This is a genomic window from Actinophytocola sp. (assembly GCF_009379765.1).
In the GTDB taxonomy this organism is placed as follows: domain Bacteria; phylum Actinomycetota; class Actinomycetes; order Mycobacteriales; family Pseudonocardiaceae; genus Actinophytocola.
In genome coordinates this window covers 1-52,903 of record NZ_WHTD01000041.1, presented here as the reverse complement: position 1 = coordinate 52,903, position 52,903 = coordinate 1, and the positions used below count along the sequence as shown (strand labels likewise).

The window sequence follows — 52,903 nt, the reverse complement described above, 5'->3', positions numbered from 1 at the left end:
GCGCTGGACCAACGACTACATCAACCTCGCCAACCTCCGCGCCGCGCTGCACCCCGACCTCGACCGCGCCACCGTCGACGCCGCGCTCCAACGGCTCAACCACGTCCCGAACATCATCATCGCCCCGGACGACGACCAAGAGCGGATGACCCCCGAGGAACGCACCGCGGCGCTGCGCATCGGCGGGCAGGCCAACCACCTCATCACCTTCTTCCACCCCAACCCGTAAACCTGCCCGCATCCCTGCGCCGGCCACTGTGGAGGACCACGCCATGACCCACCCACACACTGACCCACCCGACGCTGACCCACCCGACGCTGACCCGCCGGGCGTCACCCCAACCCCGACCGCACCCGCCGTCGCGGCCGGCGGGCACGACGCGTCGCGTGTCGACGCCACGATCGGCACACGACACCTCACCCCCACCGGCCTTCCGTCGCGTTCCGCCGCGGCGGAGCACGACGCGTCGTGCTCGGATCCGGCGCTGCAGGCGCGACGGGTCGACACCGGGGGCGTCGCCCGTGACGGGGACATGTCGTGTGCCGCCGGCGACACCCGACGCGTCGGTCCTGGCCAGCCGCGACGGGTGTGTGCGTGGTGTGAGGGGCCGATCCCGGCCGGTGCGCGTCGGGACGCGGTGTGCTGCTCGGTGCGCTGCCGCCAAGCCCGACACCGGTTCGGCCGCACCGTGGGCCGCCCGCCGCTGCGGGGCGTAGCCGTCGAGCCCGGCCGGCCGCTACGCCTCGCCTACGCCGACCCGCCGTATCCGGGCAAGGCGCACCTGTACCGCGGGCACCCCGACTACGCCGGGGAGGTCGACCACACCGAGTTGATCCGTCGCCTGTCGACCTACGACGGATGGGCGCTGTCCACCTCCGCCGCCGCGCTGCCGGCCGTACTCGCGCTCTGCCCGCCCGGGATCCGGGTCGCTGCCTGGCACCGCGGGGAACGACCGAACACCAGCCGGTGGCCGCTCAACGCCTGGGAACCGGTGATCTACCACCGCGGCCGACCCGCCGACCCCGCCGCGCGCACCACGCGGCGCACCGATTCCCTCGTGCACGGCGTGTCCCCGATGACCACCCTCCCCGGCCGGGTCATCGGCGCGAAACCCGCCGCGTTCTGCCGCTGGCTGTTCGACCTGCTCGGCGCCGCGCCCGGCGACACCCTGGACGACCTGTTCCCGGGCTCCGGTGCCGTCACCCGCGCCTGGCACACCTTCACCCAACCCCACCCCAACCCGCCCAACCGGGCCGCCCCGCCGGACCCGGCACACCAGGACCGGGCCGACGCGTCGCGCCAGGTCCTGCACGACGCGTCGCGTCACCCTCGAGCCGAGCACGACACGTCGCGCCCGCCGGCGGGCGCGACGCTGTTCAGTGAGGAGGTCCCCGCGTGAGCACGCAGTGAGCCGACCTTGCTCGGTCCGTGCCGCGCCACGCACCACCGCCCGACCGCACAGGCATACCGTCCGAAGGGGGACACGTCGATGCCACACCAGCCGTTGCCTCACCAGCCGTTGCCTGACCCCGCCGATCCTGTGGCCGTCCGCGCCTGGTTGGACGACCACGCCCCGCACATCGCCGCGGTGCGCGCGTGGTCGGTCCGGCTACTCGCGCCGCTCGAGTCGGCCGGTGCGGTGCCCGAGCTCGGCACACCCGCGTGGGTCACGCTCGCCGACACCGACCCGCGCAAGCTCGCCGCCGCGCTGCGCCCGGCACTGGCCTACCTGCTGGACGGGACACCCGCCGCGGTCACCGACCGGCTGCGGACGGAGCTGGACGCGTTCGCGACCGCGTGGCGCCGAGCGCACAAGGAGGCTTCCGCCGAGCTGTCCCGCTACGTGGCCGACCGCGGCTACAGCGTCGGGCCCAGCCACGCCGAGCTGGACCGGCGCCGTCAGCTCACCAGCACCGCCCCGTGCGGCGTGTGCGGCGCGGCGGTCACCCTGCGCCACCCGCTGCCCGACTCGCACGCCGCCCGGCTGCCCGACCTGAGCTGGGTCCGCTGCACCAGCTGCGCACCCGCGGCACAACCGGGCCAGGCCGCACCGCCGGCGCAGCCGGTCGGCCGCAGGAGCGCGGCGTGAGCACTCCCGCGCGCCCGTTGCGGGTCGTGCCCAACCTGGACCCCGCCGCGGTGGACGCCGCGGAGGCCGAAGCACGCACCCAGGTCGCCCGCGCCCGCGCCGAACTGCCCACGCTGGACCCGGTGGTGTTCGACTGCTTCCTCGGACGCCTGGTCCGCAAGGTTGAGGACACCAGCGAGGCCGACCCGGTCGCGGTCCTGGCGTCGCTGATCTGCGCCGCCGGCGTGCACATGGGGCAGGGCCCGCACGTGCGGGCCGGCGACGACCCGCACCCACTGCTGGTGTGGCCGCTGATCGTCGGCCGCACCAGCAGTGGGCGCAAAGGCACCAGCTGGTCCACCGCCCGCCGGCTCATCGACGCCGCCGCCACCGAGTTCGTGCACACCAACCTGCGCTCCGGGCTGTCCTCCGGTGAGGGCCTGGCCGCCCGGTTCGCGATCGAGGACACCGACGCCATCGACGGGGTCATCGACCCCACCCGCGACCTGCGTCTGCTGGTCCTCGAACCCGAATGGGGCGGGGTCATGGCCAAGATGCGCCGCGAGGGCAACAGCCTCTCCGCGATCCTGCGCTCCGCATGGGAGGGCGGGGACCTGTCCACCCTCACCGTCAACCAGCGTCTCGCACCGTCCTCCCACGTCGGGATCGTCGCCCACATCACCCCCCAGGAGTTCCGCTCCCGCCTGGACTCCTCCGACATGGCCGGCGGCACCTACAACCGGTTCCTGCCGCTGGCCGTCGCCCGGTCCAAGTTCCTGCCCTTCTCCCAAGGCGCCAACCCCGCCCTGGTCGCCGAGCTCGGCGCCATCCTCGCCGGCCGGCTCGATCTCGGCGCCGAGCAACGCACCATCGGGTTCACCGGCCCCGCCGCCACCCTGTGGCGCGCGCTGTATGTCGAGCTGTCCACCGACCACAACGAACGCCCCCAGGTCGAACAGTTCATCTCCCGCGCCGTGCCGAACTGCCTGCGCATCGCCGCGATCCACGCCGCGCTGGATGGCCAGCCCGCCATCGGCCCCGAACACCTCACCGCCGCCGCCGCCCTCGTCCGCTACTCCATCGCGTCCGCCCGCGCGATCTTCGTCGACACCGCCACCCCCAACAAACTCGCCGCCTGGATCGCCGAGGCCGGACCCACCGGCCGCACCCGCAAAGAAATCACCACCGACCACTTCGCCGGCAACAAGAAAGCCACCGAGATCGAGACCCTGCTCACCCAACTTGCCCACACCGGCCGCATCACCAAAACCACACGGCCACCCGCCACCGGCCGCGGCCGACCCGCCGAGATCTACACCGCCCGCGACCCAACGAAGGAAACGAACTAACGAACCAAGCCCCCCACCAGCACAAACGCCCACGACTTTGTTCGTACCTACGAACAAAGTCCACCACAAAACCGCAGGTCAGGACGTTAGTTCGTACCTTCGTTTCCTTCGTCACCACGGGCGCCACGGGCGCCAGAACGGAGCACAACCGTGAAGACCGCCGCCCTGTCTGTCAAGCAGTTCTGCGAGGAGCTGGGGATCTCCCGGTCCACGTTCTACGAATGGCGGGCCAAGCAGAGGGCGCCGCGCTGCATCAAGTTGCCCAACGGCGAGATCCGCATCCGCCGCGCCGAGTACGACCGCTGGCTTGACTCCCGCGAGGAGGCGGCCTGATGGCCAAGACCTACAAGGTGCGGATCTGGAAGATCGAGGTACGAAAGAACGCGCGGGGGAAGGTTACGAGCTATCGAGTGCGGTGGGAGGTTGCCGGGGAAGACTTCCGGGAGTCGTTCAAACGCGATGCGCAAGCAGACAGCTTTCGATCTGATCTGTTGTCCGCACAACGCAGCGGCGAAGCGTTCGACACCACAACCGGATTGCCTATCTCTCGCGCGCGGAAAGACACCGACGCAAGCTGGTATGACTTCACCTGCAAGTACGTTGACATGAAGTGGCCGGACTTGGCCGCAACTGCCCGACAGACTACCGCCGAAGCGCTCATTCGCGTTGCATCGGTCTTCGTGCCGAACGGAAATTCGGCGACGCGCGCTGGAGAGATTCGATCCGCGTTGCGGCAGTGGGGATACAACACAGAACTTCGTACGAATGGCGTGATTCCGGACGACGTGCGGATGGTTCTCGACTGGTGCTCGCGTAACACAATGTCTGTGCGAACGGCGAGTGAGCCCGACACGTTGCGGCGTTTGCAGCGCGCCGTCACTCGTAGGCTGGACGGAAAGCCGTTCGCACCGACGGTAGCGCGAAAAACTCGCTCCGTTCTGTGGAATGCGCTTGACTACGCAGTTGAGGAAGGTTTGATCGACGCTAATCCGCTCGCCGGGGTGAAGTGGACCGCCATGCCCAAGGGGAAGCGGAAGGTGGATAAGCGCGCTGTGCCAAACCCGATTCAGGCACGTACGCTACTCAACGCGGTGCGCGATACACCACGTAGCGGGAAGCGTCTGGTGGCCTATTTCGGGACCATGTACTACTCGGCCCTGCGGCCGGAGGAAGCTGTGGAGCTCAACAAACGCAATCTCGCGATCCCGGAACCCGTGTGGGATTCCGAGCGTGAATGCTACGTCTACGAGTGGGGCGATATTCACCTTGACGAGGCGGCGCCACATGTTGGCGCGCGCTGGACGGACGCCGGGACTCCGCGCGACAAGCGGCAGCTCAAGTCCCGCGCGGCCGGTGAAGGTCGGACCGTGCCGTGTCCGCCTGAGTTGACGGAACTGCTCTGGGAGCACATCAACCGATACGGCTTCGGGGAGGATGGCCGACTGTTCCGTGGCGAGCGCGGTGGACAGATCCCGATGATCACCTACACCCGCACGTGGCGGGCAGCCCGGCGTCGTGCGCTGATCGAGGAGGCGCAGGCGACGCCGCTTGCAGCCCGGCCCTACGACCTTCGGCATGCGGCGGTGAGCACCTGGTTGACCGCCGGGGTGGACCCGGCGACGGTTGCCGAGTGGGCCGGGCACTCGCTGTCGGTGCTGATGGAGGTCTATGCCGCCTGCCTGTACGGGCAGGACGTGGTGGCACGTCGCCGAGTGCAGGAGGCGCTGGGACACCGCACGTAGCGTGGGCACGCATTGGGCACACACAGCCGTAAACGCTACGAGGCAGCCGGACACAGTCGGACAGTGTCGGATTCCGACCGGGCTCCGTTGGTGCTGGTCAGCGGCCGTTTTCCCTGGTTGATGTGGGGCGCCCTTGACAGGATTCGAACCTGCGACACCTGCCTCCGGAGGGCAGTGCTCTATCCCCTGAGCTACAAGGGCCCATCGCGTTCGCGACTTGGCGAGCCTAGCGTATCCGGTCCGGCCATCGCGGGGCGGCTACCGTGATCGGCATGAGCGGGTTGCGGCGGCTTTGGGTCGAGTCGGGTGAGGTGCGGCTGGCGGTTCTCGAGCAGGGGGATCCCCAGGCGACGACGGTCCTGCTCGTGCACGGGTATCCGGACAACTCGACTGTCTGGGACGGGGTCGCGGAGCGGCTCGCGGATCGGTTTCACGTCGTTCGGTACGACGTGCGGGGGCATGGTGGCTCGGAGGCGCCGGCGAGCAGGGACGGGTACCGGATCGAGGCGCTCAACGCCGATCTCCGGGCGGTCAAGGACGCCGTCAAGCCGGCGGAACCCGTGCATCTCGTCGGGCACGACTGGGGGTCCATCCAGTGCTGGCCCGCGCTCGACCAGCGGCTCTTCCGCTCCTACACCTCCATCTCCGGGCCCGACCTGGACCAGATCGGCGCCTGGATGCGCGGGTGGCCGAGGCGGCCGGGCAAGGTGGCGCGCCAAGTCGCCCACTCGTGGTACATCGGGGCCTTCCAGGTGCCCGTCATCCCCGAGCTGATCTGGCGGATCCCGTGGCTGCGGCGCAAGTTCCACGCCACGTACCGCGACGCCAGCAACGGGGTCCAGCTCTACCGGGCCAACATGGGCGGTCGCCTGACGAACGGGGGGCCGCGCACGATCGACCTACCGGTCCAGCAGGTCGCGCTCACCCAGGACCCGTACGTGACCAAGCCGCTGCTCGAGGTCGCCGAGCCGTGGTGCCCGACCCTGTGGCGCCGCGAGCTGGCCGCGGGTCACTGGGCGCCGCGCACCGACCCGGCCGCCGTCGCGCGGCTGATCGGCGAGTTCGCCGACCACGTGGACGGTGCGCCGCCGACCAGGGAGCTCCGTCGGGCTCGGGTCGGGGTCCGGCGCGAAGAGATGGCCGGGCAGCTCGCCCTCGTCACCGGGGCGGGCAGCGGGATCGGCAGGGAGACCGCGCTCGCGCTCAGCGCGGCCGGCGCCGAGGTCCTCTGCGTCGACATCGACTTCGACGCGGCCGAGCGGACCGCCGAGGAGGCGGGCGGGCTCGCGTTCCAGCTCGACGTCGCGGACGGGACGGCCACGCACAAGCTCGCCGAGCACATCGCCACGGAGCACGGCGTGCCCGACCTGGTCATGGCCAACGCCGGCATCGGGGTCAGCGGCTCGTTCCTCGACACCAGCGAGGAGGACTGGCGCCGCGTCCTCGACGTCAACCTGTGGGGCGTCATCCACACCCTGCGCGCCTTCCTGCCGAGGATGGTCGAGCGCAAGGAAGGCGGGCACGTCGTCATCACGTCGTCGGCCGCGGGGTACGTCCCGAGCCCCGCGCTGCCGGCCTACAGCACGACCAAGGCCGGCGTCCTCATGCTCGCCCAGTGCCTCGCCGGCGAGCTCGCCCCGCACGGCATCGGCGTCAGCGCGATCTGCCCCGGCTTCGTGCACACCAACATCACCGCCACCACCCGCTTCGCCGGCGCCGGACCGGACGAGGAGAAGAAGCTGCAGCAGCGCGCGTTCGCCCTCTACGGCAAGCGCGGCTACGGGCCGGAGAAGGTCGCCGCCGCCGTGGTCGCCGCCGTGCGGGAGAACCGCCTGGTCGTGCCGGTCACCCCGGAAGCCCGGATCGGCGCGATCGGTGCCCGGTTCGCGCCGGCCACGACCAGGGCGATAGGCCGCTGGATGGACACTCGAGTCGCGCGTGAGGCCGACTCGTAAAGATTGCATGCATGCGCATATGACTATACTTTGACCCGGTAGGAATGGAGCCGGGTATGGGTCACGGGCACACGACCACCAGCGCCTCCGGGCGCTACGTGGGCCGGCTGGCCGCCGCCTTCGCGATCACCGCGACGTTCATGGTCGTCGAGGTCACCGCGGGCATCGCGACCTCCTCGCTCGCGCTCATCTCCGACGGCGCGCACATGGTCACCGACGTCATCGGCGTCGGCCTCGCGCTCGCCGCGATCCTCGCCGCCAAGCGGGCCCGGCACCGCCCCAGCCGCACCTTCGGGCTCTACCGCGCCGAGGTCCTCGCGGCGCTCGCCAACGCCGTCCTCCTGTTCGGCGCCGCCGCGTACGTCCTGTACGAGGCGGTCCGGCGGTTCAGCGACCCGCCCGAGGTCCCAGGACTGACCGTCGTCATCGTCGCGCTGCTCGGGCTCGCCGCGAATGTCAGCTCGTTCCTGTTGCTGCGCAAGGGATCTGCGGAAAGCCTGAACATCCGCGGCGCGTACCTCGAGGTGCTGGCCGACCTGTTCGGCTCGCTCGGCGTCCTGGTGAGCGGTGCGGTCATCCTGCTGTTCGGCTGGAGCTACGCCGACCCGATCATCGGTGTCGCGATCGGCCTGTTCGTGCTGCCGCGCACGTGGACGCTCGCGCGACGCTCGCTGCGGATCCTGTTCCAGCACGCCCCCGAGCGGGTCGACGTCGACGGGCTCACCGAGGCCGTGTGCGCGCTGCCCGGCGTGCGCGAGGTGCACGACGTGCACGTGTGGACGTTGACCTCGGGCATGGAGGTCGCCTCGGCGCACGTCACCGTGGCGCCCGGAACCGACCAGGACGAGGTGCTGCGCGCGGCCCAGGCGATGCTCGCCGCCGACTTCCACATCGAGCACGCCACCCTGCAGGTCGAGACGAAGGCGACCGCGGCGAGCTGCCACGAGCTCCACTGGTGAACACCGCGACGGCCGGTCCGGGTGGGAGCCCTGGACCGGCGTCGGGTGTCGGCCTCGATGCAGACCCAGGCCGACGATCGACAGCACGAGGCCCGCGATCGTCAGGCCGTTGTTGGTGGCGCGACCCTTGCGCACCCTGGCCAACCCGATCGCGGAGAAGATCACGCCCAGGACGACCAGCGGCCAGGCGACCACGCCGATGAGGGGGATCGGCGAGAACACCGCGCCGACCAGGCCGAGGACGAACCCGGTGGTGCCGAGCCCGTTGCTGGGCGACGCCACGGGGTCAGGTCGCCGTTCTCCGTCTCCAGCCAGTCGTTGCGCCGCGGGAGGCCGCTCGTCCGCCGCGTCGCCGTCGTTGCCGGCGAGCACAGAACCCGCGAGTCCAACACTCAGGACCAGCGAGTCCAACGGTCCGGACCCGGCGCGCGCCGGCGAGTGTCCTAACCGGACAGCGCGGGTCTGCGCCACCTCGGCCACAGGGGTGGCCGTCCGGGAGATGGAAGGTCCGCGATCCGGCCGAAGAGCAGGGTGAATCCGGCGGCGGGAAGGGCGTAGGTCGCGACCACCCACGGCAAGGCGGCCAGGTCGAGACCGACGCCAGCTCGCCGAACGTCGAGGGTGCGTTCCTGGTCGTTGCCATTACGATTCGCCCCCCGCGCAGCAGCCGTGCGGTGTTCCGCCACCACTTGCCTGACTTGATGCGGTGTCGGTGAGGCTGTCAGAGCGTCCAGCTTCGAGTCGCGACCACTGGGCGGTGGGGCGTCCGTTGGTCCGCGTGTTGCCGTCGACTTGCACCTGTTGTGGCCAGCCGGGGGGCAAGTCCTCCCACGGTTCCTGGCGTCCGTACACGGTGAGGTCCATGAGCGCGTAGTTGTTGTCCATCACCTCTGCGCCGCGGCCGTTCGTCCAGTAGGTTTCGAAGACGCGGTCGCCGTCCCGTAGGTAGCACACCAGGTGGAACAGGCCGATTTGGCGCCCGACGAAGAGTTCGTCGAGGGAGGCCTGTGCTGAGTACCACGGCATGTCCCAACCCATGAAGTCGTGGTAGCGGATGCTTTCGTCGTAGGGACCCTGACACAAGACCGCGTAGGTGATGTCGCGCGAATGAAGGTAGGACCGCTCCGCGACCTGGGTGGTGACCCAGGTGCAGCCTTCGCACTGCTCGGGTGCGGGCCGGCCGGGGTTCCACATGAAGTAGTAGGCGATGAGCTGTCGGCGACCTTCGAACGCTTCGAGCAGGGTGAGCGATCCGTGGGGCCCGATCAGCGCGAGGTTGGCGTCTACCTCGATCATGGGTAGGCGCCGTCGGGCCGCAGCGATCGCGTCGCCCTCCCGGGTGTGCGCCTTCTCCCGAACCCGGAGCGCGTCTATTTCGGCTTGCCAACCGGTGCGGTCGACCACCGGTGGCAGCGGGCGGGTGTCATTCATGTTCCTGTCTCCCTCTCGTGCTGTTCCCTGTCGTGTGGTGGCTTGTTGGCGGCGGCGCGATCGAGGTGGTCGACCAACGCGCCGAGCGGCGTGTCCCAGTCGCGCGCGAGCGCGGCAAGGAACTGCTGCGCGACCTGCATCGGCGCGGAGCGCAGTCGGTAGCGAACTCGGCGTCGTTCACCGGGCTCGGCGGTGACCAGACCGGCTTCGGACAGCAGAGCCAAGTGCTTGGCGATGGCCTGCCGGGTGATCGGCAGTCGGTTCGCCAACTCGGTGACCGTGGCGGGACCGTCGGCAGCCAGGGCGGCCAGGATGTTGCGCCGAGTCGGATCGGCCAACGCGGCGAAGACCTGTTCCGCGACCGCCTCCATCTCAGGCGGCATCGAGATACTCGACCAGTTCGTCGAGTTTTCGTGCCCAGCCCTCGACGTGCGCATCGAACTCCTTGCGGTACGCCACATCCGGCAGCTGCGCGAACCCTGTCTCGATCACGGTCAGCCGCGTTCGGCCGCCAACGGGTTCGAGGACGAACTCGACGTAGGTGCGGCGTGGGTCGTCCTTGGGCAGGCCGCGAAGCTGCCAGGTGAAACCGAACGTCGTCGGTTCGTCCACGCGTTCCACCCGTAGGTCGGCGGTGTTTCCGTCGTTCCAGCGCAACTGACCAGCGCCACCCGGACGCAGATCGATCGTCGCGGCCTCGCCGAACCACGTACCAAGGCCCTCGGCCGTCGTCAGCGCCGCCCACACCGTGTTCGGCGGGTGAGCTATCTCGACGGTCCGCTCGATGCGATCGGGGAAACTCATTCCAACCTCCTCCAGTAGCAATCAATCGGTTGCCACATTAAGGCAACCAGCCGGTTGCGTCAAGCCGCCGATCTTGCTTGCAACCGCGGTCGTACCCAGTGGCGGCGGCCACCCGTACGGCATGAACGGCTGGAGTGATGCTTCAGCCATCGATCTCGGCGATGAGCTGGCGGGTCAGCGCGTCGGTGGCCCAGTCCGCCCAGTCCGCCCGCGGCCAGGCGCGTTCGTGGACCAGCAGGTGGTAGGTCTCCGGGGACAGGACCGCCAGCGCGATGTCGGCGGCCCGTCCCGCGCTCAGTCCGGGACGCAGGGCGCCCTTCGCGGCCAGGGCGGCGGCGAACGCGACCTGGACCGTGTGGCGCTGGGCGATGTTCGTGCGCCACAGGTCGGCGACCCCGGGATCCACCGCGGCCGCCGCGCGGAGCACCTCCAGCAGCGGCACGACGCGGGCGTGCACCTGTGCCGTCATCGCGACCATGCGGCGCAGCTGGTCCGCGGGCGGCGCGGCCATCGCCTCCATCACCTGCGGCCGGTCCAGGGTCGCCACCGGTGCGGCGTCGCCGGCCACCTCGACGTCGAGCAGCTCCGTCAAGATCGCCCGCTTCGTCTCGAACGTGTAGTACAAGGTCTGCACCGCCACGCCCGCCTCCGCGGCGATCGCCTGCATCGACGTCGACCCGTACCCGCCGCCGACGAACAGCGCGCGTGCCGCGCCGAGCATCCGCGCCCGCGTCGCCGCCGCCTTGGCCGCTCGCTTCCCGCCCGCCATCGTCACCTCCGTGATAGTAATATAACTAGAGTAGTCCTCTAGTGAAGGAGTCACATGATCGACAGGACCCACGACGCGGCCGTCTACGAGACGATCTGCGGCGGATACGACGACCGGCTGTTCGCCGCGGCCGCCATCGGGACGACCGACCGCGTGCTGGACATCGGTTGCGGCTACGGCCGAACCACCATGGAAGCGCCGCGCCGCGCACCCGAGGGCCACGCGGTCGGCAACGATCTCGCGGCGCCGCTGCTCGAGCACGCCCGCCGGACCGCCCGGTCGGAGAACATCCGCAACATCACGTTCGAGCAGGGCGACGCGCAGGTACATCCTTTCCCCACCAAGGAGTTCGACGTCGCCATCAGCCGGATGGGCACGATGTTCTTCGCCGACCCGGTCGCCGCGTTCGCCAACATCGGCGCGGCGCTGCGGCCCGGCGGCCGGCTCGCCTGCGCCGTCACGGCCGACCCGAGGGAGAACGACCTCGCGATGGTGCTCGGCTCGGCAGTGGCGGACCACCTGCCGCCCCGCACCAACGAGATCGGCGCCCCTGGCCTGTCCTCGCTGGCCGATCCCGACCGCATCCGCGAGGTGCTGACCGCCGCGGGCTTCACCGACACCGGCATCGAGAAGATCGAGACCCGCATCGCCGCGGGCCGGACCGCCGCCGAGGCCGCCACCCTCATCCTCGGCTGGGGCGCGGCCGGCCTCGATGTCGACGATGCCACCAGGACCCGGATGCACGACGCGCTGGCCGAGGGGCTCCGGAACCATCGGCACCCGGACGGCATCCGGCTACGCAGCGCCGGATGGCTCTTCACCGCCACCTGTGTGTGACGGCCGGCCCGCCCGGCTACCGCCCGGGAGTCGCCGGAACCGCCAGGGCCAGCGCGAGGTTGCCGTCGAGGAACATTAGGCCGCGCTCCTGGAACTGGCCGAACGCGTCCTCGATCGCCGCGGTCGGCGCGGCCGCGCCGATCGCGGTGTGCACGGCCCTGGCCGTCGTCGGGCGCTCGCTGCACGCGAGGTAGATGTCGGCGAGCGTGTCGTGGAAGGTGTAGGTCCCCTCGTGGCCCGGCCGGCGCACGTCGTAGATCCGCAGGAAGCCGGGCGCGGCCCGATACACGAGCGCGGGTGGCGGGTCCGACCGCCAGGCCTGGGACCACTCCGCCACCGCCTTGCGCAGCGGCGCGTACGCGGCCGGCGGCAGCGCGGGCTCGTGCTCGAAGAAGTACGCGACCCGTCCGATGTCCATAGTGGATGGATAGACGTGCCGGTGGCTCGCCTCGGGTCGCGGCGGCGGCAGCCGGAACCGGTCCGGCTCGTCGTACAACGGGCTGAACCGCTCGAGCGAGACCTGGTTGGCGCTGCCCGGTGGCTGCAGGTGCACGAGGTGCGGGACCGCCGCCGCTTGTGCCGCGTAGTCCTCCGCGGTCTCGCCGGGGAAGCCCCACAGGATGTTCCAGGCGACGCTGATCCCGTAGTAGCGCGCCCACCGCAGCAGGTTCACGTTCTGCGCCGCGCGGACGCCCTTGTCCATCAGCCGCAGGACGGTGGAGCTGAGCGACTCCAGGCCGGGCTGCAGGCTCGTCACGCCACCCCGGGCCAGCGTCCGGAGCTGCGCCCGGGTGAGGTTCGCCTTGACCTCGTAGAAGAACTGGTAGTCGCTGCCGGCGAGGGTCGGGAACAGCTCCGTGAGGTATCGCGGGTCGAGGATGTTGTCCACCGCCTCGAAGCGGAAGTTCCCGTACCGCCGTGCCTGCCCGGCCAGCTCGTCGAGCACCCGGCGCGGCGACTTGGCGCGGAAGGCCATCGTCGACCCGTTGAGGCCGCAGAACGTGCAGTGGTGCTTGGCGCCCCACCAGCAGCCGCGGGCGGACTCGAACGGCAGCCAGACGTCGTCGGTGTCGATCTCCAAGGTCGCCGCGCGGTCGAAGTACTCGGCGTAGTCGGGCGCGGGCAGGTCGTCGAGCCGGGCGTTCGGCGGCTCCGGCGGGGTCGCCGTCTCCCGGGTGGCTACGCCGGGAGTCCCGGTGGGGTCGGTGCCCTCGGCGATCGCGGACAGCAGGCGGGGAAACGCGGTGTCGCCCTCGCCGATGACCGCGAAGTCGACGCACTCGACCGTGCGCACGAGCTCGCGGCCCATCTCGCCGTCGAAGTTGGCGCCGCCGAACACGGTCACGATGCCGGGATACCGCTCCTTCAGCCGGCGCGCCAACGCGAACGACGCGGTGTTCTGCTGAAAGGTCGAGCTGAAGCCGACGACCTGTGTCCCGTCCCAGGGAAAGCCGTCGACGATTCCGTCGAGGTACTCCGGGACGTCGTGCTCCCGAATGCGAAGCAGATCGTCGGGAGACCCGACGACCCCGAGCTCCTCGCCGAACTCGGCCAGCAGCCCGGCCTCCCGATCGGGCGCGGCGTCGCCGAACGCCTCGATCGAGAACAGCCACTCGCCGACCAGCCGGCTGTAGTGCTCGGCGAGGAGCCGGTAGCGGTCCGGGCCGATCCGGGCCGCGAAGTCCAGGTTGGCGTGCAACGTGCGCACCCCGAAGCCGTGCGCCTCGCCGATCGCCTTGAGGAGCCCGAGCTGGATCGACGGCCGGTTCACGTTCATGAACGGCATCGACACGAGGACCGTGCGCAGGTCGGCCATGGCGGTCAGGTCACTCGGTGTCTGTGTCGGAGTCGACCGGTCCGGAGCGGATGATCGCCGCGGGTGTGGCCGAGGACGGCGTCAGCGAACGGATGATCGCGTCGGTGTGCGGCTGCGGCGGCTGGGCGAAATGGGCGTACGCGAAGACCCGGTCCGCCTGCCCGGCCTTGAACGCGGCCGCAAACTGCTCGCTGAACGAGCGCGGGTCCGGCACGCTCGCGTCCTGCACCTCCACCGCGACCTTGAGAATGGCCGCCAGCAAGGCTTTCTGCGGCTCGGACAGGCCCTCGTTCAACGCGTCGAGCTTGGCGAACAGCTCGTCGATCTCTTCCGGCGTGATGGTCTGGTCGGTCATCGCGGCACCTCTCGGGTTGTGGTGGTGTTCAGGCTCGCGAGCTTGGCGCGGGCGTCGTCGGCGTCGGGGTGGCCCAACTGGTCGTAGATCTCGATGGCCTGCTGCCAGGCGATGTGCGCCGCCTCGGGGTCATCGGTGTCGCGATAGGACTCACCGAGGGAACGCAGCACCAGCGCCTCGCCGAAGCGGTAGCCGGCGTTGTGGAACAGGGTGAACGCGGCCTGGTAGCAGGCGATCGCCCGGGTGTGGTCGCCGAGGTGGTTGTGCGCGTAGCCGATGCTGTGCCAGGTCGAGCCCGCGGCGACCGAGTCGCCCAGTTTCGTCTGCAGGTCAAGGGCTTTCTCGCAGAAGCCGATGGCGGCCCGGTGGTCGCCGCGCAGGGCGTGGAACCAGCCGATCGCGTTCAGGCTCTTCGCCTCGCCCACCGCGTGCCCGGCGAAGCGGTAGAGCTCCAGCGCCTGCTCGGCGTGCGCGAGCGCCTCGACGTTGCGGTCCTGACGCTCCAGCATCCAGGCGAGGTAGTACTGGACATAGGCCTGGCCGACGAGGTCCTCGCCCGCGCGGTACAGCTCCAGCGCGGTCGTCAGCTCGCGGTGGGCATCGTCGTGCCGTTCGAACCAGACGTAGGTGCAGCCGAGGTAGCAATGCGCGTAGGCCTGCTTCACCGGGTCGCCGAGCCGCTCGGCGGCGGCCAGCGCGACGTGGAGGACGTCGACCTCGTCCGGCCAGTGTCCTTGGTGGGCAAGGAAACGGCGCATCGTCCACACCAGGTCCCAGACCTCGGCGTCGAGCTCGATGTCCTGGTGGACGGCGGTGACCAGGACCCGGTGCTCGGCGTTGAACCATGCCGACGCCTCGCCGAAGTCGGCCATCCGCTCCGGGTCCACTTCGGACGGTACGGCGGTCCGGGTGGGTGGCTCGTCCCGGCGCGGGTCGAGCAGGCGGTCCGCGTTGTCGGCGCTGTGGACGTAGTGGCCGAGCATCCGCCGGGTCGCCGCCCGACGGTCGGCCTCGGTGTCGAGCGCGAGGTCCAGTTCGGACGCGTAGGCGCGCAGCAGGTCGTGGCAGGCGTAGCGGCCGGGGCTGTGCTCGGCGACGAGGTGTGCCCTCGCGAGCTCGGCCAGCAGCGGGCGGGCCTTCGCCACCGGCAGGCCGGCGAGGCTCGCCGCCGCTCGGGTGCCGAGGTCCGGCCCGGAGTGCAGGCCGAGCAGCCGGAACAGCCGCGCGGCAGCGTCGCTGAGCTGCTGGTAGGACCAGGAGAACACGGCTCGCGGGTCCGTTGCGGGGTCGGCGCCGGCGAACTCGTCCAGCCCGCCGCGGGTCTCGCGCAGCTCGCGGGCCAGGTCGGCGAGCGCGAACGTGGGGTAGGTGGCGGCCCGGGCGGCCACGACCGCCAGCGCCAGCGGCAGCCGCGCGCACAGCTCGACGATCTCGTCCACCGCGCCCGGCTCCGCGGCGACCCGGTCCGCGCCGAGCTGCCCGACCAGCAGCTGCCGCGCCTCGCCGGGGTCGAGCAGGTCGACGGTCACCGGCCGGGCGCCGGTGGCGACGAGACCGGAGAGCAGGGTGCGGCTGGTCACGACCACCAGGCAGCCGGGCGCGCCGGGGAGCAGCGAGCGCACCTGCTCGACGTCGCGCGCGTTGTCCAGCACCACCAGCACGCGCCGGTTCGCGAGCAGGCTGCGGTAGAGGCCGACCTGCGCCTCGAAGCCGGCCGGGATGCGCTGCAGCGGGACCTCGAACGCGTCGAGGAAGGTCCGCATCGCCTCGGCGGGGGTGACCGGTGAGCCGGTGGGGTCGAAGCCGCGCAGGTTCACGTAGAGCTGTCCACCCGGGAACCGGTCGCGGACCCGGTGCGCCCAGTGCACGACGAGCGAGGTCTTGCCGACCCCGGCGGTGCCCGACACCGCGGCGATCCGGACCGCGCTCGAGCCGGTCTCGACCAGGCCGTGGAGCAGCCGCAGCTCGGCGTCGCGGCCGGCGAAGCCGTACACGTCCGGCGGGAGCTGCGCCGGTGTCGCGAGTGGACTCCCGCGCTCGGGCGCCGGTGCCGGCAGCTCGCCACGCAGGAGTGCGGTGTGGAGGGCGCGGAGCTCGGGGCCGGGGTCGGTGCCGAGCTCGCCGGCGAGTCGCTGCCGGAGGCCGGCGTAGCGGTCGAGCGCCTCGGCGTCGCGGCCCGCGGCGTGCAGGGCACGCATGAGCAGGCCCTCGAGCGGCTCGGCCAACGGGTGCTCGGCGACGAGGTCGGGCAGCGTGGCGAGCACGGCGTCGGTCCGGCTCAGCTCCAGCTCGGCGTGCGCCCACCGGACGGCCGCGTCGAGCCTGCGCCGCTGCCAGCCCGCTCTGACCTGGGCGACCCACTCCCCCGGGACGCCGGCGAGCGGCGTGCCGCGCCACATCCGCAGTGCCTCGTCGAGCAGGGTGGCCCGTAGCGCGGTGTCCGCGGTCTTGCTCCGCTCGACGAGGCGGGCGAAGCGGTGCAGGTCCACCAGGTCGGGGTCGATGTCGAGGACGTAGCCGGCGCTGCGCCGGACGATCCGGGCCCCGCCGCCGCTCGCGAGCAGCCGGCGGATCCGGCTGAGGTGGGAGTAAAGGACGTTGCGTGCCTCGACCGGCGGCGCGTCGTCCCACACGCGGTCGATGAGCGTCTCGATCGGAACGGGCCGGCCGGCGTCCACGGCAAGGGCGGCGAGCACGGCCTGCTGCCGCGGGGTTCCGATGTCGAGCGACCGGCCCCCGACCCGCAGCTGTACCTCCCCGAACAGCCGGAACTCCATCCAGCGGACCCCCGGTGGTCGACGCGTTGCCAGCGACGGACTTATTGAGACTGCCCCGTCCGCAAGGTTGCCGCAAGGTCCGCGAGCAGGGCGTGGCGAAATCGTGAATCCGCAAGAGCGCAGGGGTGCTCGAGAGGGAGTGCGGAAATGCGGTGTGAATCGCCTGTCAAAGGTTTGCTGGAAAGGGCCTCGGGTGGTGCGGAACCGGCGTGGCGAGAAATCGTGCGGCGGTATTCTCCGCTGGTTTTCTCGGTGTGCCGTGGTTACCGCCTCGCCGGCTCGGACGCCGACGACGTCGCCGGGAACGTGTGGCTGCGCCTGGTGGTCTCGCTGGGCACGATTCGGGAGCCGGAGGCGCTGCCCGGCTGGCTGGCGACCACGAGCCGGCGCGAGTGCCTGGCGGTGCTGCGGGAGAAGGGCCGCCAGATCCCGAACGAGGACGTCGACCGGGTCGAGCCCGATGCCTTCCTGACCTCGCTGGTCGAGGAGGAGGAGCGCACCGCCGTGCGCGACGCGCTCACCCACCTGCCGGACCGGGACAAGGAACTGCTGTCGCTGCTGTTCTCCGACCCGCCGACGCCGTACGCGGAGATCAGCTCGAGCCTGGGCATGCCGATCGGCGCGATCGGGCCGACCCGCCAACGGTGCCTGGCGCGGGTCCGCCGCGTTCCCTCGATCGCGGCCCTGCTGCTGCACGACGGTCGCCACTGTCACACCAACTAGTGTCGCGTGATCCTGTTCCTTTGCGTCCGCTGTGGATCAACGTGGTTCCTGGCAAGACGGAGGAAAGCCGCTCGTACTGGATGTACTTGGGCTTTTCTCCAACGCCGCCAGGGGCCGCGCGGGCCGCAGCGGCGTAAAGGTTTCAGGGTCACGCGACACTAGGCACTGAGGAGGGCGTCGCACATCTCGGCCGTCGAGCCGACCTTGATGACGGCGTACTCGCCGTCCGTCGAGCCGTCGAGACACGGTTCGAAGGCCGGCTCGTCGACGCCGGGGTCGTGCTGCGGCTCGTCGAACAGGTAGCACGACGCGGCGTCGACGGCCGCCTCGGCGCTGATCCCGACGACCACCACGACGCCGACCGACCACCGCGCGTCGACGTGCTGGTAGATCTGGACAGCCAGCTGGTCGGCCCGGTACAGGCAGTCGACCAGGTCGGCCGCGGCGGCGACCTGGCCGGCCACCCGACCGACCTTGTGGACGAAGTCCTTCGCCGTGGCGGAAGCCCGATCCGGCTCCGGGATGAGGTCCCCGACATCGCCGGCGAGTCCGCTGAACGGCGCGCACGGGTTCCTGGAGACGACCTCGATCGAGCCGTCGAGCACCGGCAGCCGCTGCCGCACGTTCTCCCCGGGCGAGCCGCAGCCGCCGGCCCCGCCACCGCTACTGCCGCTACTGCCGCCACCGCCACCGGCGACGGCCGTCGGCTCGACCCCTCCCGCCGTGACGCCCCCGCCGAGCTGGTCGCAGCCCGACAACGTGATGGCGAGCAGGCCCATCAGGGCGGCCCACCATGGGACCTTCCGAGTGATTCGCATGCCCCGCAGAGGCGTCGGGGCGAGCGCTGATACATCCCGGTCGCGGAGCGCCGGCTTGACCTCAGGTTTGGTGGAGGTCGCACGCTGGCGCACATGGACACGGAGCACCCGGACATCGAGCGGGTGGTCGCCGCGCTGGCGCACACCCAGCAGAACGAGCAGGTGGACGCCTTCGTGGCCCTGTTCCGCGAGGACGCGATCTGGACGACAGGCCACGGCCGCCTGCTGACCGGCCGCGCGGAGATCGCGGCGTTCACCCGGCAGGTGCTCCCGGGCGCGATGAAGGACACGACGGCCACCTACGAGGTGGTGCACGCGCTGTTCATCCGCCCGGACGTGGCGGCGGTGAAGGTACGTCAGGTGGTCACGACCGCGGGTGAGCGGAGCGAGGGCACCCCGATGTTCGTGATGTCCGAGGAGGACGGCCGCTGGCTGCTGGTGGCCTGCCAGAACACGTCGGTGCTTGCCGGGTAGGTCCCCGCCGAGAACCGGCGAGATGCTCCTACGTCCACGAGCGTTGGACTCGCGGGTCCCGAGCGTTGGACTCGCGGGTTCTGGGGGTTGGACTCGCGGGTTCGGCGGAAACGACTGCTCCGTTCGGCGGGTCCGGTTACCAGGGCATATCGCCTGGTCACCAACCGTCGCCGAAACCCTTAACAATCGCGTCACGTACATCTCCACGATCATCTTCGGCCACTTCGCCGACCTAGGCTCCGGCAGGTTTCGAACCCCCTACCGGAGGCCTGCCCAATGTCCAGTCGGAGACGTGTCCGCTTACTCCAGGTCGCCGGCGCGCTGACCGCGATCGCCACGGTCGCGACGCTCAGCGGCTCGACGGCCGCCGCGGAGGAACCGACCGCACCGTTCCTCAGTGAGATCCACTACGACAACGTCGGCACGGACACCGGCGAGGCCCTGGAGATCGAGGCCCCGGTCGGCTTCGACCTCTCCGGTTGGCAGCTCGCCCTGTACAACGGCAACGGCGGGGCGGTGTACGACACCCGAACCCTGTCCGGCACGGTCCCCGAGGCGGGGGTGGTCGTCGCGACCTACCCGACCGACGGCATCCAGAACGGCTCCCCCGACGGCGTCGCGCTCGTCCGTCCTGATGGGACGGTCGCCGAGTTCCTCAGCTACGAGGGCGCGCTGACCGGCGCGGGCGGCCCTGCGAACGGCACGGCCGCCACCGACATCGGCGTCGCCGAGGCCTCCGGCACCCCGGTCGGCTTCTCGCTGCAGAAGGTCGACGGCACCTGGCAGGCGCCCGCCCAGAACACGTTCGGCGTCCGCAACGGCAGCGGTGACCCCGATCCCGACCCGGACCCGGTGGGCTGCGACATCGCGGTCGACCACACGATCGCCGAGGTCCAGGGCACCGGCGACGCGTCCCCGCTCGTCGGCGGCCAGGTCGTCGTCGAGGGCGTCGTGACGGCCGACCACCGCACCGGCGGCTACAACGGCGTCTACGTCCAGACCGCTGGCTCCGGCGACCGCGCCCCCGAGGCGGGCGTCGCCTCCGACGGCGTCTTCGTCTACCTGACCTCGAACCCCGCCAACCACCCGGGCGTCGCCATCGGCGACCAGGTCCGGGTGCGCGGCACGGTCAGCGAGTTCAACGGCCTCACCGAGATCTCCATCGGCGTCAAGGCCGACGTGCAGATCTGCGCGCACGACGCGGCACTGCCCGCGCCCGCGCCGCTGAGCCTCCCGCTCGACCCCGCCGCGCGCGAGTCCGTCGAGTCGATGTCGGTCGCCCCGGTCGGCCAGTACACGGTCTCCGAGGTCTTCAACACCAACCGGTTCGGCGAGGTCGTCCTCGCGGCCGGCGAGGCGGCCGCGCCGATCCCGACCGACCTGTACCGGCCGGGCACCCAGCAGGCGCTGGACCAGGCCGCCGCCAACAAGCTCGGCCGGCTGCTGCTCGACGACGGCTCGTCGACCAACCTGTCGAGTGCCGGCCAGCTGCCGCCCTACGTCTACCCGGACGCGCCGCTGCGCGTCGGCGACACGGTCGAGGCGTTCTCCCCGACCGTGCTGTCCTTCGGCTTCGACGAGTGGCGGCTGCAGCCGACCACGCCGGTGACCGCGCAGACCCCGGTGACCGGCCGCACGACCTTCAAGGTCACCAACCCGAGGACCCCGGCACCCGAACAGGTCGGCGGCGACCTCCGGCTGGCCAGCTTCAACGTGCTGAACTACTTCGTCCACTTCGGCGGCGACGCCCGAGGCGCGGACGACGAGGCGGGGCTCGCCAAGCAGGAGGCCAAGATCGTCGCCGCGATCACCGCGCTCGACGCGGACGTGGTGGCGCTCGAGGAGATCGAGAACTCGGTCCGGTTCGAGGCGAACGACCCGCAGCTGGCCCTCGAGCGGCTCGTCGCGGCGCTGAACACCGCCGACGGTGCGGGCACGTGGGACTACGTCCGCTCCCCCGCGGGGCTGCCGGCCGCCGACCAGCAGGACGTCATCACCACGGCGATCATCTTCAAGCCGGGCTCGGTGACCCCGCAGGGCGAGTCGCGCACGATCAACGACGAGTCGGTGTGGTTCAACGCCCGTGAGCCGATCGCGCAGACCTTCCGCGCGGGCGCCGAGACCTTCACCGTCGTCGCCAACCACCTCAAGTCCAAGAGCGCGTCCGGCGACCCGACCGGCGACAACGCCGACGCCGGCGACGGGCAGGGCGCGTACAACGGCGACCGGGTCCGCCAGGCGCAGTCGCTGGCCACGTTCGTGGCGGCGCTGAAGGCCGACAGCGGCAGCGACGACGTGCTGCTGCTGGGCGACTTCAACGCCTACACCCACGAGGACCCGGTCCAGGTACTCTACGACCAGTCCTATGTGGATCTCAACGACGGCGGGGAGGCCAGCTACGTCTTCGCGGGCGAGTCGGGCTCGCTCGACCACGCGATCGCGTCGCCGTCGCTCGCCGACCGGGTGACCGGGGTCGACGTCTGGCAGATCAACGCGCACGAGTCGTTCGCGTTCCAGTACGACGGCTCGCCGGCCTTCTACCAGCCGGACCCGTACCGGGCCAGCGACCACAACCCGCTCGTGGTCGGGCTGAACACCGCGGCCGACGGCCCGGTGGACCTGAACCTGCTGTCCATCAACGACTTCCACGGCCGGCTCGAGTCGCCGGCCGCGGCGCCGGACGGCTCACCCATCGGCGGCGCCGCCCAGCTGGCCGGCCTCGTCGGCGCGCAGCGGCAGGAGAACCCGAACACGCTGCTCCTGTCCGGCGGGGACAACATCGGCGCGTCGACGTTCATCTCGGCGATCGACCAGGACAACCCGACGCTCGACGCGCTGAACCTGATGGGGCTCAACGCCTCCGCGGTCGGCAACCACGAGTTCGACAAGGGCATCGCGGACCTCACCGGCCGGGTCACCGACCGGGCGCAGTTCCCGTACCTGGGCGCGAACGTCTACCGCGGGGACGACCGGGCGCTGCCGGCCTACGACGTGCAGACGGTCGACGGGATCCGGGTCGGCATCGTCGGCGTGGTGACCGAGCAGACCGCGTCGCTGGTCAGCCCGGACGGCATCGCCGGCATCACCTTCCACGACCCGGTGGACGAGGCCGAGGCCGTGGCCGCCGAGCTGAAGGACGGCGCCGAGGCCAACGGCGAGGCCGACGTCGTGGTGCTGCTCGCGCACGAGGGCGCCGCCGCCGAGAACATCAACTCGGTGGCCGACCTCGACGCCGACCCGGTGTTCGGCGAGTTCATGCGGGCCAGCGCGGACATCGACGTGATCATGAGCGGGCACACCCACCAGCCCTACGCGTTCGAGGCGCCGATCCCGGGCACCGACCGGACCCGGCCGGTGATCCAGGCGCAGGAGTACGGGCGCAAGCTGGGCAAGGCGACCCTGTCCGTCGACCCGACCTCGAAGGCCGTCCTGGACAGTTCGGCGGTGCTGCTCGACGTGGTCGGCGCGCCGGAGGACCCGGCGGTGGCGCAGCTCGTCGCGGACGCCAAGGCGAACGCCGACGTGCTGGGCCAGCAGCCGCTGGGCTCGATCACCGCGGACATCACGCGGGCCGTCACGCCGGACGGAACCGAGGACCGCGGGTCGGAGTCGGTGCTGGGCAACTTCATCGCCGACGTGCAGCTGGACGGCACCAGTGAGCCGGGCCGGGGTGGGGCGCAGGTCGCGTTCATGAACCCGGGCGGGCTGCGGGCCGACCTGCTGGTCGGCACGGACGGGGTGATCACCTACGCCGAGGCGTTCTCGGTGCAGCCCTTCGCCAACGACGTGGTGACCAAGACCTACACCGGCGCGGAGGTCAAGCAGGTGCTCGAGGAGCAGTGGCAGCCGGCGGGCGCGTCCCGGCCGGTCCTGCACCTGGGTGTCTCGAAGGGCTTCACCTACACCTACCTGCCGGACAACCCGGCGGGCCAGCGGATCACGTCGATGACGCTGAACGGGACGGCGATCAGCCCGACGGGCACCTACCGGGTGACGGTCAACTCGTTCCTCGCGGCGGGTGGGGACAACTTCTTCACCCTGGCGGGCGGAACCGACCGGGCGACGACCGGTGACAACGACCTGACGATGCTCACCGACCACATCGCCGACAACTCGCCGGTGACCGCGGACACCGTGTTCCGGTCCTCGGTCGGTCAGCCCGGCCCGCAGTGCACTACGACGATCACCGGCCGGCGGGTCGGCCCGCTGACCGTGTCGTCGGGCCTGACGTGCCTGGACGAGGCGACGATCACCGGTGCGGTCACGGTGCGGCCGGGCGCGTCGCTGGTCGCGACCGGCGGCCGGATCACCGGTCCGGTCACGGCGATCCAGCCGGACGTGTTCACGCTGTCGGGCACCACGGTGACCGGCCCGGTGTCGGTCGCGGTGGCGACCGGCGCGGTTCTCATCGAGGACGCGAAGATCACCGGCCCGGTGACGCTGATCGGCAACACCGGCGGCATCCACGTCGACACCGCAACGATGACCGGCCCGGTGACGTTGCTCCTCAACGGCGGCGACGAGCCGATCGTGGTGGCAGCGAACAAGATCACCGGTCCGCTGTCGTGCCTGGGCAACCAGCCGGCCCCGGGCAACGACGGCCGGAAGAACACCGTGCGCGGCCACGCGTCCGGCCAGTGCGCGACGCTGTAGTGGCGCGGTAGTTCGGGGAGGCCCGCTCGGCGCACGCCGGGCGGGCCTCCCGCCGCCGTGCGGCCCCGCGCTTCGACGTCACGGCGGGTCCCCGGTCCTGAGCGGCTCCGCGTCCGGTCGGGGTCCGGCACGCGGCGGTCGTGGTGGCACGCCACGCGCGGTCGACCGACCACACGCCCGAAGAGCCCGCACGCCGGCCGGGAACACAGCGGCGATCGGCGGACTCGAACCGGACCTGGCAATCTGACCAGGGTGCGCCGACTGAGCAACCACTACGATGAGCCAACCGTATCGACCGTCGGAGGTCGGCACCCCGGAACGAGGACGAGCAGGCCGCCGATGGTAGCTCGGGACGTCGCGGAGAGACCGGACCGGACCAGGGTGCTGTTGATCGAGGACGACGACGGCGACGCGGTACTGGTCGAGGAGTTCCTGCGCGAGGTCGGCGCGGCCGTCGACGTGCACCGCGTGGAGTCGTTGGCCGAGGCCAAGGTCGCGCTGCACGGCCGGGCCTGCGTGCTCCTGGACCTCGGGCTGCCCGACACCCACGAGCTCGACGGGCTGCGCTGGCTGCAGGAGCACGTGCCCGAGGTCGCGGTCGTCGTCCTCACCGGTCTCGCCGACGAGTACCTCGGCGAGGAGGCCGTCCGCATCGGCGCGCAGGACTACCTGGTCAAGGGTCAGGTCGACGGGCGGCTGCTGGACCGGGTGATCCGCTACGCCATCGAGCGGGTGCGGTCCGAGGAGATCCAGCGCCAGCTGCGCGAGGCGCAGATCTACGCCGAGGAGAACGCCCGCCTCGAGCGCGGCCTGCTGCCGACGCCGCTGGTCTCCGACCCCGCGCTCACCGTGGTCGCCCGCTACTGGCCGGGCGGCCGGCGGCTGCTCCTGGGCGGCGACTTCTACGACGTGGTGCAGTCGGCGGACGGCTGGGTGCACGCGGTGGTCGGCGACGTGTGCGGGCACGGCCCGGACGAGGCCGCGCTCGGGGTGTCCATGCGGGTCGCCTGGCGGACGATGGTGCTCGCCGAGCGGCCGAGCGCCGAGGCGCTGACCACGCTCGACCAGGTCTTCACGCACGAGCGGCACCGGCCCAGCCTGTTCACGACGCTGGGCATGCTCTCGATCGACCCGTCCCGCACGGCCGGCCGGCTCTACCTGGCCGGCCACCCGCCGCCGCTGCTGGTCACCCCGGAAGGCGTGCGCCCGCTCGACGCGCCGCCCCGCACCCCGGTCGGCGTCGGCGACGGCTCCAACTGGCCGTGCCACGACATCCGGCTCGGCGACCGGTGGACGGTCCTGATGTACACCGACGGGCTGATCGAGGGCCGGGTGGGCCGCGGCGACGAGCGCCTGGACGTGTTCGGCCTGGTCCAGCTCGTCGAGTCGGCCATGGCCCGGGACCCGCGGCAGTCGGCGGACCGGCTGCTGGAGGAGGTGACCGGCCGGGTACGCGAGCTCAACGGCGACGACCTCGACGACGACATGGCCGTGGTGGCGCTGAGCTGGGCACGGACGGCATGACCCAGGTCGCCGACCAGGAGGTCCGGACCGAGACGCCCGTGCTCACGGCACGCGACCACGCCGCGACGCGCTGGCCGCTGAGCCGGATCATCAACATCAGCGTCGCGGTGCTCGCGCTGTACTCTGTGGCCGCGGTCGCGGTCGGGGTCATCGCGCTGACCGGCCTGGCCGACGCCCGCACGCAGCTTCTGGACCGGATCGACCCGGCCCAGCGCGAGTCGCTTCGGCTTGAGTCGGCGCTGGTCAACCAGGAGACCGGGGTGCGCGGCTACGCGCTGGCCGCGCAGCGCGACCTCCTCGTCCCCTACACCGACGGCCGGACCGCCACGCAGGACGCGGCCGCGCTGCTGGACGACCTCGTCGGCGGGCTCCCGGACGCCCGGGCCGACCTCCGCGATGTGCTGGACCGGGTGGACAACTGGCGGGTCAGCTATGCCGAGCCCGCCATCGCCGCGGTCGACACCACCGGCCGACCCGTCGGTGCCGAGAACATCGACGCGGGCACGACGTTCTTCGACCAGGTGCGCGCCGCCGTGGCCGACCTGCAGGCCGACCTGGACGGGGCCCGCGAGCGTGCGACTGCCGCCCTCGACCGGTCGGCGACGGCGCTGAACGTCGCGTGTGTCGGCATCGCGGTCGGCTTCGCGCTGATGGTGCTGCTGCTCGCGATCGGGCTGCGGCGGGCGGCGATCCGGCCGGTGTCGAAGCTGGCCGCGGAGGTCCGCACGGTCGCCGACGGCGACTTCCGGCACGAGGTCGGACAGAGCGGACCGCGCGAGGTGCGGGAGCTGGGCGCGGACGTCAACACGATGCGGGTGCGCATCCTGCACGAGCTGTCCGCGCTGCAGGACGCGCACGACGAGCTGGACGCCCGGACCCAGGACCTGCAGCGGTCGAACACCGAGCTGGAGCAGTTCGCCTACGTGGCCTCGCACGACCTGCAGGAGCCGCTGCGGAAGGTGGCGAGCTTCTGCCAGCTGCTGGATCGGCGCTACCACGGGCAGCTCGACGAGCGGGCGGACCAGTACATCGCGTTCGCGGTGGACGGGGCCAAGCGGATGCAGGTGCTGATCAACGACCTGCTGGCGTTCAGCCGGGTGGGCCGGACCATGCGCGAGCCGGTCGAGGTGTCCTGCGAGGCGGTGCTGGAGCAGGCGAAGGCGAACCTGGCGACGGCGATCGAGCGGGCCGGGGCCACGGTCGAGTCGGGCCAGCTGCCGACCGTCATGGCCGAGGTGCCGCTGCTCACCACGGTGTTCCAGAACCTGGTGGGCAACGCGCTGAAGTTCCGTGGCGAGGCGCCGCCGCGCGTGCGTGTCTCGGCGGTCCGGGACGAGAGGTTCTGGGAGTTGTCGGTGTCCGACAACGGGATCGGCATCGCGCCGGAGTACGCCGAGCGGATCTTCGTGATCTTCCAGCGGTTGCACGGGAAGGGCGAGTACCCGGGGACGGGGATCGGGCTCGCGATGTGCCGCAAGATCATCGACTACCACGGCGGGCGGATCTGGCTGGACACCGACGTCTCGTCCGGCGCTCGCTTCTGTTTCACACTGCCCGTGCTGACCGAGGAGGACGACATCGATGGCTGAGCTCACCCCCTTGGACGTGGTCGACGTACTGCTCGTCGAGGACGACGACGGCGACATCCTGATGACCAGGGAAGCGTTCGAGTACCACAAGATCCGCAACCGCCTGCACGTCGTGAACGACGGCGAGCAGGCGCTGCAGTTCCTCCGCCGCGAGGGCGACTATGGCGACGCGCCCCGGCCGGGCCTGATCCTGCTGGACCTGAACCTCCCCCGCCGCGACGGCCGCGAGGTGCTGGCGGAGCTGAAGGAGGACCCGGAGCTGCGCTTGATCCCGGTCGTGGTGCTGACGACGTCCGAGGCGGAGGAGGACATCGTGCGGAGCTACAGCCTGCACGCCAACGCCTACGTGAGCAAACCGGTGGACTTCGACAGGTTCATCGAGGTGGTCCGCCACATCGACGACTTCTTCGTCACGGTGGTCAAGCTCCCCCACTGACCCGGGACGGCTCAGACCCGACTCGCGGCAACTCATTGCCTCCATGTCACCGTCCGGGTGGGCTTCGGCGTCGGACGCAAGCAGCGGTTCAGCGGGGTGCTGCTCGGCGAGTGGGGGCGCCAGAAGGGGAACCGGGTCGAGGAGTTCCGGGTCTACCGCAGCCGCAAGGGCAAGTTCGTGGTGCACACCGAACGCTCGCCAGAGGCCATCTGGAAGTCCGCGTCCGGCAAGGACCTCGACTGGCGCGACTGGCGCAGCTACCTGCACGTCCTGGGCGAACAGAGCTGGGGCGAGGCCCCGGCCGAGGCCACGCTCGACGAGGTGCGCGACAAGATCCCGACCGAGCTGTACGACATCGTGGCCGCCATGGCCACCCAGCCGCCGGTCGAGGACCTCGACATCTGATCCTGACCTGATTCGTCGCGCGGAACTCCCGTGCTCGGTCGGCATGCCCGAAATGCGGCCACGGCAGCGATATGGCAATGGCCGCGGCTCGGCCCTGCCCGAAACTCTTCGAGACGAGGGAGCATGAGTATCTCCACGGCGCGGCCCGCCATCTCGGCGATGGGGCTGCGCAAGACATTCGGCAAGCAGGTCGTGCTCGACGGCATCGACCTGACCGTCGCGGAGGGGACCGCCTTCGCCTTGCTCGGCCCGAACGGCGCCGGCAAGACCACGACCGTGCACATCCTGTCCACGCTCATCACCGCCGACGGCGGCGAGGCGCTGGTCGCCGGGCACGACCTGATGCGGAACCCGGCCGGGGTGCGCACCGCGATCGGCGTGACCGGCCAGTTCTCCGCGCTGGACGACCTGCTCACCGGTGAGGAGCACCTGCGGATGATGGCCGACCTCAACCACCTGGGGAAGGCCGAGGGCAGGCGGCGCACCGCCGACCTGCTCGAGCGGTTCGAGCTCACCGCCGAGGGCACCCCCGACGAGCTCAGGCGGCGCATCCCCGGCGGCCACGTCCGCCTGGTCTTCGCCGACGCCGCCGACCTGGAGCTCGCCGCGCGGGTACTGGGCGACGCGGCGCGCGACGACGCCGCGCTCGCCCTGCGGGTCCCCAGCGACGGCAGCGTCACGGCGCTGCGCGCCCTGCTCAACCGCCTCGATCGCGAGGCGGTCGCCGGCGAGACGCTGACCGTGCACACGCCCGACCTCGACGACGTGTTCTTCGCCCGCACCGGCCACCGTGACAAGACCGAGGACAAGGTGACCCGGTGAGCCACGTGCTGAGCGACTCGCTGACCATGTTGCGCCGCAACGCCAGGCACACCCGGCGCAACCCGGCCGTGCTGTTCGTCGCGCTGACGTTCCCGGTCATCACGCTGCTGATGTTCGTCTACGTGTTCGGCGGCGCGTTCGCGGTCGGCACCGAGTACGTCGACTACGTGACGCCCGGCATCCTGCTGATGGCCGTGACCTACGGCGTCGGACAGCTGTCGGTGTCCGTCTCGCACGACATGAACAACGGCATCATCAACCGGTTCCGCACGATGGCGGTGTCGCGTGCCTCGGTGCTCACCGGACACGTCCTCGACGCCATGATCCGCACGATCCTCTGCCTCGCCGTGGTGGTCGGAGTCGCGCTCGTGGTGGGGTTCCGACCGGACGCCACGCCCGCCGGGTGGCTCCTGGTGCTCGCCGTCTTCGCGTTGCTCACGCTGGCGGTCAGCTGGCTGAGTGTCGCCTTCGGACTGATCGCGAAGACACCGGACGCGGCCTCGTTCTCCTCGTTCCCGCTGACGCCTGCCGTTCCTGTCGAGCGCGTTCGCGCCGCCGGAGACGATGCCGGCGGGGGGTGCGCTGGTTCACCGACAACCAGCCGTTCATGCCGGTCATCGAGACGGTCCGGGGGCTGCTCACCGGCACGGAGATCGGCGGCCGCAGGTTCGGCGTTCAACCGCGCGCCGAACCAGTAGCGCGTCGACCGCCTGGGCGTCACTCGATGTCCAGGCGGTCGAACGAGCCGATGATCTCGGTCATCCACGGCTCGCGCGCGACCGCGTCCGGGCCGACGACCTGCATGGACGCCAGCACGGTCAGCAGCATGCCGGTGGCGAGGAAGCCGCGGACCTCCACGACCTCGGCCCCGCTGAGCTCCTTGACCAGGGTGTAGATCCGGCCGAAGCGCTCCCGCACGCACGCGCCGATGACCGGGTCTGCGCTGGCCGCGAAGCCGTGCAGCAACATCGCGAGGAAGTCCCGCTCGGTGAGCAGCCGGTCGAACGCGGGCGCGAGGTCCGCGAGCTCGGCCGGCCCGGCGTCGCTGAACGCCTGCTCGATCCGGCCGCAGGCATGCTCGACGCCGGCGAGGAACAGCCGCTGCTTCGAGCCGAACAGCCGGATGACGTAGGGCTGCGAGACGCCCGCGAGCCGCGCGATGTCGTCGGTGGACGTGCCCGCGTAACCCGTGCCGGCGAACGCCTTGATGGCCGCGTCCACCAGCTGCTCGCTGCGTTCCGCGGCGGTCAGCCGGGTCCTTGCCATGACACCTCCTGGAAGCCCGTTGACATGTTATCAGTCGATAGCTACTTTCGTAGTTATCAGTCGATTACAACCAGGAGACCCCGATGTCCACCGTGCTCGCGCCCCCGGTCACTCCTGTCCCACCGCGCCGTCCGCTGGGGGCCGTACTCGCCGCGGTCGGCATCCCGATGTTCATGGTCACGCTGGACAACCTGGTGGTGACGACGGCGCTGCCGGTGATCAAGACGAACCTCGGCGCGTCGCTGACCGACCTGCAGTGGTTCGTCAACGCCTACACGCTCTCGTTCGCCGCGCTGCTGCTCACCGCGGCCGCGCTCGGCGACCGGCTGGGCAGGCGGCGGATGTTCCTGTTCGGCATCAGCCTGTTCACCGTGGCGTCCGCGGCCTGCGCGCTGGCCACCGAGCCGTGGATGCTGACCGCGGCCAGGGCGGTGCAGGGCGCGGCAGGCGCCGCGGTGATGCCGCTGTCGCTCACGCTGCTCGCCGCCGGGGTTCCGGAGCGGCTGCGCAACGCGGCGGTCGGCATCTGGGGCGGGATCAGCGGGCTGGGTGTCGCGGTCGGCCCGGTGGTCGGCGGTGCGGTGACCGACGGCCTGGACTGGACGTGGATCTTCTGGCTGAACGTGCCGGTCGGGCTCGTCGCCGTGCCGGTGGCGGCGCTCGTCCTGCGTGAGTCGCGCGGTGGCGCGCGGCGGCTCGACCCGCTCGGGCTGGTGCTGTCCTCGGGCGGCGTGCTGGCCGCGGTGTGGGGAGTCGTGCACGGCTCGGACCACGGCTGGACCTCCCGGCCGGTGCTGACCGCGCTGATCGGCGGCGGGGTGCTGCTCGCCGCGTTCCTCGCCTGGGAGCGGCGGGCCGCGGCGCCGATGCTGCCGCTGCGGCTGTTCCGGTCCCGCGGGTTCAGCGTGGTCAACGCGGTCGCGTTCACGTTCTCCGCGGGCGTGTTCGGCTCGGTGTTCCTGCTGGCGCAGTTCTTCCAGGTGGTGCAGGGCCTCAGCCCGCTCGAGGCCGGGGTGCGCACGCTGCCGTGGACGATGGCGCCGATGGTGGTCGCGCCGCTCGCGGGCCTGCTGGTGGGCCGGGTCGGCGCGCGGGTGCTGATCGCCACCGGCCAGCTGCTGCTCGCGGCCGGGCTCGGCTGGATCTCGGTGGCGAGCACCGTGGCCGTCGCGTACCCGGCGCTGGTGGTGCCGCTCGCCCTGGCCGGGATCGGCATGGGCCTGACGTTCGCCCCGATGAGCACGACGACGCTGGCGAGCGTCCCGGTGGACTCGCACGGCGTGGCGTCCGGCACGAACAACACGCTGCGCGAGCTCGGCGTGGCGGTCGGGGTCGCGGTGCTCGCCTCGGTGTTCGCCGCCCGGGGCGGCTACGGCTCGCCGGCCTCGTTCGTCGCCGGCCTCGGCCCGGCCCTGTGGGTGGGCGCGGCCGTGGTCGCGGCGGGGGCCGTGGTCGCGCTGCTGCTCCCCCGCCGCGGCTGACCCGACCGACCCTCCCCCGCGAGTCCAACGTTCCGGACCCGCGAGTCCAACGCCCAGAACCCGTGAGTCCAACATTCGGAACGTGCGCGAGTGTTGGACTCAGAGGTCGCGAGTGTTGGACTCGCGACTCTTGCCGGGGCCTGCCGTTCGGAATGGGGGCCTCGGGGGTCCGGAACGGGGACTCGCGGGCTTCAGTCGCTGGCTCAGCGGGCACCGACGCCGAGCGCGAGGGTCCGCAGCCGCTCCTCGGCGACCGAGCCCTTCGGCGCGGTGTACGTGCAGAGCCGCTGCTCGGGGTCGGTGGGCAGGGCGAACGCCTCGTAGGTGAGGACGAGCTCGCCGACCTCGGGGTTGCGGATGCGCTTGGTGCCGTGGTCGCGCTCCCGCACCTCCCGCGCCTCCCAGAGCCGCGCGAACTCCTCGCTCCCGTCGCGCAGCTCGCAGATGACCTGCTGCACCCGCGGCTCGTCCGGGTACTCGCCGTCGTCGACCCGCAGGCCCGCGACGATCTCCTCGGCCATGGCCTCCCAGTCCGGGTAGAACGCCTTCGCGTCGGGGTGCAGGAACACCAGGTAGGCGGAGTTGAGCCGCGGCTCGGGCAGCGCGTCGTAGTCGAACGAGATCCGGGTGGCGAGCCGGTTCCACGCCAGGATGTCCATGCCCGGCCCGTAGACCATGGCCGGCACGGACTCGTCCATGGCGTCGAGCAGCTCCTGGATCTGCGGGCGCACCCTGGCTCGCGGGCCCGGCGGCGTGCACTCGCCCGAGCGGCGCCGCGGCTGGGTGATGTTGCGCAGGTAGGTGTGCTCGTTGCGGGTGAGCCGCAGCGCGCGGGCGATCGCGTCCAGCACCGCGTCCGAGATCGCCTGCGCGCGGCCCTGCTCGATGCGTGTGTAGTAGTCGACGCTGATCCCGGCGAGCTGCGCGACCTCCTCGCGGCGCAGCCCGCGCACCCGCCGCTTGGCCGGCCCGTCGGGCAGGCCGAGCCGCACCGGGTCGAGTGCTGCCCTGCGCGCCTTCAGGAACGGGGTGACCTCGTCCTCCGCGTGACCCATGCGACCCATTATCCGCCAGGTGGTTCTGGCAGACCCGGGTTGAGGCGTACCTGGTTGTTCGCGGGCCGCGTGGCGAGGCTGGGTGGCGTATCCCGACCAAGCATGGAGGCAGTACCTGATGAAGCGCAGGATCCTCGGCGGCACCGGTATCTCGGTGAGCGAGTTCGCGCTCGGCACGATGATGTTCGGCGCCCTGGGCAACCCCGACCACGACGACAGCGTGCGGATCATCCACCGCGCGCTCGACGCCGGCATCAACTTCGTCGACACCGCCGACGCCTACTCCGACGGCGAGTCCGAGGAGATCCTCGGCAAGGCGCTCGAGGGCAGGCGCGACGACGTCGTGCTCGCGACGAAGGCGCACCTGCCGATGGGCCCGGACGCCAACCACCGCGGCAACTCCCGGCGCTGGCTCGTTCGCGAGATCGAGAACAGCCTGCGCCGGCTGGGCACCGACCACATCGACCTCTACCAGGTCCACCGGCCGGACCCGACGACCGACATCGACGAGACCCTCGGCACGCTGACCGACCTGGTCCGCGCCGGCAAGGTCCGGGCCGTCGGCACCTCCACGTTCCCGGCCGAGCAGATCGTCGAGGCGCAGTGGGTCGCGGAGCGGCGCGGGCACGTGCGGTTCCGCAGCGAGCAGCCGCCGTACTCGATCCTGTCGCGTGGCGTGGAGGCGGCGGTGCTGCCGACCGCGCAGCGCTACGGGATGGGTGTGCTGACCTGGGGACCGCTGGCGGCGGGATGGCTGTCCGGCAGGTACTCGGCGACCACGGACGTCATGGCGGCCGGCGGCCGCGCGAGCACCGAGCGGCACAAGTTCGACCCGTCGGTGCCGGGCAACGCCCGCAAGCTGGAGGCGGTCCGCGACCTGGCCAAGCTCGCCGACGAGGCGGGCCTCCCGCTGCCGCACCTGGCGGTCGGCTTCGTCCTCGCCCACCCGGCGGTGACGTCGGTGATCATCGGACCGCGTAAGATGGAGCACCTCGAGAGCCTGCTGACCGGCGCCGATGTGGCGCTCGGTGCGGAGGTGCTGGACCGGATCGACGAGATCGTGCCCCCGGGCACCGACCTCAACACCGCGGACAGCTACTACGCGCCACCGGCCCTGGCCGACAGCTCGTTGCGCCGCCGCTGACCTGCCCGAACCGTGCCCGGGGTGGCGACGCTCCGCCACTCCGGGCACAGGGCGGAAGGATCCATGCGAGAGACATTCCACAGCCAGCTGAACGAGCTCCGCGAGCAGCTGGCCGAGATGTGCGCGCACGCCGCCGAAGCGATGCGATCGGCCGGTCAGGCGGTGCGGACGGGGGACGTGGAGCTGGCCAGACGGGTGCAGGACGAGGACGCCGAGCTCGACCGCGGGCGGGACCGGTGCGAGGACCTGGCGCAGCAGGTGCTGGCGTTGCAGGCGCCGGTGGCCACGGACCTGCGGGTGGTGCTCTCCGCGGTGTACTGCACGAACAAGATCGAGCGCATGGGCGACCTGGCCGCGCACGTCGCCGACCATGTCCGGCTCACCCACCCCGACGCCCCGGTGCCGGCCGAGCTGGCGGACGCGTTCGCCGAGCTGGGCCGGATCACCGTGGCGATGGCCGAGCGGCTCGTCGAGCTGGTCCGCCACCCGGACGCGTGCGGCTTCGCCGAGCTGAACGAGACCGACCAGAAGGTCGACGCCCTACACGCCGGCGTGATGGCCGCGATCACCGCCCCAGGCTGGTCGCACGGCGTCCCGTCGGCGATGTCGCTGGCACTGCTCGCCCGGTACTACGAGCGCTTCGCCGACCAGACGGTCTCGGTGGCCAAACGCCTCGACTTCGCGGTGACGGGCGCCATCCCGGCCGGCTGAGCCCGCGCGGCCCGCGGCCGCGCCGCGATCAGCCGGTCATACGACGAAGTCGCGGTGGCCGCCGTACCCCAGCACCGGCTCGGCGTACTGGGTGCCGTCGAAGGTCAGCAGCCACCAGCCGTCGCGGACCGGGACCGCCATCGGGTGCGGGATGTTCGTGCCGTACGGCGCGTTCATCGTGCCCAGCAACCGCATCCGCGGGTCGTAGACCTTGTACTCGCGGGCGTCGCCGTCGCTCGCCAGGACGTACCACTGTCCGCCGAAGCACTGGAGGATCGTGCCCTCGGTCTGGTCCACCGAGGTTCGGCGCCCAGCAGCGCGAGGTCCTCGGCACGGCCGGCGCCACGCGGGCCCGCCGCCAGCGCGGGGTGGAACTCGAACGCCGGCTGCTGGGCCGGGCTCTCCACGAACGCCACGTGCCACCGGCCGCCGATCCGGGTCAGCGCCGGGTCCCAGGAGCTCACCTCGGTGGGCAGCGGCAGCGGCTCGGTGGCCAGCACGTGCACGCCGGACAGCACGTCGGCGGTCGTCGTCGCGTGCCGGACGTGCACGCCGGCGAAGTCGAAGTCGCCCCAGGAGCTCATGGCCAGGATGAACCGGCCGCGGTCGTACACGATCTGGCCGGCGTGGTCGCCCAGCACCACCCCGTCGCGCGTGAAGAACAGCGTCGCGACCTGCTCCAGCCGGGTCGGGTCCGCCAGGTCCAGCGTCCACACCGCCCAGTGCGCCTGCTGGAAGAACCCGAGCCCGGCGTTGGTGAGCGTCAGGTAGAGCTTGCCGCCGCGGATGACCGGGCGGCCGTCGGCGTGCTGCACGACGTGCGGGTCGCGCACGCCTGCCTGGCCGAAGTACCCGGCCCGCACCCGGCCGAGCAGCACGTCGCCGCGACCGCCGTAGCCGTAGCTCAGCCCACCCAGCACCCGCGGGTCGCGCAGGTCGATCACCGCGCCGCACGCCGTTCCCGCTCGGTCAGCAGCGGCTGCCAGCCGGTGCCCGTCCCGGTCGGGTCGGCCAGCACCGTCACCGCGTTCTCGTTGACCACCACGGTGAAGCCGAACGGCGCGGGCAGCGCCGCCGGCACCGACGCCACCACGGCGCCGTCCACCGGTGTCGACCAGCGTCGACCGGACGCGCCCGACGGCCGTGTCGTACTGGACGAACCGCGGGGCGATCAGGTCGAACGGCCGGTACTTGTGCCGGATCCGGAACTCCAGGTCGAGCGGGTTTCCACCGACCATAGGGTCGGACCGTGCACACACGCAGATCGATCGTGTCCGGGTCGACGTTCGAGGAGCGGATCGGCTACGCCCGCGCGGTCGTGGACGGCGACTGGGTCCACGTCTCCGGCACCACCGGCTACGACTACGCGACGATGACGATCGCGGACGACGTCGTGGCGCAGGCGAAACAGTGCCTCGCGAACATCGGGGCGGCGCTCACCGAGGCCGGCGCCGGGTTCGCCGACGTCGTCCGGGTCCGGTATCTCCTCCCCGACCGCGCCGACTTCGAGCCGTGCTGGCCGGTGCTGCGGGAATGCTTCGGCGAGGTCCGCCCGGCCGCGACGATGCAGGTGTGCGGCCTGGCCGACCCGGCGATGCGCATCGAGATCGAGGTGACCGCGCGGATACAACGGCATCCGACCCGGCCGGTGGGGTGACCGTTGCGAGGTCTCGGGTAACGTTCGGCGAGTGACTCGGGACGCACGGTAAGCACCGGCGATGATCGACACCAGCAGGCCGAGCGTCGCGCGGGTGTACGACTGTTTCCTGCTTTTCCGGGCCCACGACGGCCGACCAGGTCGTGCTCGGCGGGGGTCGCGCGCAAGCCCTGGTTTTCTTAGGCTGCCCGAGGTGCGGGGGCAGCCTCAACCTGCCCCCGCACCCCGTCGGTCACGCCGGCACGACACTCACCCGACGCTGCTCGACGTCAGCGGTCGCGATGCGGACCGCGATGGTCGAACCGTGCTCGGGCTCGCTGGTCCACGCGCCGCGCGGAAGCAGCCCCGGAACACCCGGCGCTGTCTCGACGAGCGCGCCGAACGGCAGCACCTTCGTGACGACCGCGTCGAACGCGCGACCGTCACCGTGCTCGGCGAGGAACTCCTGCCAGACGGCAGTGGAGACATGGGACATGTGATCACCTCCCTTCCGTGTCCCTTGGAGAGAAACACGCAGGAGGCGGCGGGCCCCTGGCCCGCCGGGTGATCACGGCGTGGCCGGGGACCCAACGAGCTCATGGCCTCGGAGGGCCGACCCGGCAGTCACGGGAAAACCGTAGCAGGGGACGGGGCCCTTTCTCGACGCCGCGGCGGAACCGGCGCCCCCGGACGGGCCCAGCCTCGCCGGTCAGTCCGAAGAGGACATTCGCGGGAGGCTGGGCTTGGACCGCCGGCCGGCGGGTGGGGGACCCGTCCGGCCGACGGTTCTTGGTCGCTGGCGCAAGAAAGCTCAGGTACGTCGACGGTGCTTGGGGGAAACACACCGCCGGAAAACCCCAGCTACTTCCTGGCTCCAGGCAGCGACCATTCAGTACAACGGAGCACCCCCCTGATCCGTTCCCGCCCCACCGTGCCGTTGGTCACGTCCGAACGGCGCAACGGCGGTACCATCACTGTCCGCCTATTCCGCAGTCGTCCAGGGACTCGAGCCGTATGCCTTCGACACCGACGACGCCGCCGAGCCGGGTGGTGCTCGTCGAGGACCACGACATGGTCGCGGAGGCCATCGGGCTGGCCCTCGAACGAGCCGAGGGCATCACGGTCGTCGCGCGGGCCCGCTCCATCGCCGAGGCGCTCGCCGAGACCCGGTTGCACCGCCCCGATGTCGTGGTGCTCGACCGCAGGCTCCCCGACGGCGACGGCATCGGCGCGATCCGGGACCTGTCCGTCACCGGCGCCCGGGTGCTCGTGCTCACCGGGGAGGCCACCACCTCGGTCGCCACCCGGGTCGCCGAGGCCGGCGGCGCGGGGCTGGTGCTCAAGTCCTCCCGGCTGGAGGAGCTGGAGACCGCGGTCCGCCAGGTCGCGGCCGGCGAGGTGGCGTTCGGCCCGGGCCTGCTCGCCGGCGTGCTCGACCGGCTCACCGGCCGGGTCCGCGGCGCCGGCACCTCGCTCACCGCCCGCGAGCAGGAAACCTTGGGACTCCTCGCGAACGGCGCGAGCACCGACGAGATCGGCGCGCGGCTGGGGGTCACCCGCAACACCGTCCGCAACCACGTGCAGCGCATCCTCGACAAGCTCGGCGCCCGCTCCAAGCTCGAGGCGGTCGCCATCGCCCGACGCGAGGGCCTCGTCGACTGATGCGTTTGCACCAGGCGGCGTGAGCTCACTGCGTCTCGCCGCCGGCGCGGTGTTGCCGGACAGTGCACACGTGGACGCAGATGCCCTGACGCACACGGAGGTTCGGCTTCCGGAGAGCCACCGCAGTGCCGCACTGGCGCGCGAGTTCACCCGCACGACGCTGACCGGGTGGGGCCACCAGAGTTGGCAGGACGCCGCGCAGGTGGTGTCCGAGCTGGTGAGCAACGTGCTGTTGCACGCACATGGGCAGCCGGTGGTGCGCTTGGTGGAGGTGTCCACGGGGATCCGCGTCGAGGTGTCCGACGACAGCCCCCGGCCGCCGACCGTCCTGCGGTCCGGTCACCGCGGCCTGGGTATGCGTCTGGTCGAACGCCTGTCCACGGCGTGGGGTGTGTCGAGGCGGGGTCGCGGGAAGGTCGTGTGGTGTGACCTTCCAGCGACCCCGACCCCGATCCCGAACCCGGCGCCGGCCTGAGCCGTTGGTCCCGACCGCCCGCATCGGGCACAGTTACGCCATGTCCGACGCGACTCCGCTGGGGGCCGACTTCCGGCTGCTCGTCGGGAGCGTCCTGGACTATGCGATCTTCATGCTCGACCCGACCGGGCACGTCCTGAGCTGGAACGCCGGCGCCGAACGCATCAAGGGCTACACCGCCGAGGAGATCATCGGCGAGCACTTCTCCGTCCTCTACCCACCCGAGGACGTCGCCGCCGGCAAACCCCGCCGCGAGCTCGAGACCGCCGTGGCCGAGGGCCGCCTCGATGACGAGGGCTGGCGCATCCGCAAGGACGGCACCCCCTTCTGGGCCCACGTCGTCATCACCGCCCTGCACGACGACACCGGCCGGCTCCGCGGGTTCGGCAAGGTCACCGGCGACCTGACCGAGCGGCGCACGGCCGAGCAGCAGCTCGACGAGCGGCGCCGGTTGCTGGGCCACCTGGTGCAGGCACAGGAGAAGGAGCGCAGGCGCATCGCCTGGGACGTGCACGACGACTCCATCCAGTCGATGGTCGCGGTCGGCATGCGGCTGCAACTGCTCGCCGGCCGGTTGCCGGCCGAGCACACCGCGACGCTCGCCCAGCTCGACGACGCCGTGCGCGGCACCATCAGCCGGCTGCGCGGCCTCGTGTTCCAGCTGCGCCCGACCGCGATCGACCGGCACGGGCTGGTCCACGCGCTCGGCGACTACCTCCGGGACGCGGTTACCGGGTGGGGGGTCACCCCGACCCTGCACGCGGAGCTCGACCGGGAGCCGCCGACCGAGACCGCGATCACGATCTTCCGGATCTGCCAGGAGGCACTCACCAACGTGCGCAAGCACGCCCGGGCGACCTCGATCCTCATCGAGTTGTCCACTGTGGACGATGGAGTCCTTGGCCGGGTGACCGACGACGGGCAGGGGTACGCCCCGCCGGGCACCCCGCCCGAGCCGCACGAGCACTTCGGTCTGATCGAGATGCGCGAGCGGGCGGAGACGGCGGGCGGCTGGTGGACGATCCGCGGCGCGCCCGACCGCGGCACCACCGTCGAGTTCTGGCTGCCGGCCGACCCGGACCCCGGCGTGGCGCCATGACGTCCGAACCGCTGCGCGTGCTCATCTCCGACGACGACCCGATGATCCGCGACGCCCTGCGTGAGGTGCTCGAGGCCGAGCCGGACATCGCGGTGGTCGCCGTGGCCGGGGACGCCGACGAGGCCATCGCGCTGGCCGAGCGACACGCTCCCGCGGTTGCCGTGCTCGACGTCCGGATGCCGGGCGGCGGCGGCCCACGCGCGGCGCGGGAGATCCGGGAACGCTCGCCCGCGACGCGCATCCTGGCGTTCTCCGCCTACGACGACTCGGGCACGGTGGCCGAGATGACCCGCGCGGGCATCGCCGAGTACCTCCTGAAGGGCGCGCCGAACACCGAGATCGTCGCGGCGGTGCGTCGAGCGGGCGCCGGTTGGTTTCGCAGGACGAAACTCTTTGACTCCTAACGGTGGTCGGGAAGGATTGGCCCACCACACTCTCGTTCGGGAGGCGCCATGTCCAAGCGCGGATGGGGCAATGCGGCCGCGGCCGTCGCCCTGCTGTGTACCGCCACGTTCGCAGCAAGCACAACGCCGGCCACGGCGGCGCCACCCGGCGCGAAGGTCAGCGTGGCCGCCGACGAGGTCGCCCTCGTGCGGCTGACTACCCGCCGAGTCGATGCTCGACCAGCTCCTGGCGAGCGGCGCCGACGTCGCCACGTCGGGGCGCACCCCCGACGGGAAGCTGATCGCCGACCTCGTGCTCACCGGCACCCAGCTCGACGGCCTCGTCGCCAAGGGCGCCGAGCCGCTGCAGCTGATCCAGCGCGAGCAGGACGGCACCGCCAGGTACGCGCAGAGCGTGCAGGCCGCGAAGTCGCGGGTCGGCGCCGCCCAGCGCGCGGCCGCGGACACCCTGCAGTTCCTGTCCGCCTACTGGTGGACCACGGACGGCCGGACGTTCCTCGAGACCCGGGTCGCCACCACCGCCGTGTTCGACCCCGAGGTCGAGATCACGGTGGGCTGGCGGACCGCGGACGGCACGACCGGCTCCTTCCCGCTGCAGCGGTTCGAGGACGCCGGCGAGTACCAGTACCACATCGCGTCGCCGCAGCCGGTGCCCGCGAAGCCGGTGCAGGTGACCGCGACGTCGAGCCTCGGCGGTGTCAGCCGGACGATCACCCCGACGCTGTGGCCCGGCGCGACCCCGCCGGAGCTCCCCGAGGGCTACCAGCACGACTTCGTCGACGCGTACATGACGCCGGTCGACATCAAGGCCCGCGTCGCGCGGCTGGCCCGCCAGTACCGGGACCTCGTCGACGTCGTCGACCTGCCCAACAAGACCCAGGGCTACCGCCGCACCGCGACCACCTACGTCGGCGACCCGGCGATCGCGGCGGTCGTCGTCGAGTCCGTGCAGTACGGCGACCAGGGGCCCAACGGCTGGCAGGTCCGCACGGTCGACCCGGGCAAGCCGAACCGGCCCGCGCGGGCCACCTGGCGCGACCGGGTGCTGACCGTGTCGCTCGCGACCGACCGCGACGGCGCGGTCATCAGCACCACCGACCAGGTCGCCGCGCTCATCGGTGCCCGGTTCCCGCAGCGGTTCACCGCGTTCGTCGAGGACGGCTCGGCCGGCAAGGTCATGCCGGTGGCCGGTCCCGCGCGGATGTCCGACGGCCTCGACGCGCCGGCCGGCGTGCCGCACAAGCCGTGGACCGTGCAGGCGCTGCGCATCGGCGCGCACCGGGACGGCTCGCGGATCGGCGTGCTGGCCTACTCCCAGGAGCACGCGCGCGAGTGGGCGACGCCGCTCGTCACGCTGGAGTTCGCGGAGCGGCTGCTCGCCAACTACGCGACCGACGAGGAGACCCGCCAACTCCTGGAGGACGTCGAGGTGTTCGTGATCCCGACGGTCAACCCGGACGGCGCGAACTACTCGTTCAACGACGCGAACTTCCAGCGCAAGAACATGTCCAACCACTGCACCGGGGCTCAGCGCGACCCCCGGTTCGCCGACTCGTGGGGCGTGGACGTCAACCGGAACTACACGGTCGGCTCGGTGTTCGACGGCTACGTGGGCGCGTCGACGACGAACTGCCTGTCCGGCACGTACGCCGGCACCGCGGAGCTGTCGGAGGCGGAGGCCAACAACGTGGTCGACCTGGCCGCGGCGCACCCGAACATCAGGTTCGGGATGAACGTGCACAGCTACGGCGGGTACTTCATGTGGCCGCCGGGGGCGTACGCGATGCCGGGCCGGATCACCCTGCCCCGGCCGTCCACCGAGGAGTCGACGTTGTTCCAGGCGAGCGCCAAGCGCATCGTCGGGGCCATCGCCGGCGGCCGCAGCACGGTCACCTGGCCGTCGCGCACCGGCCCGGTGGCCGACGTGCTGTACTCGGCGGCCGGCAACTCCGCCGACCAGCTGTACTACGAGCTGGGCATCTACGCGTGGGACTTCGAGATCGGCAACGACCGCTGGAACGCGGCGACCGGCGAGTGGGAGGGCATGGGCTTCCAGCCGCCGTTCCCCGAGGCACACGCGGAGTCCCAGGAGTACGCCGACGGCCTGCTGGAGCTGGTCCGGGTCGCCCGTGACCACGAGGAACTGCTGAACCAGTAGCTCCCTCCCGTGGTGGCCGTGGCCGGTTGCGGTCACGGCCACCGCCCCCGGGAGTGGTCCCGGGCCCGCCGTGGTCTGCTGTGGACCATGACCCGACGAGCCGCGGCACTGCTGGCCGCACTCCTGGTGCTGCCCGGCTGCATGTCCCGGACCGGCGGCGCCGCGTCCGGCCCCTCGACCGAGCCGACGACAACGACGACAACAACCACCACGGCGACAACGACAACGACCACCACCACCGCTCCCCCGCCCCCGGCCACGCCACCGGCGGACGGCGGCAACGTGAACGCGTGCACGGACGGCACGTGCGAGGTCCGGGTCACCGCGCCGACCGTCATCCCGGTCGACCCGGCCTTCGGACTGAGCTACGTCAGCCTCGAGACGATCACCGGTGACGAGGTGTCGATGGTGGCCGTGATCGCCGGCGGGTCGTTCACCGTCGGCTGCGACGGCGACCCCCGCTGCGGGACGGGGATCGTCGCGGGCGACGTCCCGACGGCCACCCTCACCGGGCACCCCGGCGCGGTGTTCACGCTCAACCGGGTGCGCCTGACGATGGCCGCGGTCGCGGACGGCGCGGCCACCCTTCGCCTGTCGACGGTCTAGGGTCCCGTGATCCTGGTTCCTTCGCCCTGCCGGGCAACCGCATCGTCCTCGGGCTCATGCAGTACGGCGTGGCGGCGGAGATCGAGGACGACGAGGACGGCACGCTGGAACGGATCCTGGTGCTGCTGGACGGCACCCGGGACGCCGACGCGGTCTGCGCCGAGCTGCCCGACCTCGATCCCGGCGGCGTCCGCGAGGCGATCGCCGAGCTCGCCGCGAACGGGTTCCTCGAAGACGCCGCCGCGCCGCTGCCGATCAGCGAACGCGAGGCGGCCCGCTACGCCTCGCCCCGGCACTACTTCGCCTGGATCGACGACCAGCCGCGCGAGTCGCCGTACGAGATCCAGGCCCGCCTGAAGAAGTCCTCCGTCGCGGTGCTCGGTCTCGGCGGCACCGGCTCGGCGGTCGCCGCGGGCCTCGTCGCGAGCGGGGTCGGCACCGTGCACTGCGTCGACTTCGACGTCGTCGAGGAGGAGAACCTGTGCCGGCAGCTGCTCTACACCGAGTCCGATGTCGGCCTGTCGAAGGTGAAGCGGGCGGTCGAGCGGCTGCGGGAGATGAACTCGCTGGTGCGCGTCACCGGCGAGGAGCTGCGGGCGACCTGCGCCGATGACATCGCCGACCTGATGGCCGGTCGGGACGTGTTCGTGCTGTGCGCGGACGAGCCGCAGCCGGACATCTCGCGCTGGACCAACGAAGCCGCGCTGCGCACGGGCACGCCGTGGTTCATGGCGCTCTACACCGGACCGATGGCGGTGGTCGGCCATTTCCGGCCCGGCGAGACCGGCTGCTGGGAGTGCCTGCACCGCAAGGCGTCGGCTCAGGAACACGTCGCGCACGGCCGCCGGCTGTTCCCGGGCGCCCCGCCGAACGCGGTGACCGCGGCCAGCGCCAATGTCACCGGGCACATGTGCGCGCTGGAGGTGGTCTACCACCTCGGCGGGCTGCGCACCCAGGTGCCCGGCCAGGCGATGCACTGGAACTTCGCGCACTGGGACCACCTGTACCTCAAGGACGTGCCCGATGACCCGGACTGCCCGAGCTGCGGCAATGGCTGACACCCCGGTCTCATCGTCCACAGTGGACATCGGCCAGGACACCGTGCTGCGCCTGCACCCGCTGGCCTTCCGGGACAGCGACGACGACCCCGACCAGGTGGTGGTCGGCCGGGCCGACACCGGCGAGTTCGTCGAGGTTCCCCGCGTCGGCGCGGACGCGGTCCGGCTGCTCGGCGAGGGCCTGACGGTGCGGGGGGTCGCCGACCGGATCGACCGCGAGCAGGACGTGGCGCTCGACGTCGCCGAGCTCGTCGAGGCACTGCTCGAGCTGGGCTTCGCGACCGCCGTGGACGGTCTGGCGGTCGCGGAACCGGCCGACGTGCCGCGGGCGCACCTGCCCTGGCTGCGCGAGCGGCACGTGCGGTGGCTGTTCGGCAGGACCGCCACCGTGGTGTGGTGCGCCGTGGTGGCGGCCGCGGCGGTCACCTGGTGGCGCCGCCCCGAACTGGTGCCGGAAGCATCCGACTTCTACTGGACGCCGTACGTCGGGCTCGCGGTGCTGGTCAACACCGCGCTGTTCTCGGTCAGCCTGAGCGTCCACGAGCTGATGCACCTGGCCGCCGCGCGGTCCTACGGCGCGCCGGCCAGGATCGGGTTCTCCACCCGGCTGCACTACCTGGTCGTGCAGACCGACGTGACCGCGATCTGGTCGGTGCCTCGCCGCCGCCGGTTCCGGGTGTACCTGGCCGGGCTGCGCTCGGACGCGTTCGTGGTCGCCGGCTGCGCGCTCCTCGCCGCGCACGCGGGGCTGCCGGCCGGCGCGCGGGGGCTGGTCGCCGCGCTGGCACTGGTCGTGCTGCTCAGCATGACCATCCAGCTTCAGGTGTACATGCGCACCGACCTCTACTACGTGCTGATGGAGTGGCTGCACGGGCGGAACCTGTTCCAGGACGGCCTTTCCTACGTTCGGTACCTGCGGAGTCGGCTGTCGCGCCGCCCGGCGGCCGACCCGACCGTGGACCTGCCGGCCGGGGAACGGCGCGGCGTGCGGGTCTACGCGGTGGCCATGGCGCTCGGCAGCGTGGTGACGCTCACCGGGTTCGGCCTGTTCGGCCTGCCGATCCTGGTCGAGGGCATCGCGGGCGCGGCGGTCGGCCTGGTCGAGGGGCTCGCGCCGGGTGGGAACCCGATGCGGGCGCTGGACAGTGCGCTGATCATCCTCATCGAAGGCACTCTGCAGGTGATCTTCCTGGTCACGTTCTACCGCGGCCACCGGCACTGGTTCACCCGCCGCCACGGGTGAACCAGTGTCCGGTCGGCTACCGGAAGACGCGCACGTAGTCGATCATCATGTTCTGCGGCAGCACGGTGCCCGGCCCGGGCGGTCCCGGCCAGTCGCCGCCGACCGCGTTGTTGAGGATGATGAAGAACGGGTGGTCGAACACCCATGGCCCCCTGGTCGACTCCAACGCGGCCCGGTCGACGGTGAAGAACGGGTTGCCGTCCACGAAGAACGTCATGTGGCTCGCGTCCCACTCGACCGCGAACACGTGGAAGGCGGACCCGACGCCGGTACCGAGGTCGAGCGGCGCCCCGAAGCCGCCACCGCCGAAGTAGGCCGGCGCGTGCAACGTCGAGTGCACCAGGTTCGGCTCCCGGCCGATGTGCTCGAGGATGTCGATCTCACCGCTGGACGGCCACGGGGTGCCGGCGAAGAAGTTGCTGCCCAGCATCCAGAACGCGGGCCACAACCCTTGCGTCGTCGACGCCTTGATCCGCGCCTCGACCCGCCCGTAGGTGGTGTCGAACTTGCCGTGGGTGTTGAGCCGGCCCGAGGTGTACTGGCAGGTCGTGCTCCCACCGCTGTTCGGGTCCGGCGGGCACGCCGAGCCGGGTGTGACCTCGCGCCGCGCCTGGATCACCAGGTTGCCCGCGCCGTCCATCCGCGCGTTGTCGTTGTTCGTGTAGTACTGCAGCTCGTTGTTCACGCCCGGCCCGACCTCGGGTGTCCACTTGGCAGGGTCCGGGGTGGAACCGTCGGGACCGTTGAACTCGTCGCTCCACACGAGACGGCCGAAGTCCGGCGCTGGCGGGGCCGGCGGGGGCGGCGTCGGGGCGCCGCCGGTGCCGTACACCTGGAACTCCCACAGCGAGTAGCCGTAACCGTTGGACCGCTGCGTGCCGTACATCCGCACGTACCGCCCGGTGCCCGACACGGTCAGCGTCTCCTTGAAGCCGCCGCCCGTGGTCGTGGTGTAGATCGTGCGCCAGTTGGCGTTGTCGTCGGAGACCTGCAGCTGGTAGGACACCGCGAACGCCGGGTCCCACTGCAGCACGACCTCGCTCACCGTGGCGGTGGCGCCGAGGTCGACCGTGATCCACCCGGGGTCGACCCAGCCGGTGGTGGCGCTGGTGGCCCACCGGGTGGCCGGGTCGAGGTCCGTCGCCTTGGCCGGCGTGCACGCGCGGCAGGCGCCGTCGTCCTGGAAGGTCGACGCGGTGGCCGGCTTTCCGTACGACAGCAGGCCGTCCGGCCCGGGCTCGACACTGCCGCCGTTGCCGTAGACCTGGAACTCCCAGAGCGAGTAGCCGTACTGGGTGGCCCGCGCGGTCAGCTGCAGCCGCACGTACCGGCCGGTGCCGGCGATCGCGAGCGTCTGGTCGCCACCCGCACCGGCGCTCGTCGTGTACACGGTGGACCATGCGGTGGCGTTGCTGGAGATCTGCACGGTGAACGCCCGCGCGTAGGCGGCCTCCCAGTTCAGCCGCACCTCCTCGACGGTGGCGCTGCTGCCGAGGTCGACCTGGATCCACTGCGGGTCGGCGAACTGGCTCGACCACCGGGTACCGGCGTCGCCGTCGACCGCGGAGCTGCCCGGGAAGGCTGCCGACTCCGACGAGGACACGGTGACCGGACGGTTCTGGGAGAGCAGGACGCCGGCCGCGGCCGCCTGGCCGGGCACGTGGAGCAGGGTGATCGCGAGGGCGGCGACCACCCCCATGGACAAGAGTCGGCGACGACGTGGCCGCCGGAAGGAAACCGATTTCATGCGTGCTCCTTTGCACGCTGCGGATGCGAACGCCCGAGGCGAACGCCGCCAGCGCGACAGGAAAGAAGGAAGAGAGGCAGGGGGTGCGTGAGAGCGCTCTCTCCGGACAGAGAGTGCCGCCCAAGCTACCTGGTGTCAAGAGTGTCCGGTTCGAGAGGCTGTTCGGCACTGTCCGCTAGGCCGAACGGCGCCTATTTGTTCCTGTGCAGAACAAAATCGTTGACCGGCAGTGTGAGCCACGTCATGCTCTGGTGTGAGAGCGCTCTCTCGTGACCCTGCAAATCCTTGGAGCTCGAGGGAGTTTGTCTTCAATGGGGAAGAAAATGAGATGGCGCGCCTTCGCCAAGATCGGGCTGGTGCTGACGCTCGCCGCCGGAGCACTCGTCAGCGGTGGCCTCACCGGCCAGCCGCACCGCGCGGACGCCGTGATCCGCGTGGCCGAGTTCCCGGCGGACTGCCAGCTGAGCCACCGGCTCCCGGACGATCCGATCGTGTTCCCCGGCCTTCCGGGGGCCTCGCACTCGCACGACTTCTTCGGCAACCACGCCACCGACGCCCACTCCGACTACGGCGACCTGCTCGGGTCCACCGGCAACTGCGACCCGGCGTCGGACATCTCCTCCTACTGGGTGCCGACGCTCTACCGCGCGGACACCACGATCGTGCCGACCGGCATCACGTTCTACTACCTCGGTGAGGGCGTGCAGAACCCGGCCGCGACGCAGCCGACGCCGGTCGGTCTCAAGATCGTCGCGGGCAACGCGAAGGCGACCGGGGACGCGGACAGCATCGCCCGGTGGTCGTGCCTGCACGCCGGGGAGGTGAACCCGTCGAAGAACTTCGTGACGTGCCCTGCCGGCACCCAGCTGGAGACCTACCTGGACTTCCCGCAGTGCTGGGACGGCACGAACCTGGACTCGGCGGACCACAAGAGCCACATGTCCTACCCGGTCGCCGGCAACTGCCCGGCCGCGCATCCGGTGCAGGTGCCGAAGCTGCGCATGGTGCTTCGCTACCCGGTCAACGGTGACCCGTCGCAGCTGCGGCTGGCCTCCGGTGACGGGCGCACGATGCACGGCGACTTCTTCAACGTGTGGCCCGCGGACGAGATGGAGCGGCGGGTGCGCGACTGCATCCGGCCGGTCATCAAGTGCGGCCACGACGGGTATCCACTGTGACGCTGCTTCGCGTCGTCGTGATCCTCCTGCTGGCCACGGGCGGTGGGTTCATGACCGCCGCCTGTGGCCGGCAGGCCCCCGCTCCCCCACCGCCCGCGCCGGTCGCCGAGCCGATCGCGTCGGTGGCGCCGGGCGGGTTCGGGGTCACCGAACGGGCGTTCGTCGATCTGTCCGTCGCGACCGATGACCAGGCGGTGAAGCTGCTCGACCTGGGCGCGGCGCGGGCCGCCTCCCCCGCACTGCGCACGTTCGCCACATCGCTGGCAGCGGCCCGGCGCACGGAGCTCGGTGAGCTTCGCGGGATGCTGGCCGCGGAGTCGGTGACGTACGTGAACCAGCACGAGGGCCACGACATGCCCGGGATGCCCACCGAGTCCGAGCTGACCGACCTGGCGGCGGCCACCGACTTCGACGCGATGTTCGTCCAGCTGACGCTGGCGCACCTCTCGGAGTCCGCGACGGTGGCGGAGTCGGCGGCGAACCAGGTGACCCATCCGGCGACGAAGGACATCGCGACACGGATGGCGACCGAGCGAGCGGCGTCGCTGGTCCGGCTGAACGGTCTGAGCTGACCGTCTGAGTTGACCGTCTGAGTTGACCGTTGACGACCGCGGCCGCGGGTATAAAGAAGCCGTGCCCTCCTCCTCGCCGCGCCGCATCACGCTGGAGGAGGTGGCGAAGGTGGCCGGCGTCTCGCGTGCGACGGCGTCCCGGGTGGTCAACGGCGTGCCGAGCGTGGACGAGACCATCCGCGAGGCGGTCCAGCGGGCCATCGCCGACACCGGCTACCTGCCGAACCTGGCCGCGCGCTCGCTGGTGACCCGCCGTGCCGACGCGGTCGCGCTGGTGCTGCCGGAAGAGGACCGGATGCTGGGCGACCCGTTCTTCGGCCGGGTGGTCCGCGGTGTGATGACGGTGATCGGCCGGAGCGGCGTGCACCTGGTCCTGATGACCACCGGCGCGACCACCCGGTCCCAGGTGGTGTCGGACCTGCGGCGCGGCCGGCTGGACGGCGTGATCCTGATCCATACCGACCCCTTCGACCCCCTGCCGCGCCTGCTGGTCGAGTCCCGCTTCCCGGTGGTGCTGTCCTCGCGCCCGACCCAGCCCCTGCCGATCACGTACGTGGACGTGAACCAGACCGAGGGCGCCGCGCTGGCCGCGAGGCATCTCCGCGCGCTCGGCCGCCACCACGTGGCGACGATCGCCGGCCCGCAGCACACGTCGGCGGGCCAGGACCGGCTGACGGGATTTCGCGACGCGCTGGCCGATCCCGAGATGGCGTGGGTGGAGGGGGACTTCACGCGCGAGAGCGGAACCGCGGGGATGGCCGCGCTGCTGTCCCGGCATCCCTTGCTGGACGGCGTGTTCGCCGCTTCGGACCTGATGGCCCAGGGCGCTCTCGCCGTGCTGCGCGCCCGGGGCCGGCGCGTCCCGCGGGACGTGGCGGTGGTCGGCTTCGACGACAGCTCGGCCGCGCTGGCCTGCGAGCCGCCGCTGACGACGGTCCGCCAGCCGGTGGAGGACATGGCCGCGGAGATGGCGAGGCTGCTACTCCGTCAGATCGGCAACCCCGAGACCCCGACGAGCACGGCGATCTTCGAACCCACTCTCATCCTGCGCGACTCCACCTGACCCCCACCCCGCCCGCAACGCCGCCGTCCCGACCCGCGGCGTCGCCATCCCGACCCGCCGCGTCGCCGTGTCGACCCGCCGCGTCGCCGTGTCGACCCGCGGCGTCGCCGTGTCCGCCATCGGGCCCGTGCACATCGCCGGCCGAGGTCACCCGGCGGCGAGGCGTTCCCGCGCCTCCGCGAGGTCCTCGGCGGTCGGGTCGTCGTCCTGGGTCAGCCGGGCACGCCAGTAGCCGGCGAAGTCGATGCGGCGCTTGTCGATCCCGCGATCGGTCACCAGGTGGCGGCGAAGGGCCCGGACCGCGCCCGCCTCGCCCGCCAGCCACGCGAACGGCGTGCCCGACGGGAACACCGCGGCGCGGACGGCGGGCAGCAACGACGCACCGCCGGAGCGATGCAGCCAGCGCACGTCGGCATGAGGCAGTGGTTGCTCCTCCGCGGGATCGGCCACCTCGACGTACACCACGGCCCGGGCCGACGGCGGCAACGACTCCAGCAGCGTGCCGATCGCCGGCAGCGCCGTCTCGTCACCGGCGAACAGGGACCAGTCGCCCGAGCCCAGGGGGCGCCGGTACACCGCCGAGGGACCGTAGCGGCCGAGCACCTGGCCCGGCGCGGCCGTCAGCGCCCACCGGGTGGCCGGGCCGGTGTCACCGTGGAGCACGAAGTCGATGTCGATCTCGCCGCGCGACTCGACCAACGCGCGCACGGTGAAGCTGCGCATCCACGGCCGCTCGTCCTCGGGGATCGCCAGGAACTGCTGGTACCAACGCATGTCGTCGCCCGACGACTCCGGCAGCTGCGGCATCGCTTGGCCTTCCCGCGGAAAGCACAGCTTCAGCTGCTGGTCCGGCCACGGCTCGAACCCGTCCGGCGCCCGGAAGCTCACCCGCCGCATGCGCGGGGTCAGCGACCGGACCCGCGTCACCTCGAGCAACCCCACAAGGTCCATCACGCCCCCACGTACTCACGCAGGTGCCGGGCGGTCAACGTGGAACCGTCGGCCACCAGCGACGCGGGCGTGCCGGTGAACACGATCCGCCCGCCGTCGTGCGCGGCGCCCGGGCCGAGGTCGATCAGCCAGTCGGCGTGGGCCATCACGGCCTGGTGGTGCTCGATGACGATCACCGTGTTGCCGGTGTCGATCAACCGGTCCAGCAGCGCGAGCAGCTGGTCCACATCGGCCAGGTGCAAGCCCGAGGTCGGCTCGTCCAGCACGTAGGTCGACGACTTCTCGGCCATGTTGATCGCCAGCTTCAACCGCTGCCGCTCGCCCCCGGACAGCGTGGTCAGCGGCTGGCCCAGCCCGATGTGCAGGGTGGCCCCCAGCCTGGCAGAACCCGCGAGTCCAACGCCCAGGACCCGCGAGTCCAACATTCCGAACCGACCGCCCGGGGTCCGGCCGCCACGAGGCCGGCGCGGCCGCGTCGTCACGCGCTGCGCCGCGGTTGCGCCGGGACCGGCATCGGTGGCGCGGCCCCCGTCCCAACCGCACCCGAGGTTGCGCCTACCTGGCCTCCGGCTTGTGCACCCGCTTCGGCGTCCGCAACGCTGGCGTCGAGTCCACACAGGACCCGACGTACGCCGTGATCCCGCGACGGGCCCACATGTACCGGCCCGCGCGGCCTCGGTGACGCTCGTCGCCAGGTCGACCACGCGGCGTGTCCCCCGTCGGGCTCGCGCCAGGCCCGGGACCGTCCCACGTCCATCCCAGGGGCGGAACACCGGAACCGAGCGGGTGTTCGTGCGTCTCAACAGTGATAAATCAGGTGTGGTGAACACCACGCAGGGGTATACCCCTTTGTGGACGAGGAGTTAGCCATGACCGTTCACGCACGACAGCTCGCACGGCTGTGCCGCGAAAGGCTCGCGGCACGCAAGGACCTGCCGACCATGCGCCAGCAGCCGCAGCAACAGCACGCCGCCGTCGAGACTGCCGTCGAGCCCACGAGCGGCACCGCGGTCTCCACCGAGCAGACCGAACAGCCCGCGCGGTAAGCGCGTGACGGAAACCGATCGGGAGCGGCTGCGGACGACCTTCGGCGAGGACGCCGAGCGCTACGACCGCCGCCGCCCGGGCTATCCGGCCGAGCTGTTCGGCGAGCTCACCGCCGGGCCTCGCTCCCGGGTGCTGGAGATCGGCTGCGGTACCGGTCAGGCCACTCTTCCCTTGGCACGGCTCGGATGCGCGGTCATCGCGGTGGAGCTGAGCGAGGACATGGCCACCATCGCCCGGCGGCATCTCGCCGGGTTCCCCACCGCGCGGGTGGTCGTGTCGGCGTTCGAGGACTGGCCGCTTCCCGCTGACCCGTTCGACATCGTGCTGTCCGCGACGGCCTTCCACTGGCTCGACCCCGATGTCCGGATGCGCAAGGCGGCCGACGCCCTCCGCCCCGGAGGCAGCCTGGCCCTGGTCTCGACCCACCACGTGGCGGGTGGCACGGAGCCCTTCTTCGCCGAGGTCCAGCGGTGCTACGAACGCTTCGACCCCGACACGCCACCGGGCTTGCGCCTGTCGAGATCCGACGGCATACCAACGGATTCCACCGAGTTCGACCGGTCCGGCCGGTTCGGCCCCGTTCGCTTCCGCCGCTACGAGTGGGAACAGACCTACCGCAGCCGCGAGTACGAGGACCTCCTGCTGACCTACTCGGGACACCGAGCCTTGCCGCAGCCCCGGCAGAGCGCGTTGCTCGCCTGCATCGCGAACCTGGTCGACACCGGCTACGGCGGGCGGATCACCAAGCGCTACATGACCCAGCTGGCCGTCGCACACCTGCGTTGACGCGCGGTCACCGGCCGTGCGCGATCGAGGATCCTCGAGGCTCGCGACCAACCCGCCGGCCTGATCCAACGTCCATCCACCAATGAAACGCTGGATGAGGAGCTCCCGATGCGAAGAATCATGCTCGCGTTACTCGTGGGGGCCGCGACCGCCATCGCGACCGCCGCCTGCGACTCGAACACCGCGTCGCCCGGATCGAACACGACCACAACGCGCACCACCGAAACGGTAATGGCGCCGTCCACCGCGCGGCCCGTGTCCACCCTCCCCGCGCCACCGCCGACGAGCGCAACGGTGGACGGGGCGAGGACGAACGACCACACGTGCTCGGAAAGCCGCGAATGGGGCACGGGCGGGAAGGACACGGCTCCCTACTCCATCGCCGCGCTCTACCTGGTCCGCGCGGGGCAACACGACTGCTTCGACCGTGTCGTCCTGGACATCAACGGCCCCGCCGAGGTCGGCTATGTGGTCGGGTACGTCCCGGTCGTCACCGCCGACGGGTCCGGCAAGCCGATCCCGGTCGCCGGAAAGGCCGCACTGCAAGTCGTGGTGCGCGCGCCGGCGCAGGGCTTCGACGACACCGGGCACCAGCCGGGCAAGGTTCTCGCCGACACCGGCGACCGCTTCTACACCTCCGGCCGGCTCGCGCGCTGGCGGAGCCTGCGCGAGGTGCGGTTCGCCGGCTTCTTCGAAGGCCAGTGCACCCTGGCCGTCGGCGTCAGCGAGAAGCTGCCGTTCCGCGTCTTCACCCAGCTCGACGAGACCGACAAGGTTCGCAGGCTCGTCATCGACATCGCGCACGCCTAGCGTTTCCGGTCCGGCGCCCGGAGGACCGGATGACCGTCCCGAAGCAGCAGGACCTGCTCGACGTGATCATCGCCGACCATCGCGACGTCGAGGCCGTGTTCGACGAGATCGAGGCGAGCGGCGACGCGCGCAACTGGCTGGCGCTGGTCGACGAGGTGACCGCCGAGCTGGTGCGTCACTCGGTGGCCGATGAGCAGTACCTCTACCCGACCGTGCGCCGCGTGCTTCCGGACGGGGATGCCATCGCGGACCGCGAGATCGCCGCGCACGCGGACGCCGAAGAGGTGATGAAGCAGCTCGAGCGGACCGACGCCGCGGACCCGACGTTCGCGGACCTGGTGCGCTCGCTGGTCGAGGACGTGCGCCACCACATCCGGGAGGAGGAACGCGACCTGCTGCCCCGGCTGCGGTCGGCGTGCGAGGAGGTGGAGCTGCGGGAGCTCG

General features: G+C 71.5%; 51 protein-coding genes, 1 tRNA gene and 4 pseudogenes. 37 read left to right on the top strand and 19 right to left on the bottom strand.

Going from position 1 to position 52,903, the window contains the following annotated elements; translation table 11 throughout:
- The 6 genes and pseudogenes from GEV28_RS15175 to GEV28_RS15150 form a co-directional block, all read left to right on the top strand.
- Window positions 1-229 (top strand): annotated as a pseudogene (locus GEV28_RS15175) (hypothetical protein); the annotation flags it as partial.
- Window positions 230-272: 43 nt separating this feature from the next.
- Window positions 273-1,400 (top strand): hypothetical protein, encoded by a 1,128-nt coding sequence (locus GEV28_RS15170; RefSeq protein ID WP_291412707.1) that lies wholly within the window; start codon window positions 273-275, stop codon window positions 1,398-1,400.
- A 120-nt stretch (window positions 1,401-1,520) separates the two neighbouring features.
- Window positions 1,521-2,090, top strand: coding sequence for a DUF2742 domain-containing protein (locus GEV28_RS15165; protein ID WP_291412706.1), 570 nt, complete (start codon window positions 1,521-1,523; stop codon window positions 2,088-2,090).
- Window positions 2,087-3,418 carry a DUF3987 domain-containing protein gene (locus GEV28_RS15160; RefSeq protein ID WP_291412705.1) on the top strand — a complete coding sequence of 444 codons (1,332 nt, stop codon included), beginning with the start codon at window positions 2,087-2,089 and terminating at the stop codon, window positions 3,416-3,418. Before GEV28_RS15165 ends, GEV28_RS15160 begins: the two co-directional genes overlap by 4 nt.
- A 150-nt stretch (window positions 3,419-3,568) precedes the next feature.
- Window positions 3,569-3,751 carry a helix-turn-helix domain-containing protein gene (locus GEV28_RS15155; RefSeq protein WP_291412704.1) on the top strand — a complete coding sequence of 61 codons (183 nt, stop codon included), beginning with the start codon at window positions 3,569-3,571 and terminating at the stop codon, window positions 3,749-3,751.
- Complete coding sequence (locus GEV28_RS15150) at window positions 3,751-5,160, top strand: tyrosine-type recombinase/integrase (RefSeq protein ID WP_291412703.1); 1,410 nt, start codon at window positions 3,751-3,753, stop codon at window positions 5,158-5,160. The genes GEV28_RS15155 and GEV28_RS15150 overlap by 1 nt, the downstream gene beginning before the upstream one ends.
- Before the next feature lie 128 nt (window positions 5,161-5,288).
- On the opposite strand, the gene GEV28_RS15145 is transcribed toward GEV28_RS15150, so the two are convergent.
- A tRNA-Arg gene (locus GEV28_RS15145) sits at window positions 5,289-5,361 on the bottom strand.
- A 71-nt stretch (window positions 5,362-5,432) separates the two neighbouring features.
- On the opposite strand from GEV28_RS15145, the gene GEV28_RS15140 reads away from it, so the two are divergent.
- Window positions 5,433-7,115: an SDR family oxidoreductase gene (locus GEV28_RS15140; protein ID WP_291412702.1), complete on the top strand. Its 1,683-nt coding sequence runs from the start codon at window positions 5,433-5,435 to the stop codon at window positions 7,113-7,115.
- 44 nt (window positions 7,116-7,159) lie between these two features.
- Window positions 7,160-8,074: a cation diffusion facilitator family transporter gene (locus GEV28_RS15135; protein ID WP_291412701.1), complete on the top strand. Its 915-nt coding sequence runs from the start codon at window positions 7,160-7,162 to the stop codon at window positions 8,072-8,074.
- Between the two features lie 66 nt (window positions 8,075-8,140).
- Here the strand turns inward: GEV28_RS15135 and GEV28_RS15130 are convergent.
- The 5 genes and pseudogenes from GEV28_RS15130 to GEV28_RS15110 form a co-directional block, all read right to left on the bottom strand.
- Window positions 8,141-8,389: pseudogene (locus GEV28_RS15130) on the bottom strand (DUF4190 domain-containing protein); the annotation flags it as partial.
- A gap of 327 nt (window positions 8,390-8,716) precedes the next feature.
- Complete coding sequence (locus tag GEV28_RS15125; protein WP_291412700.1) at window positions 8,717-9,505, bottom strand: DUF899 family protein; 789 nt, start codon at window positions 9,503-9,505, stop codon at window positions 8,717-8,719.
- On the bottom strand, window positions 9,502-9,888 hold the full coding sequence (locus GEV28_RS15120) for a metalloregulator ArsR/SmtB family transcription factor (RefSeq protein WP_291412699.1): 387 nt from the start codon (window positions 9,886-9,888) through the stop codon (window positions 9,502-9,504). The genes GEV28_RS15125 and GEV28_RS15120 overlap by 4 nt, the downstream gene beginning before the upstream one ends.
- Window positions 9,878-10,309, bottom strand: a complete 432-nt coding sequence (locus GEV28_RS15115) for an SRPBCC domain-containing protein (protein WP_291412709.1) — start codon at window positions 10,307-10,309, stop codon at window positions 9,878-9,880. The genes GEV28_RS15120 and GEV28_RS15115 overlap by 11 nt, the downstream gene beginning before the upstream one ends.
- A gap of 142 nt (window positions 10,310-10,451) precedes the next feature.
- Window positions 10,452-11,078, bottom strand: a complete 627-nt coding sequence (locus tag GEV28_RS15110) for a TetR/AcrR family transcriptional regulator (protein ID WP_291412698.1) — start codon at window positions 11,076-11,078, stop codon at window positions 10,452-10,454.
- Between the two features lie 54 nt (window positions 11,079-11,132).
- Between GEV28_RS15110 and GEV28_RS15105 the strand changes: the two genes are divergently transcribed.
- The gene (locus GEV28_RS15105; protein WP_291412697.1) at window positions 11,133-11,915 is read left to right on the top strand and encodes a class I SAM-dependent methyltransferase; all 783 of its coding nucleotides are present in this window, start codon (window positions 11,133-11,135) and stop codon (window positions 11,913-11,915) included.
- Window positions 11,916-11,931: 16 nt separating this feature from the next.
- On the opposite strand, the gene GEV28_RS15100 is transcribed toward GEV28_RS15105, so the two are convergent.
- The 3 genes from GEV28_RS15100 to GEV28_RS15090 are packed head-to-tail and all read right to left on the bottom strand — an operon-like array spanning window position 11,932 to window position 16,863.
- Window positions 11,932-13,731: a RiPP maturation radical SAM C-methyltransferase gene (locus tag GEV28_RS15100; RefSeq protein ID WP_291412696.1), complete on the bottom strand. Its 1,800-nt coding sequence runs from the start codon at window positions 13,729-13,731 to the stop codon at window positions 11,932-11,934.
- A gap of 10 nt (window positions 13,732-13,741) precedes the next feature.
- Complete coding sequence (locus GEV28_RS15095) at window positions 13,742-14,086, bottom strand: hypothetical protein (RefSeq protein WP_291412695.1); 345 nt, start codon at window positions 14,084-14,086, stop codon at window positions 13,742-13,744.
- Entirely contained in the window at window positions 14,083-16,863 is a 2,781-nt protein-coding gene (locus GEV28_RS15090; RefSeq protein ID WP_291412694.1) for a BTAD domain-containing putative transcriptional regulator, read from the bottom strand. The genes GEV28_RS15095 and GEV28_RS15090 overlap by 4 nt, the downstream gene beginning before the upstream one ends.
- 147 nt (window positions 16,864-17,010) lie before the next feature.
- On the opposite strand from GEV28_RS15090, the gene GEV28_RS15085 reads away from it, so the two are divergent.
- Window positions 17,011-17,586, top strand: coding sequence for a sigma-70 family RNA polymerase sigma factor (locus GEV28_RS15085; protein ID WP_291412693.1), 576 nt, complete (start codon window positions 17,011-17,013; stop codon window positions 17,584-17,586).
- A 158-nt stretch (window positions 17,587-17,744) separates the two neighbouring features.
- On the opposite strand, the gene GEV28_RS15080 is transcribed toward GEV28_RS15085, so the two are convergent.
- The gene (locus GEV28_RS15080) at window positions 17,745-18,404 is read right to left on the bottom strand and encodes a hypothetical protein (RefSeq protein WP_291412692.1); all 660 of its coding nucleotides are present in this window, start codon (window positions 18,402-18,404) and stop codon (window positions 17,745-17,747) included.
- A 93-nt stretch (window positions 18,405-18,497) separates the two neighbouring features.
- On the opposite strand from GEV28_RS15080, the gene GEV28_RS15075 reads away from it, so the two are divergent.
- From GEV28_RS15075 to GEV28_RS15040, 8 genes and pseudogenes are all read left to right on the top strand, one after another.
- Window positions 18,498-18,878: an SgcJ/EcaC family oxidoreductase gene (locus GEV28_RS15075; RefSeq protein ID WP_291412691.1), complete on the top strand. Its 381-nt coding sequence runs from the start codon at window positions 18,498-18,500 to the stop codon at window positions 18,876-18,878.
- A 276-nt stretch (window positions 18,879-19,154) separates the two neighbouring features.
- On the top strand, window positions 19,155-23,531 hold the full coding sequence (locus tag GEV28_RS15070; RefSeq protein WP_291412690.1) for an ExeM/NucH family extracellular endonuclease: 4,377 nt from the start codon (window positions 19,155-19,157) through the stop codon (window positions 23,529-23,531).
- 339 nt (window positions 23,532-23,870) lie between these two features.
- Window positions 23,871-25,055, top strand: coding sequence for a PP2C family protein-serine/threonine phosphatase (locus GEV28_RS15065; RefSeq protein WP_291412689.1), 1,185 nt, complete (start codon window positions 23,871-23,873; stop codon window positions 25,053-25,055).
- Window positions 25,052-26,644: an ATP-binding protein gene (locus tag GEV28_RS15060; RefSeq protein WP_291412688.1), complete on the top strand. Its 1,593-nt coding sequence runs from the start codon at window positions 25,052-25,054 to the stop codon at window positions 26,642-26,644. Before GEV28_RS15065 ends, GEV28_RS15060 begins: the two co-directional genes overlap by 4 nt.
- Window positions 26,637-27,080 (top strand): response regulator, encoded by a 444-nt coding sequence (locus GEV28_RS15055; protein ID WP_291412687.1) that lies wholly within the window; start codon window positions 26,637-26,639, stop codon window positions 27,078-27,080. Before GEV28_RS15060 ends, GEV28_RS15055 begins: the two co-directional genes overlap by 8 nt.
- A 54-nt stretch (window positions 27,081-27,134) precedes the next feature.
- Window positions 27,135-27,485 (top strand): annotated as a pseudogene (locus tag GEV28_RS15050) (EXLDI protein); the annotation flags it as partial.
- 123 nt (window positions 27,486-27,608) lie between these two features.
- Entirely contained in the window at window positions 27,609-28,307 is a 699-nt protein-coding gene (locus tag GEV28_RS15045) for an ATP-binding cassette domain-containing protein (protein WP_291412686.1), read from the top strand.
- Entirely contained in the window at window positions 28,304-29,005 is a 702-nt protein-coding gene (locus GEV28_RS15040; protein ID WP_291412685.1) for an ABC transporter permease, read from the top strand. Before GEV28_RS15045 ends, GEV28_RS15040 begins: the two co-directional genes overlap by 4 nt.
- Before the next feature lie 19 nt (window positions 29,006-29,024).
- Here the strand turns inward: GEV28_RS15040 and GEV28_RS15035 are convergent, their stop codons facing one another.
- Window positions 29,025-29,573, bottom strand: a complete 549-nt coding sequence (locus tag GEV28_RS15035) for a TetR/AcrR family transcriptional regulator (RefSeq protein ID WP_291412684.1) — start codon at window positions 29,571-29,573, stop codon at window positions 29,025-29,027.
- Window positions 29,574-29,656: 83 nt separating this feature from the next.
- On the opposite strand from GEV28_RS15035, the gene GEV28_RS15030 reads away from it, so the two are divergent.
- Complete coding sequence (locus GEV28_RS15030; RefSeq protein WP_291412683.1) at window positions 29,657-31,054, top strand: DHA2 family efflux MFS transporter permease subunit; 1,398 nt, start codon at window positions 29,657-29,659, stop codon at window positions 31,052-31,054.
- A 203-nt stretch (window positions 31,055-31,257) separates the two neighbouring features.
- Here GEV28_RS15030 and GEV28_RS15025 read toward each other — a convergent pair whose 3' ends face one another.
- Window positions 31,258-32,109 carry a helix-turn-helix transcriptional regulator gene (locus tag GEV28_RS15025; RefSeq protein ID WP_291412682.1) on the bottom strand — a complete coding sequence of 284 codons (852 nt, stop codon included), beginning with the start codon at window positions 32,107-32,109 and terminating at the stop codon, window positions 31,258-31,260.
- 118 nt (window positions 32,110-32,227) lie between these two features.
- On the opposite strand from GEV28_RS15025, the gene GEV28_RS15020 reads away from it, so the two are divergent.
- Window positions 32,228-33,253, top strand: coding sequence for an aldo/keto reductase (locus GEV28_RS15020; protein WP_291412681.1), 1,026 nt, complete (start codon window positions 32,228-32,230; stop codon window positions 33,251-33,253).
- A gap of 63 nt (window positions 33,254-33,316) precedes the next feature.
- Complete coding sequence (gene phoU / locus GEV28_RS15015; protein ID WP_291412680.1) at window positions 33,317-33,964, top strand: phosphate signaling complex protein PhoU; 648 nt, start codon at window positions 33,317-33,319, stop codon at window positions 33,962-33,964.
- 36 nt (window positions 33,965-34,000) lie between these two features.
- Here the strand turns inward: phoU and GEV28_RS15010 are convergent, their stop codons facing one another.
- The 3 genes from GEV28_RS15010 to GEV28_RS15000 are packed head-to-tail and all read right to left on the bottom strand — an operon-like array spanning window position 34,001 to window position 35,069.
- Window positions 34,001-34,159, bottom strand: a complete 159-nt coding sequence (locus GEV28_RS15010; RefSeq protein WP_291412679.1) for a hypothetical protein — start codon at window positions 34,157-34,159, stop codon at window positions 34,001-34,003.
- On the bottom strand, window positions 34,138-34,908 hold the full coding sequence (locus GEV28_RS15005; RefSeq protein WP_291412678.1) for a hypothetical protein: 771 nt from the start codon (window positions 34,906-34,908) through the stop codon (window positions 34,138-34,140). The genes GEV28_RS15010 and GEV28_RS15005 overlap by 22 nt, the downstream gene beginning before the upstream one ends.
- Window positions 34,905-35,069, bottom strand: coding sequence for a hypothetical protein (locus GEV28_RS15000; RefSeq protein ID WP_291412677.1), 165 nt, complete (start codon window positions 35,067-35,069; stop codon window positions 34,905-34,907). Before GEV28_RS15000 ends, GEV28_RS15005 begins: the two co-directional genes overlap by 4 nt.
- A 144-nt stretch (window positions 35,070-35,213) precedes the next feature.
- On the opposite strand from GEV28_RS15000, the gene GEV28_RS14995 reads away from it, so the two are divergent.
- Entirely contained in the window at window positions 35,214-35,621 is a 408-nt protein-coding gene (locus GEV28_RS14995) for a RidA family protein (RefSeq protein ID WP_291412676.1), read from the top strand.
- A 232-nt stretch (window positions 35,622-35,853) separates the two neighbouring features.
- Here GEV28_RS14995 and GEV28_RS14990 read toward each other — a convergent pair whose 3' ends face one another.
- Window positions 35,854-36,096, bottom strand: coding sequence for a hypothetical protein (locus tag GEV28_RS14990; protein ID WP_291412675.1), 243 nt, complete (start codon window positions 36,094-36,096; stop codon window positions 35,854-35,856).
- Between the two features lie 518 nt (window positions 36,097-36,614).
- Here GEV28_RS14990 and GEV28_RS14985 point away from each other — a divergent pair.
- From GEV28_RS14985 to GEV28_RS14950, 8 genes are all read left to right on the top strand, one after another.
- Window positions 36,615-37,262, top strand: a complete 648-nt coding sequence (locus tag GEV28_RS14985; protein ID WP_291412674.1) for a response regulator transcription factor — start codon at window positions 36,615-36,617, stop codon at window positions 37,260-37,262.
- Between the two features lie 19 nt (window positions 37,263-37,281).
- Window positions 37,282-37,737, top strand: a complete 456-nt coding sequence (locus tag GEV28_RS14980) for an ATP-binding protein (RefSeq protein ID WP_291412673.1) — start codon at window positions 37,282-37,284, stop codon at window positions 37,735-37,737.
- A 40-nt stretch (window positions 37,738-37,777) separates the two neighbouring features.
- Entirely contained in the window at window positions 37,778-38,836 is a 1,059-nt protein-coding gene (locus GEV28_RS14975; protein WP_291412672.1) for a PAS domain-containing sensor histidine kinase, read from the top strand.
- Entirely contained in the window at window positions 38,833-39,240 is a 408-nt protein-coding gene (locus GEV28_RS14970) for a response regulator transcription factor (protein ID WP_291412671.1), read from the top strand. Before GEV28_RS14975 ends, GEV28_RS14970 begins: the two co-directional genes overlap by 4 nt.
- A 211-nt stretch (window positions 39,241-39,451) precedes the next feature.
- Window positions 39,452-41,398, top strand: coding sequence for a M14 family zinc carboxypeptidase (locus GEV28_RS14965; protein ID WP_291412670.1), 1,947 nt, complete (start codon window positions 39,452-39,454; stop codon window positions 41,396-41,398).
- A gap of 87 nt (window positions 41,399-41,485) precedes the next feature.
- On the top strand, window positions 41,486-42,004 hold the full coding sequence (locus GEV28_RS14960) for a hypothetical protein (protein WP_291412669.1): 519 nt from the start codon (window positions 41,486-41,488) through the stop codon (window positions 42,002-42,004).
- A 56-nt stretch (window positions 42,005-42,060) separates the two neighbouring features.
- Window positions 42,061-43,062 carry a TOMM precursor leader peptide-binding protein gene (locus GEV28_RS14955; protein ID WP_291412668.1) on the top strand — a complete coding sequence of 334 codons (1,002 nt, stop codon included), beginning with the start codon at window positions 42,061-42,063 and terminating at the stop codon, window positions 43,060-43,062.
- Window positions 43,055-44,305 carry a hypothetical protein gene (locus GEV28_RS14950; protein WP_291412667.1) on the top strand — a complete coding sequence of 417 codons (1,251 nt, stop codon included), beginning with the start codon at window positions 43,055-43,057 and terminating at the stop codon, window positions 44,303-44,305. The genes GEV28_RS14955 and GEV28_RS14950 overlap by 8 nt, the downstream gene beginning before the upstream one ends.
- A gap of 16 nt (window positions 44,306-44,321) precedes the next feature.
- On the opposite strand, the gene GEV28_RS14945 is transcribed toward GEV28_RS14950, so the two are convergent.
- Window positions 44,322-46,052, bottom strand: coding sequence for a discoidin domain-containing protein (locus tag GEV28_RS14945; RefSeq protein WP_291412666.1), 1,731 nt, complete (start codon window positions 46,050-46,052; stop codon window positions 44,322-44,324).
- 323 nt (window positions 46,053-46,375) lie between these two features.
- On the opposite strand from GEV28_RS14945, the gene GEV28_RS14940 reads away from it, so the two are divergent.
- Genes GEV28_RS14940 through GEV28_RS14930 form a run of 3 tightly spaced genes read left to right on the top strand, consistent with a single transcriptional unit; the run spans window position 46,376 to window position 48,865 of the window.
- Window positions 46,376-47,230 carry a DUF1996 domain-containing protein gene (locus GEV28_RS14940; RefSeq protein ID WP_291412665.1) on the top strand — a complete coding sequence of 285 codons (855 nt, stop codon included), beginning with the start codon at window positions 46,376-46,378 and terminating at the stop codon, window positions 47,228-47,230.
- Window positions 47,227-47,802 (top strand): DUF305 domain-containing protein, encoded by a 576-nt coding sequence (locus GEV28_RS14935; protein WP_291412664.1) that lies wholly within the window; start codon window positions 47,227-47,229, stop codon window positions 47,800-47,802. The genes GEV28_RS14940 and GEV28_RS14935 overlap by 4 nt, the downstream gene beginning before the upstream one ends.
- A gap of 22 nt (window positions 47,803-47,824) precedes the next feature.
- Entirely contained in the window at window positions 47,825-48,865 is a 1,041-nt protein-coding gene (locus GEV28_RS14930) for a LacI family DNA-binding transcriptional regulator (protein WP_291412663.1), read from the top strand.
- Between the two features lie 147 nt (window positions 48,866-49,012).
- Here GEV28_RS14930 and GEV28_RS14925 read toward each other — a convergent pair whose 3' ends face one another.
- On the bottom strand, window positions 49,013-49,816 hold the full coding sequence (locus tag GEV28_RS14925) for a siderophore-interacting protein (protein WP_291412708.1): 804 nt from the start codon (window positions 49,814-49,816) through the stop codon (window positions 49,013-49,015).
- A pseudogene (locus GEV28_RS14920) lies at window positions 49,816-50,178 on the bottom strand (ATP-binding cassette domain-containing protein); the annotation flags it as partial. The gene GEV28_RS14925 and the pseudogene GEV28_RS14920, both read right to left, overlap by 1 nt.
- Window positions 50,179-50,685: 507 nt before the next feature.
- Between GEV28_RS14920 and GEV28_RS14915 the strand changes: the two are divergent.
- The 4 genes from GEV28_RS14915 to GEV28_RS14900 form a co-directional block, all read left to right on the top strand.
- Window positions 50,686-50,862: a hypothetical protein gene (locus GEV28_RS14915; RefSeq protein WP_291412662.1), complete on the top strand. Its 177-nt coding sequence runs from the start codon at window positions 50,686-50,688 to the stop codon at window positions 50,860-50,862.
- A 4-nt stretch (window positions 50,863-50,866) separates the two neighbouring features.
- Window positions 50,867-51,649, top strand: a complete 783-nt coding sequence (locus GEV28_RS14910; RefSeq protein ID WP_291412661.1) for a class I SAM-dependent methyltransferase — start codon at window positions 50,867-50,869, stop codon at window positions 51,647-51,649.
- Between the two features lie 108 nt (window positions 51,650-51,757).
- Window positions 51,758-52,459, top strand: coding sequence for a hypothetical protein (locus GEV28_RS14905; protein WP_291412660.1), 702 nt, complete (start codon window positions 51,758-51,760; stop codon window positions 52,457-52,459).
- A 29-nt stretch (window positions 52,460-52,488) separates the two neighbouring features.
- Window positions 52,489-52,903: hemerythrin domain-containing protein (locus tag GEV28_RS14900; protein WP_291412659.1), on the top strand; the 415-nt coding region annotated here is incomplete at its 3' end.

Excerpts from the sequence above, each read along its gene's own strand:
- GEV28_RS15170 (WP_291412707.1), top strand. The coding sequence starts at position 273 with ATGACCCACCCACACACTGACCCACCCGACGCTGACCCACCCGACGCT.
- GEV28_RS15150 (WP_291412703.1), top strand. The coding sequence starts at position 3,751 with ATGGCCAAGACCTACAAGGTGCGGATCTGGAAGATCGAGGTACGAAAG.
- GEV28_RS15140 (WP_291412702.1), top strand. The coding sequence starts at position 5,433 with ATGAGCGGGTTGCGGCGGCTTTGGGTCGAGTCGGGTGAGGTGCGGCTG.
- GEV28_RS15135 (WP_291412701.1), top strand. The coding sequence starts at position 7,160 with ATGGAGCCGGGTATGGGTCACGGGCACACGACCACCAGCGCCTCCGGG.
- GEV28_RS15125 (WP_291412700.1), bottom strand. The coding sequence starts at position 9,505 with ATGAATGACACCCGCCCGCTGCCACCGGTGGTCGACCGCACCGGTTGG.
- GEV28_RS15120 (WP_291412699.1), bottom strand. The coding sequence starts at position 9,888 with ATGCCGCCTGAGATGGAGGCGGTCGCGGAACAGGTCTTCGCCGCGTTG.
- GEV28_RS15115 (WP_291412709.1), bottom strand. The coding sequence starts at position 10,309 with ATGAGTTTCCCCGATCGCATCGAGCGGACCGTCGAGATAGCTCACCCG.
- GEV28_RS15110 (WP_291412698.1), bottom strand. The coding sequence starts at position 11,078 with ATGGCGGGCGGGAAGCGAGCGGCCAAGGCGGCGGCGACGCGGGCGCGG.
- GEV28_RS15105 (WP_291412697.1), top strand. The coding sequence starts at position 11,133 with ATGATCGACAGGACCCACGACGCGGCCGTCTACGAGACGATCTGCGGC.
- GEV28_RS15100 (WP_291412696.1), bottom strand. The coding sequence starts at position 13,731 with ATGGCCGACCTGCGCACGGTCCTCGTGTCGATGCCGTTCATGAACGTG.
- GEV28_RS15095 (WP_291412695.1), bottom strand. The coding sequence starts at position 14,086 with ATGACCGACCAGACCATCACGCCGGAAGAGATCGACGAGCTGTTCGCC.
- GEV28_RS15090 (WP_291412694.1), bottom strand. The coding sequence starts at position 16,863 with ATGGAGTTCCGGCTGTTCGGGGAGGTACAGCTGCGGGTCGGGGGCCGG.
- GEV28_RS15085 (WP_291412693.1), top strand. The coding sequence starts at position 17,011 with ATGCGGTGTGAATCGCCTGTCAAAGGTTTGCTGGAAAGGGCCTCGGGT.
- GEV28_RS15080 (WP_291412692.1), bottom strand. The coding sequence starts at position 18,404 with ATGCGAATCACTCGGAAGGTCCCATGGTGGGCCGCCCTGATGGGCCTG.
- GEV28_RS15075 (WP_291412691.1), top strand. The coding sequence starts at position 18,498 with ATGGACACGGAGCACCCGGACATCGAGCGGGTGGTCGCCGCGCTGGCG.
- GEV28_RS15070 (WP_291412690.1), top strand. The coding sequence starts at position 19,155 with ATGTCCAGTCGGAGACGTGTCCGCTTACTCCAGGTCGCCGGCGCGCTG.
- GEV28_RS15065 (WP_291412689.1), top strand. The coding sequence starts at position 23,871 with ATGGTAGCTCGGGACGTCGCGGAGAGACCGGACCGGACCAGGGTGCTG.
- GEV28_RS15060 (WP_291412688.1), top strand. The coding sequence starts at position 25,052 with ATGACCCAGGTCGCCGACCAGGAGGTCCGGACCGAGACGCCCGTGCTC.
- GEV28_RS15055 (WP_291412687.1), top strand. The coding sequence starts at position 26,637 with ATGGCTGAGCTCACCCCCTTGGACGTGGTCGACGTACTGCTCGTCGAG.
- GEV28_RS15045 (WP_291412686.1), top strand. The coding sequence starts at position 27,609 with ATGAGTATCTCCACGGCGCGGCCCGCCATCTCGGCGATGGGGCTGCGC.
- GEV28_RS15035 (WP_291412684.1), bottom strand. The coding sequence starts at position 29,573 with ATGGCAAGGACCCGGCTGACCGCCGCGGAACGCAGCGAGCAGCTGGTG.
- GEV28_RS15030 (WP_291412683.1), top strand. The coding sequence starts at position 29,657 with ATGTCCACCGTGCTCGCGCCCCCGGTCACTCCTGTCCCACCGCGCCGT.
- GEV28_RS15025 (WP_291412682.1), bottom strand. The coding sequence starts at position 32,109 with ATGGGTCACGCGGAGGACGAGGTCACCCCGTTCCTGAAGGCGCGCAGG.
- GEV28_RS15020 (WP_291412681.1), top strand. The coding sequence starts at position 32,228 with ATGAAGCGCAGGATCCTCGGCGGCACCGGTATCTCGGTGAGCGAGTTC.
- phoU (WP_291412680.1), top strand. The coding sequence starts at position 33,317 with ATGCGAGAGACATTCCACAGCCAGCTGAACGAGCTCCGCGAGCAGCTG.
- GEV28_RS15010 (WP_291412679.1), bottom strand. The coding sequence starts at position 34,159 with ATGCGGTTGCTGGGCACGATGAACGCGCCGTACGGCACGAACATCCCG.
- GEV28_RS14990 (WP_291412675.1), bottom strand. The coding sequence starts at position 36,096 with ATGTCCCATGTCTCCACTGCCGTCTGGCAGGAGTTCCTCGCCGAGCAC.
- GEV28_RS14985 (WP_291412674.1), top strand. The coding sequence starts at position 36,615 with ATGCCTTCGACACCGACGACGCCGCCGAGCCGGGTGGTGCTCGTCGAG.
- GEV28_RS14975 (WP_291412672.1), top strand. The coding sequence starts at position 37,778 with ATGTCCGACGCGACTCCGCTGGGGGCCGACTTCCGGCTGCTCGTCGGG.
- GEV28_RS14970 (WP_291412671.1), top strand. The coding sequence starts at position 38,833 with ATGACGTCCGAACCGCTGCGCGTGCTCATCTCCGACGACGACCCGATG.
- GEV28_RS14965 (WP_291412670.1), top strand. The coding sequence starts at position 39,452 with ATGCTCGACCAGCTCCTGGCGAGCGGCGCCGACGTCGCCACGTCGGGG.
- GEV28_RS14960 (WP_291412669.1), top strand. The coding sequence starts at position 41,486 with ATGACCCGACGAGCCGCGGCACTGCTGGCCGCACTCCTGGTGCTGCCC.
- GEV28_RS14955 (WP_291412668.1), top strand. The coding sequence starts at position 42,061 with ATGCAGTACGGCGTGGCGGCGGAGATCGAGGACGACGAGGACGGCACG.
- GEV28_RS14950 (WP_291412667.1), top strand. The coding sequence starts at position 43,055 with ATGGCTGACACCCCGGTCTCATCGTCCACAGTGGACATCGGCCAGGAC.
- GEV28_RS14945 (WP_291412666.1), bottom strand. The coding sequence starts at position 46,052 with ATGAAATCGGTTTCCTTCCGGCGGCCACGTCGTCGCCGACTCTTGTCC.
- GEV28_RS14940 (WP_291412665.1), top strand. The coding sequence starts at position 46,376 with ATGAGATGGCGCGCCTTCGCCAAGATCGGGCTGGTGCTGACGCTCGCC.
- GEV28_RS14925 (WP_291412708.1), bottom strand. The coding sequence starts at position 49,816 with ATGGACCTTGTGGGGTTGCTCGAGGTGACGCGGGTCCGGTCGCTGACC.
- GEV28_RS14915 (WP_291412662.1), top strand. The coding sequence starts at position 50,686 with ATGACCGTTCACGCACGACAGCTCGCACGGCTGTGCCGCGAAAGGCTC.
- GEV28_RS14905 (WP_291412660.1), top strand. The coding sequence starts at position 51,758 with ATGCGAAGAATCATGCTCGCGTTACTCGTGGGGGCCGCGACCGCCATC.